Here is a 54326-nt window from a genome sequence, read left to right on the forward strand (position 1 = left end):
TGTGGGAGGTGTGGAGCGCGAGCACCGCGTCGAACCCCTCCAGCTCGGCGGTGAGCCGCGGCGCCAGCGCGCGCTCGTACTCCTCGCTGTCGGGATCGCCGGGGAACGACCGGTTCAGGTCCGCGTCCGTGTAGCGCGTCTCGGCTTCGATCGCGGGCTCGTTGGCCAGGACGAGCCGGACGAGCCCGCCGTCTCCGCCCTCTCTGTCGGCAGCGGCGAGCGAGGGGAGCTCCGCCGCGAGCCGCTCCACTATCCGCACGCCGGCGGGCTCGTCACCGTGGATCCCGCCGACGATCGCGACGCGGGCCGACCCCGCCGACCCGCGGTCGAACGTTTCCATACCGTCGGTATCCGCCGTCGGACCATAAATCGTCGCGGTCCGCGGTCAGTGAGTTCACCGGCCCAACCGCTTCGCGAGCGCGGCCCGGTACCGCCGCGCCAGCCGCCTCGCGACGAAGCGGTCCCGGGGGTCCACGCCGAGGAGGCGGAGCGAGCCGACGTACGCCGCGAGGCCGACCGCGCTCCCCGCGAGGACCGCCGAGGGCCCTGTCAGGAGCGTCCGGACTCCGTACATCGCGCCGAGGGCGACGGCGCCCGCCGCGAGCGGGATGAGGAAGCTCCGGTCGAACGGCCACAGCCCCTCGAAGCGGCGCAGGAGGAGGACCTGGATCCCGTTCTGAACCGCGATGGCGAGTGACGTGCCGAGCGCGGCGCCGACGAGCCCGTACCGGACGACGAACGCGTACGTGAGCCCGACGTTGAGGACCGCGAGCAGCCAGTCGAGCGCCATCCGCGCGTACTGGTGGTCGGTCATCATCAGGAGCCAGCCGGTCGCCCCCACCGCGCTCCCGACGAAGACGCCCCCGAGGTAGACGACGAGCGGCACGTACCCCGCGACGTACGCGTCGCCGAACAGTCCGAGGATCTCCCGGCCGTACACCGTCAACACGGCGAGGATCGGGACGACCGCCGTGACGATCTGTCGCGTGACGGAGCCGTACACCGCGTTGAGCGTCGCCGTCCGGTCGCTCGCGTACAGCTCCGAGGCGACGGGGGGAAGCAGTTGGTTGAACGAGAGGAGGGGGATCCACGCGACCGCGATCACCACGAGGACGACGTTGTAGACGCCCGCCGCGGTCGCCGTCAGCAGCGCGCCGACGAGCAGCACGTCGACGCGGTTCTGGAACACCTTTCCGAGGCTGCTCATCGCGACGGGCGCCGCGTGGTCGTAGAACCGCCGCGCCTCTGCGCGAGCGCTCCGGAGCGACGGACGGACGCCGGTGACGGACGCGGTGAGCGGGACGGCGACCGCGGCGAGGGACGCGGTCGCGGCGACGATAGCTCCGGCGACGCCGACGACGGAGTAGCCGAGCGCGAGCGCGCCGAGGACGCCGACGAGCCGGGCCCCCGGGCGCAACAGCTTGTTGAACAGTATCTCGCCGCGGGCCGACCCGACCGCCCGGAGGAGGGCGGACGCGACCATCACGACGCCGAGCAGCCCGACGAGTCCCCCGAACGCGCGCATCGTTCCCGGGAACCCCGGTTCGGTGACGGTGCGGGCGTTTATCACCGGCGCGGCGAGCCAGACCCCGGCCGCGATCGCGACCCCGAACCCGACCGTCGTCGCGTACGCGAGGCCGGCGACCGCGCCTTGCCGCTCCGGGTCGTCCCCGTACTCCGGGAGGTAGCGCTGGATGGCGGGAACGCTGCCGAACGTCACGAGCCGAGAGAGTAGCTGGGCGATCCGCCACGCCAGCGCGTAGACGCCGTAGGCTGTCGGGCCGAGCCCGCGAGCCAGCGCGAACTCGGTCGCCGCGATCAGCGCGCGCTGGCCGGCGACGCCCCCCGAGGTGAGCACCGCGCCGTGGGCGATCGTCTCCAGCGCCTCGCGCTCGTCGTCGGGGATCGCGGCGTCCCGCTCGGCGGGCGCACCGCTCTCCGGACTCTCCGCGCGTCGGCCGGCGTCGTCGGGGGCGCTCGCCACGGGGGCTCTACCGGTTCGGTTTCGGTCGGGTCAAAAAAGGGACGCGTTTCGCCGCCGGTCCGGACGGGACCGCCGCCGCGCCGCCGTGGCTCACCAGCGCTGGTGGACGTGTTCGCGCACGTAGTCGTCGTACACCTCGCTTGCGGCCTCGCGCTCGGCGTCGGAGAGCGAGTGTGCCTCGCTCGCGGCCGCGTTCGCCCGGACGTGCGCCGGCGTCGTCGATCCCGGAATTACCGTGGAGACCGCGTCGTGGTCGAGGATCCAGCGCAGCGCGAACTCGGGCAGCGGGCGGTCGTCGGGGAGGCGCTCGTCGAGCGCGTCGACCGCGTCGAGGCCCGCCTCGAACGGGACGCCGGCGAACGTCTCGCCCACGTCGAAGGCGTCGCCCTCGCGGTTGTAGTTGCGGTGGTCGTCCTCGGGGAACTCGTCGTCGCGCGAGAGCGCGCCCGTGAGCAGCCCGGAGGCGAGCGGCACCCGGCAGATCACGCCCACGTCGCGGGCGGCCGCCTCGTCCAGGAACAGCTCGGCGGGCCGCCGCCGGAACGGGTTGAAGATGATCTGGACGGACTCCACGCCGGGGTATTCCATCGCCTTCAGCCCCTCTTCGACGCGCTCGACGCTGACGCCGTAGTTCGCGATCCGCCCCTCGTCCGCGAGCGTTTCGAGCGCGTCGAACGTCTCCGGTCGATAGTAGACGTCCGTCGGCGGGCAGTGGAGCTGGACCAAGTCCAGCGTGTCGGTCCCGAGGTTCTCCCGCGAGCGGTCGACGAACCGCCGGAGGTTCGGCTCCGTGTAGCGGTCGGCCTCGTGCGGATCGAGCCGGCGGCCGGCCTTCGTCGCGACCGTCACGTCGCCGCTCTCGATCTCGTCCGCGAGCGTCTCCCCGACGATCCGCTCCGACCGGCCGTCGCCGTACACGTCGGCGGTGTCGAAGAAGTCGATCCCGGCGTCGCGGGCGGCCTCGACCGCCGCGACCGCCTCCGCTTCGCTGACTTCGCCCCAGTCGCCGCCGATCTGCCAGGCGCCGTAGCCGACCTCGCTGACTGCGCCGACGCCGCCGAGTTCGCGGTGGTTCATGTCGCCCGCATCTGATCGGGGCGGGGGCAAGGGCGTTCCGGAGGCGGCAGCGGCCGAGCGACGCGGCCGGCCGCGTCGAGGACCCCCGACGCCGACCCCGCCGGCGGTGTCGCGAACGGCGGGAGCGCGGCGGCCGCCTCAGCGGGTCGCTACGCTCGACCGTTGAGCGGACAGACGAAGAAGTCCGGCGGGCCGAACCCCGGTCGGCCCAACGTGACCGTGACGTACTCCTTGTCCAGGATGTCGTCGTCGTTCGTCAGCGGGGCGTCGCGATTGAACGCGTCGACGTCCGTCACCTCCGCCGAGAAATGCGTCCACTGGCCGCCGTTCCACCCCTCCTCGCCGGGTGCCGACTCCGAGACGAACGGCGAGCGCTGGGCGTCGCTCGCGTCCGCGTTCGCCACGATGGGTCGCTCTCCGTCGTGGAGGAAGTAGATCTTGTCTTCGGGATCCGGGCGTTCGTCGAGTACCTTCACCACGTTCGTGCGCCAGAGGTCGCCCTCGGCGTACACCCGCCCGAACGTCTTTCCGTTCCCCTTCTCGCTTCCCTTCCCGGGATTCGCCGCGGCGACGCCGGCACCGCCGACGCCGGCGACGGCGATGGCCGTTCCGGCCCGGAGGACCCGTCGTCGCGTCTGGGTGTTCGTTCCGTTCATTGGTTCTCGGAGGCGCTCTGCCTCCGGTTTCACCGACGAATGGTCGCTTAAAGAATATTTTTCCAACTCGCTGCGAACTCCGTTCAACATTGCGTCAAAATCCTCGCGAGCGGCGGTCTCCGTCGGCGCTCGGCCGGGAACCTCGACAGGGTCCCCGCGCGAACGGTCCGCCCCGCCTCGGGGCTGGAACCGGTGTATCGGTCCGTCCGCGGGTCACAGCGCGTCCGCTAGCGCGTCCATCGTCTCCTCGACGCGCCCGACGCGCGCGTTATGGCCCATGTGACCGACGCGGAGGACGTCCTCGGTACCGTCGCCGAGCCCGGTCGCGAGCACCACGTCGTGCTCCTCCCGGAGCGTCTTCTGAAGCGCCTCGGCGCGGCCGGGGACCTCGAAGGCGGTCACCGTCGGCGAACTGCGCTCCGGGTCGGGGACCGGCTCCAGCCCCAACTCGGCGCCGCGCTCGCGACACCGCGTCGCGGCCGTTTCGTGTCGCTCCCGCACCGCGTCGAGCCCCTCGTCGAGCAGCAGGCCGAGCGCCGCGTCGAGCGCGACGACCTCGGTCGTCAGGTGCGTGTACGGGAAGCCCTCGCTCACGTCGCGGAACGGCAGGAAGTTCGCGTACAGCGAGTGGGGGTCGCGCTCCTCCATCGCGGCCCACGCCCGGTCGCTCACCGCCGCGGTCGCGAGCCCCGGCGGCGCGCTGAAACACTTCTGTGAGGCGCCGAGGCACACGTCGATCCGGTCGGTCGGCACCGAGACGCCGCCGAGCGACGAGACGGCGTCGACGACCGTCAGTATCTCCGGATCCGCGGCTTCGATGCGGTCGAGCGCGGCGGCGACGTCGTTGAGCGTCCCGGTCGGCGTCTCGCAGTGGACCGCCGTCGCGATGTCGAAGTCGCTCTCGTCGCTCGCCAGCGCCTCGTCGAGCGCGTCGAGCGGCAGCGGTTCGTCGCGTTCGGCCGCGACCAGCGTCGCCTCGCCGCCGTACGCCTCCACGAAGTCCGCGAACCCCTCGCCGTAGAGACCGTTCGCCAGACACAGCACCTCGGTGCCGGGCTCGACCAGCGAGGCGACCGCGGCCTCCAGCCCGAGGATGCCCTCGCCGCCGAGGGCGACGACGTCGCGCCCGCCGGCGGCGGCCGGCACGCTCGGGTCGACGCCGTAGGCCCTCGCCAGCCGCTCCGTGAGGCGGTCGTATATCTCCCGAAACCGCGGGTCCACGTCGGGGTTGATAAGCTCGCGGGACATCGCGTCGCGCACCGGTTCGGGGACCGCGGTCGGTCCCGGCGTCATGAGCATACGCGTCGGTTCGGCCGGCGGTACATAAGCGGTCCGCGCGAGTCGTGCCGAGTTCGCGGTGACCGACGGGCCGACACGCTGATATATTTCTGTCGCCTGCGTTCCGGTACGATGATGCTTCCGACCCACGTGCTGGCGGGGATGCTGCTTGCGACCCCGCTGGTGCGCGTGGCGCCGGAACTGGCGCCGGTCGGGTTCGCCGCCGGCTTCCTCGGTGGACTCGTCCCCGATCTCGACATGTACACCGGCCACCGGCGGACGCTCCACTACCCCGTCTACTACTCCGCCTTCTCCGTCCCGGCGCTCCTCGCGGCCGTGCTGGCGCCCTCGACGCTCACCGTCGGCGTCGCGCTCTTTCTCCTCGGCGCGGCGCTCCACAGCGTCTCGGACATGTATGGCGGCGGCCTGGAGCTCCGCCCGTGGGAGGGGAACTCCGACCGCGCGGTGTACGACCACCGCCGCGAAACGTGGATCTCACCCAAACGCGGCGTCCGGTACGACGGCGCCGTCGAGGACCTCGCGCTCTCCGTCGCGCTGGGGCTCCCGCTCCTCGCGCTGGTCGACCCTCCGCTCCGCGCGGTCGTGATCGGCACGCTCGGGGTCGCGGTCGTCTACGCCGCCCTTCGACGGCGCCTCGCGGAGATCGCCGCGGCCGTGATCCCGCTGCTCCCGTCGTCGCTCGACCCGTACCTCCCCGAGCGGTACCGGTGACCCGGCCGCCGCCTGAATCAACGTTATTAGGTGCCCCGACTCGTTTCATCCGACAACAGTCCGCGCCGGCGACCGATCCGATCCCGGCGCGCCGAACCCACCATGCAACAGTACCTCGACCTCGTCGACGACGCGCTCTCGACGGGCACGTACAAGCCGAACCGGACCGGCGTCGACACCATCGCGACGTTCAGCGGGCAGTACACCGTCGACCTCGCGGAGGGGTTCCCCCTCCTGACCACGAAGAAGATGGACGGTTATCGGTGGAACTCGCTCATCCACGAGGTGCTGTGGTACCTCTCGGGTGAAGAGCACGTCCGGAACCTCCGCGAGGAGACGAAGATCTGGGACGCGTGGGCCGACGAGGAGGGGAAGCTCGACACCGCGTACGGCCGGTTCTGGCGCCGCTACCCGGTTCCTGAGGAGGCCGCCGCGCTCCCCGGCGAGACGTGGCCCGACGACGCGGACCGCTGGGTCACCGTCGAGGAGGACGCCGACGGGACGACGCGTCGCACGTTCGACCAGATCCGGTACGTCCTCGACACGCTGGAGGAGAACCCCCACTCCCGGCGGATGGTCGTGAACGCGTGGCACCCGGCGAACGCCGCCGTCTCGACGCTGCCGCCCTGCCACTACACCTTCGTGGTGAACGTCCAGGACGGCCGGCTCAACCTCCACCTGACGCAGCGGTCGGGCGACATCGCGCTCGGCGTCCCGTTCAACATCGCGGCGTACGCGCTGCTCGCGAACGCGCTCGCCCAGCGGACCGACTTCGAGGTCGGGGAGTTCGGGCACACCGTCGTCGACGCGCACGTCTACTGCGGCCGGGGCGACCGCGGGAAGTGGTACGCCAACAACCTCCGGTACGTCCAGGAGCGGCTCGCGAACGTCGAGCGCAAGGGCGACTACCTCGACGTGAAGAGCTGGGTCGAGCGCACCGCGCCCGACGAGCCGAACGGGCAGGAGGGGTACGACCACGTGCCCGGCCTCCTCGAACAGCTCTCGCGAACCCCCCGCGACCGCCCGCGGATCGAGATCGCGGACAAGCCGCTCGACGAGTTGACCTACGAGGACGTCGCGGTCGTCGACTACGACTCCGCGGACGGCATCTCGTTCGCGGTCGCGGAGTGATGGGGGACGCGGATTCCGACGCCGGGGACGACGGCTCCGACGAGCGCGCGCTCGACCCCGACCTCGTCCTCGTCGCCGCCGTCGCCGAGAACGGCGTGATCGGCGCCGACGACGGGATGCCGTGGCACTACCCCGCCGACCTCGCGCAGTTCAAACGGCTGACGACCGGCCACCCGGTGATCGTCGGCCGGAAGACGTACGAGCGCATCGCCGACCGGATCGGCGGCCCGCTTCCCGACCGGACCAGCGTCGTGTTGACGACCGGCCCCCTGGGCGACGACGACCTCCCGGCGGGCGCGGTCGTCGCGCACGACACCGAATCGGCGCTCGCGCGCGCGACCGCGGACGCCGCCGACCGCGGCGTCGACGAGGTCTTCGTCATCGGGGGCGCGACCGTCTACGAGGCGTTCCTCGACCCCGCCGACCGGATGGTGCTCACCGAAATCCCCGAGCGGCCCGACGGCGACACGCGGTTCCCCGAGTGGGACTCCGACGCGTGGGTCGAGCGCGCCCGCGAGACCGACGGCGACCTCGCGTTCGTCACCTACGAGCGGCGGGACGCGGAGTGAGCGGCGTCGGAGCGGGACCGAGCGCCGGGACGCGCCCCGCTCGCACCGAGCCCGCGACTCACTCCAGAAATCGCGACTCCGCGCCGCCCGAGGGCATCGTACACCGGTCCTTCTTTCCGAACCAGCGGTACCGGTTGTCGGCGACGAAGTCGTACACGCGGTCGCGGACCGCCGCGGGGACGTATCGGAACGGGGAGAGCAGTCGATAGCGTCCGCCGAGCCCCGTCGCGATCTGGATGACCGCGGACGACTTCACGTAGCTCTCGCCGTCTTCGATCAGCACGATCGACTCCAGTTCGTCGGTCGCGAGGTCGTGTTCGGCCAGCAGCGCCCGTCCGACGTCGGACTGGAGCGAGGCGAACCGGTACTTGCCCTCCGGATCGCGGGGGAGGATGAACTGTACGAACCCGCTACAGAGGTTACAGACGCCGTCGAAGAGAACGATCGAGGCGTCCTCCGGGAGACCCTCGTCCATCACTCTCGGAGGTACGCCGCCGTCGCAGTTGAGGATTCCGATGGATTCGATCCGAGGGACCCTCTCGCGACCGCCGAGACGGAGACGCCCGTTCCGCGCACGGAAAACTTATCGTCCCGGTACCTCTCCAACAAGCCGAAGTACAGAGTATGGCTCGGAACCTCTCGACCGCGAGCGTCCGGTCGCGGCTCTCCGCGGTCGTCCGACGGCTCTCGGCGGCGGTCGCCGCGCGCGTCTCGGTGGACCCCCGCGCGCTCGCCGCGTTCCGGATCGGGCTCGGAGCGCTGCTGATCGCCGACCTGCTCCTCCGCTCGCGCTCGCTGACCGCCTTCTACACCGACTACGGCGTGCTCCCGCGCCGGGCGTTCTTCTCTGACTACTCGACGAGCTACTCGCTCCACGCGCTCTCCGGCGAGCCGTGGGCCATCGCGTCGCTGTTCGCGGTCGCGGGCGGGGTCGCCCTCGCGCTGCTCGTCGGGTACCGGACGCGACTCGCGACCGTCGTCTCGTGGCTACTGCTGTTCTCGCTCCACGCCCGGAACCCGATGGTGTTGAACTCGGGCGACGGTCTGCTTCGCATGCTGCTCTTCTGGAGCGCCTTCCTCCCGCTCGGCGCGCGCTGGTCGGTCGACGCCGTCAGGCGAGCGGACCGGGGGGCCGACGCGGCAGCCGACGCCGCTCCCACCGCGGATCCCGTCGGCGGTCCCGCGTCGGGCGACGGCGGCGGTCCCGCGTCGGGCGACGGCGGCGGTCCCTCGACGCCGGGTCCGAGCGAGCCAGCGGTGGCGAGCGTCGCCACGATGGCGATCCTGGTACAGATACTGGTGATGTACCTGACGAACGCCGTCCACAAGTACAGGAGCGACCTTTGGATGGGCGGCGAGGCGGTCGCGTACGTCATGCGTGCCGACCAGTTCACCTACCACCTCGGAAACCACCTCGCCGAGTTCAGCGGCCTCCTCCGCGCGTTCACGCTCCTGTGGGTCGCGCTGCTGTTCGCGTCGCCGCTGTTGCTCCTGCTCACCGGGACTCCACGCGCCGTGCTCGCCTCGCTGTTCGCCGGAATGCACCTCGGGATGGCGGTCTCGATACGGGTCGGTCTCTTCCCCGTCATCGTCGTCGTCGGCCTCATCCCGTTCTTCCAGACGCCCGTCTGGGACGCTCTCGACCGCGCCGTCGCCGGCCTGAACCGGTCGACGCGGCTCGCGCGCTGGCGGGCCCGACTCGAATCTCTGGCGAGGGCCGTTCGCTCGCTCGCCGCGTCGCTCCCCCGACCGACCGCCTCGAGGCGTCTCGACGGCCTCCGGAGCGAGGGCCTCGCCGCCGGTATCGCCCGCGGACGCGCCCGCTTCTCGGCGGTCGTGCCGACCGTCTTCCTCGTGTTGATCCTCCTGTCGAGCGCGGGATCGGTCGGCTACGCCGAGGTCCCGGATCCCGCCGCCGACGCCTTAGACGCCGTCGACATGCAGCAGTCGTGGCAGATGTTCGCGCCCGATCCGATCCACACGACCCGGTGGTACGTCGCGTCCGGGACGCTCGAAGACGGGACCGAACGGGACGTGTTCCGGGACTCGACCGTCGACTTCGATCGGCCGGCTCGCGCGGAGACCACCTACCGGACCGCGCGCTGGCGGAAGTACCTCAAGAAGGTCTCTGCCGCCGACAACGAGAACCACCGCTCGTACCTCGCGAACTACCTCTGTACGGACTGGAACCGCACCCACGAGACGGACGTCGAAACCGTGACCATCTATCGGCTGTACGAGCGGATCCACCCGTACAACGGGACGGTCGAGGCCGCGAACGAGTTCGAACTGATCGAGTACGACTGCTCGGGCGAGTTCGTTCAAGACGCGTGATCGCCCGCCTCGGTACCGCCGGTCGTCGGCGGTGTCGCTTCGCCGGGGACGGCGGCGCCTAGTTCGAACGAGCGGGCGTCCGGTCCGCGGCCGCTCGCTCCTCGAGAACGGTCGTTCCGCGACCGACCCGCGTCTGGTAGGCGCGCGCCTCGATCCCGGCGCCGGCGAAGGCGTCGAGCATCGCGGCGGCGATGTCGCGGCGGTCGCGCTCTCGGCAGGCCGCGATCACCGCCGGTCCGGCGCCGCTGACGCTGACGCCGGTCGCGCCCGCGTCGAAGGCGCGCTCGCGCACGTCGTCGTAGCCGGTGATCAGGCGGGCGCGTTCGGGGGTGACCACGGGGTCGTCCATGCCGAGCCCGACGAGGTCCGGATCCGAGCGACACATCCCGATCGCGAGCGTCGCCGCGTTGCCGACCGTCTCGACCAGCTCCTCCATCGAGGCGGTCTCGGGGACGACCCGGCGGGCGTCGCGCGTCGAGACCGCCACGTCGGGCAGACAGACGACCAGGGGGATCGCGGCGTCGACCGACCGGGTTCCCTCGGCGGTCGTCACGGTGAAGCCGCCGAGGATCGAGGGGGCGACGTTATCGGCGTGCGCGACGCCGGAGACGACCGCCTCGCCCTCGGCGGCGATCGGGACCAACTCCTTCCGCGAGAGGCCGCGGTCGTACAGTCGGTTGAGCGCGACCGCGGCGCCCGCGGCGCTCGCGGCCGAGGAGCCGAGCCCCGAGGCCGGGCGCACGCCCTTGTCGATGTGGATCCGCGCGGGCGCGTCGAGCGCCTCGACGACGGCGCCGACGGTGTTCTTCTCGGGGTCCTCCGGGATGTACTGCGCGCCGACGCCGGTGACCTCGATCGTCGTCTCGGCCGCCTTCTCGACCGTGACGACGTCGGCCGGCCGCGAGAGGGCCGCCCCGAACACGTCGAAGCCGCTCCCAAGGTTCGCGCTCGTCGCGGGGGCCCGTACCGTTACCATGACGGGGAGTGTCACCGGTGGGGCAAAAAGGAGCGGGATCGCACAGAACGACGGCGAGATCGGTCGGGGTCGTCGAGACGGGGCGGGGGAGAAAACACGGCGCGGAGGGGAGACGGGCGGGGGCTTCGCGGGTCGGCGTCAGCGAGCCATCGTCCACAGCAGCGCGCCGACCAAGACGAGGGGAATGCCCAGGAGGATGAACGTCTTCGGCATCGTCGTGTACGGCGCCATCAGGAAGACGACCCCGAAGACGGCCAGAATCGACGCGATGACCTTCTGGGACTTCAGCGGCGCGGCGCCCAGAAGCGACACGAGGAGCCCGAACAGGACGATATGCCCGAGGTGGTAGTCGAGCAGGAACGTGTCGATGACCAGCGGCGAGAGCATTCTTGGCCGAAGGTGCGAGCGATTCGCGCATTAAAGTTCCGTTTCTCGCGGCTCGGGACCGACCGCCGCGTGCCGATATTATAAGGATCGCCGGCACGACCGGCGACCGTGCGACTCGTTCAGGTCATGATTCCGGCGGGCAAGCGGGCCGCGGTCGTCCGCGCGCTCGACGACGAGGGGGTCGACTACGTCGTCACCGACGAGACGAGCGGCCGGGAGTACACCGCGGTCGCGACCTTCCCGCTGCCGACGGCCGCCGTCGAACCCGTCCTCGACCGCCTGCGGGAGGCGGGGATCGACGAGAGCACCTACACGGTCATCGTCGCGGCCGAGACGGTCATCTCGCGGCGGTTCGAGGCGCTCGAAGACGAGTACGCGGAGGACGCCGAACACGGCGGCGACCACATCTCCCGGGAGGAGCTTCAGGCGAAGGCCGAGGGCCTCGCGTCGGGGAGGGGGACGTACGTGTTGATGACCGTCATCTCGGCGGTGATCGCCACCGCGGGGCTGCTGCTCGACTCCCCGGCGACCGTGGTCGGATCGATGGTGATCGCGCCGCTCATCGGGCCGGCGATGTCGGCCGCGGTCGGCACCGTCGTCGACGACGAGGCGCTGTTCCGGCGCGGCGTGCGGATGCAGATACTGGGCGTCGCGGTCGCGGTCCTCGCGGCGACGGTGTTCGCGTTCGCGCTGCGGTCGCTCGCCCTGGTTCCGCCCGGACTCGACCCGCTCGAACTCGCGGAGGTGTCGGAGCGGGTCGCGCCGAACGTCCTCGTTCTCGTCGTCGCGGTCGGCGCCGGGATCGCGGGTATCGTCTCGCTGATGACCGGCGTCTCCGCGACGCTCGTGGGGGTGATGATCGCGGTGGCGCTCATCCCGCCCGCGGCCGCGGTCGGGATCGGGATCGCCTTCCGGATCCCGCGGCTCGTGATCGGCGCGGGCGTCATCGTCGCGGTGAACGTCCTCTCGATCAATCTCTCTGCGCTCGTCATGCTGTGGTACGAGGGGTACCGCCCGCAGCGGTGGTTCCGCGAGGACGACGCGCGCTCGGCGTTCCTCAAGCGCGCCGCCGTGCTGGCGGTCGCGATCGCGCTCCTCTCGGTGTTCCTCGGCGGCGTCACCTACGAGTCGTACGTCGCCTCGACCACCGAGGCGGACATCCGCGCCGCCGCGAGCGACGAGCTGACGGCGCTGGACTCGGAGTTCGAACTCCTCGAACTGTCGGTCGAGCGCACCGGAACGGTCCCGCCGCTGGAAACCGAGCGGGTGGTGATCACGGTCGGCGTGCCACCGGGCGGCTCCGTCGAGGGGATCGCGCCCGCGATCGACGACCGGATCGAGACCGTGATCGGCAGCGAAGTCACCGTCGAGGTCCGCACGGTGACCGTCGAGCGCGCCTGAATCTGCCTCGGCGGTCACCCTCTGCCCGCGGTCACCCGGCGACGCCGCCGCACTCACGACCGTGTCGCCCGCGATCACCCGGGGTGACGCCGCCGCAGTCGGTCGTTTTCCGACCGCGTGACCGGAAGAGCAAGGGCTTTTTATCGGGCCGCCGTCGCGCCGGCCAGTGACGGACTCAGAGCGACCCGACGACGATTCGATGCGGGAGGTCGTCGAGCGGTCTCGGAGCGGTGCGCCGGCGGTCGGAGAGGCGGTCCGGGACCGGTTCTCCTCGGACGAGGTGTTCCAGCGGATCATCGCGGCCGCGGACGAGGAGGTGACCTCGGGGAGTCGGGAGCTGTTCTTCAGCGGGCTCGCCGCCGGGCTGGCGATCACGATCACGTTCATGTTGTACGCGTCGCTGACCGCGTCGACGGACTCTCACCCCGTGTTGAGCGTCCTTCTCTATCCGCTCGGATTCATCTACATCATCATCGGCGGCTACCAGCTGTACACCGAGAACACCCTCCCGCCGGTGGCGCTCACGCTCGAACGGCTCGCGAGCATCCCGACGCTGCTTCGCCACTGGACGATCGTGCTCGCCGGGAACTTCACCGGCGGTGCGATCGGCGCGGCCGTCCTCTCGTACGGCGGGGTCTTCACCGGCGACACCGTCGGGGCGGCGCGGTACATCTCCCGGGGCGGGTTCGACGTCGGCGCCGTCCCGCTGTTCTTCAAGGCCGCGATGGCGGGGTTGATCGTCGCCGGCGTCGTCTGGGTCGGCTTCGCCTCCACCGACTCCGTGAGCCGAATGCTCGTCGTCTACCTCGCGTTCCTCGCGATCCCGCTCGGCGACCTGTTCCACGTGGTCGTCTCCTTCACGGAGGTGCTCTACCTGTTCTTCGAGTACAGCATCCCGCTGTACGGCGCGGAGATAAGCCTCTACTCCGGACTCGTCGGCTTCGTGATCCCCGTCCTGCTCGGGAACACCATCGGCGGGGTCGTCTTGGTCACCCTCGTCAACTACTTCCAGACCAGCGAGGAGCGCCTGGAGGAGGCGCGCTTCGAGGGGGTGACCCGTCGGCTGACGGTCCCCGAGTGGGCCTTCGGCCGCGCGGCCGGACGTTCGTACGTCCCGATACTGGACGCGACCGAGGCGGGGCTGTTCGCGGGCGAGGGGTATCGGATCATGGTCCCGATCACGAACCCCCGGACTGACGGCCCGATCGTCGAACTGGGGGCGCGGCTCGCGAGCAGCCACGAGGAGGGCGTCGTCCACATCGTCCACGTCGTCCAGGCGCCAGAGCGCATGTCGCTGTCCTCGGGGGACGCGGGGCGCCGGATCGCGGACGTCTCCGCCGAGGGGATGGCCGATCTCCGGTCCACCGCGACGGAGTACGACGTCGAGGTGGCGACCTCGACCGTCGTCTCGCACCGCTCGTTCGAGGAGGTGTTCGACGCGGCGCGGCGGACCCGCCCGGACGCGGTCCTGATGGGGTGGGGCGACGACCAGCTGTGGGGCGCCGCCCGCGCGGAGCGGCCAATCGACGAGCTCACGAACCAGCTCCCCTGTGACTTCCTCATCCTCAACGAGCACGAGCTCGACACCTCCCGGGTCCTCATCCCGACGTCCGGCGGCCCGGACTCGGACCTGAGCGCGGAGGTCGCGAAGGTGCTCGCCGACACCGCCGGCGCCGAGGTGACGCTGCTTCACGTGGTCGACGGTCCGGAGAAGCGACCGGGGGGCGAGGCGTTCCTCGCGGCGTGGGCCGACGAACACGGCCTCGACGACGCGGAGCTCGTCGTCGACGAGGGCGGCGACGTCGAGGCCGGCATCGCGCGTGCGGCCGCCGACGAAACGCTGATCATCATCGGCGCCACCGAGAAGGGGCTGCTCTCCCGGCTGGTCTCGAACTCGCTCCACCTCGACGTCATCCACGACGTGGACGCCTCAGTGTTGCTCACCGAACGGCCCAGCGCCCGGTCGCTGCGCGAGCGGCTGTTCGGCTCCGGCCGCCGGGCCACCGACATGTCGGCCGGCGTCGACCGCGACGCGGAGCTGTCGCAGGGCACGGACGTGGGGTCCGCCGAACGCAGGGAGAGCGACCGCGACGCCGGCGACGACACCGACGGCGAGGAGGTGGCTGACGACGACACCGACGGGACGGCTGCCGCCGGCGACGAGGGGGTCGACGCCGGCGGTTCGACCGACGAACGGCCGCCTCCCGACGACAGCTACATCGCCGACCACGACGACGCCGACGAGGAGGCCGCCGGCGGGGCGGACCCCGAGGACACGGTCGGTGAGGGCGACGGGCGATAGCGAAAACGGCTCTTTGCGTTATCGGCGGCTTATAGGTGTCCGGGATCGATTCGGAGCGTATGGACAGGCGACTGACGGCACTCATCGGCATCGCGGCGCTCGTCGCGCTGGCCGGCTGCTCGGGGCTCGCGGGAACCGCGACTCCGGCCGGCGGCGACGAGGCGCAACTGGAACGGAGCATCGAAGTGACGGCCACGGGCGAGGCGACGTCGGCGCCCGACCGCGCCACCCTCCGCGTCGCGGTCACCGCGACCGGCCCCGACGCCGAGGCGGTCCGCGACGAACTCGACGCGGGCGACGAAGAACTGCGGGCGGCCTTGACGGAGTGGGGGCTCGACGACGACGCGATCCGGACCGCCCAGTACGACGTCCGCGAGAGCTACGAAACCCGCGAGGACCCGAACCGGACGCGGTACGAGGGCGTCCACCAGTACGCGATCGACCTCGACGACGTCGACGCCGTCGGAGAGGTGATCGACGTGGCGGTGAACGCGGGCGCCGACCGGGTCCAGCGGATCCAGTTCGGACTGAGCGAGGAGACGGAACGCGAGGTCCGCGAGGAAGCGATCGCGAAGGCCATGGCGAACGCGGACGCCGACGCGGCCGCGCTCGCGAACGCGAGCGGCTTGGAGGTCTCCGGCGTCTACGAGGTGTCGACGGCGCAGTCGGGAGGAGGGGTGTACGTCGAGCGCGCCACCGCTGCCGCTGGCGGCGGCGACGCGGGCGCCTCGACCGCCATCGAGGCCGGTGACGTGACCGTGAGCGTCTCGGTGAAGGTCGTGTACGAAGCCGTCCCGGCCTGACGGCGCGAGCGACCGGCCTCTCCCGCGTGCGAGCGTCGCGGTCGGCGCCCGGCTACTCTCCGTCGCGGGTGGGGAGGTCCGGCTCGTAACCCACCGCGTCGACGGCCATGTCGAGGACGGCCTCGACGTTCTCGTCCTCGGTGACGCTCATCGTCGCGTCGACGGACTCGGCCTGGACCGCCTCGAAGCGGTCGTGTTTGTTCGCCACGGTGAGCAGCGGCACGTCCGCGCCGAACAGCTCGCGGACCTCCTCGCGGAGCTCCAGCTGGACGTCGAGGGGGTAGCCGCAGTCGCCGGAGGGGTCGAGGACGAAGACGACGGCGTCCGCGAGGTGTTCGAGGGCGCTCACCGCCTGCCGCTCGATGTCGTTGCGCTCGTCCTCGGGCCGGTCGAGGAGGCCGGGGGTGTCGACGATCTGGTACCGGACGTGGTTCCGGTCGAAGTGGCCGATCTGGACCCCCTTCGTGGTGAACGGGTACTCCGCGATCCGGTTCGACGCGCGGGTGACCCGGTTGACGAACGAGGACTTCCCGACGTTCGGGTAGCCGGCGACGACGATGGCCGGCTCGTCTGGCCGGACGTCCGGCAGCACCTTCAGCTGGTCGCGCGAGTCGCCGATGTAGCGGAGGTCGTCTTCGATCTGGTCCATCACGTCCGCCATGCGGGCGAACGCCTGCTTGCGGTGTTTCCGCGCGGTGTCGACGTCGGAGTCGCGGATCTTCGTCGTGTACTCGTCGCGGAGGTCCTCGATCTGGCGGCTGGCCCACATCACCTGCGAGAGCGCCTGTCGGAGGCGGTCGACGTCGACGATGGCGTCCGCGAGCTCGTAGTAGAACGGGTCGACGTCGAAGCCGAAGTCGGGCCACGAGGTGACGACGTTCTCGAGGTTGTCCGAGAGCACGTTGCCGGCGGTCCGTAGCATCGACTCCTGCGCCTCGTGGCCGCGCTTCGCTCGCCCGGCCCGCGCCGCCCGCGAGAACGCCTTGTCGACGAGTTCCTCCGCGCGCGGAGTCGTCGGGAGGCCCTCAAATATCATGTTACCGCGGCTTGGCCGCCGACGCGTATAAGACCGTCCGTTCGCGTACCGCCGCGACACGGCGGCGCACGGTCGAACGCGCTGACTTCCCGGAGAGCGTTCCCGACCGCGAACGACGACGAACGTTCGTTATCTATCTCGCGCATATTTCGAGATATATTTATGCCCTAAAAGAATACGACCGGCCATGCCACGCTCGTTCACGCCCACGGCGTACGAGGACCTCGACCCGGACCGTCGCCCGAGCCTCGCGGCGGCGCTGGTCCCGGTCCTCGCCGTCGTGGCGTTCCTCGGCATCGGCTCGGCCGTTCTCGGCTTAGACCCGCACCCGCCGCTCCTCTGGAGTATCGCCTTCGTCGGCGCGTTCGGCCTGTGGCTCGGCTACGACTGGGACGAGCTGTTCGACGGAATCGCCAACGGCCTCGTCATGGGGCTCCAGGCGATCCTCATCATCTTCACCATCTACGGGCTGATCGCCACGTGGGTCAGCGCCGGCACGATCCCCGGGCTGATGTACTACGGGCTGGAGATCCTCTCGCCGACGACGTTCCTCCCGGCGGCCGCGGTCGTCGCCGCGGTCGTCGCGTTCGCGATCGGCTCCTCGTGGACCACCGTCGGGACGCTCGGCGTCGCCTTCGTCGGCATCGGCGCGGGGCTCGGCGTCCCCGCCCCGATGACGGTCGGCGCGGTCCTCTCCGGCGCGTACGCCGGCGACAAGCAGTCGCCGCTCTCCGACACCACGAACCTCGCGGCCGGCGTCACCAACACCGACCTGTACGGCCACATCCGCCGCATGCGGACCGGCACCGCGATCGCCTTCGGGCTCGCGGTGCTCGGCTTCGCCGCGCTCGGCCTCCGCGCGAGCGGGGCCATTCCGGCGGGCCGGATCGCGGACATCCAGGGCGCGCTCACCGGAACGTACGCGATCACCGTCGTCGCGTTCGTCCCGCTCGTCGTCACCTTCGGGCTGGCGATCCGCGGGTACGCCGCGCTCCCGACGCTCGTCGCCGGCGTGTTCGCGGGCGTGCTCACGACGATACTCGTCCAGGGGGCCGGCTTCGTCGCCGCCTGGGAGACGTTCATGTCCGGGACCGCGCCGGAGTCGGGCTCGCAGCTGGTGAACGACCTCCTCGCGACGGGCGGGCTCACCGGCTCAGCGTGGACGATCACGGTCGTCGTCGCCGCGCTGTCGCTCGGCGGGATCTTGGAGCGCACGGGCGTCCTCGCGGTGATCGCCCACGCGTTCACGTCGGCCGTCCGGAGCCCGGGCGCGCTCGTCGCCGGCACCGGCGTCTCGGCGATCGTCATCAACGCGCTCACCGCCCAGCAGTACATGAGCATCGTCCTGCCGGGCGTCACGCTCCGGAACACCTACGACGAGTTCGGCCTCGACACCGACCAGCTCTCCCGCGCGGTCGAGGCCGCCGGGACGCCGACCGGCGCGCTGTTCCCGTGGCACGCCGGTGCCGTCTTCATGGCGAGCGCCACCGGCGTGCCGACGCTGGAGTACGCCCCCTACTACCTGTTCGCGTTCCTCTCGCCGCTCGTGCTGTTCGTTATGGCCGCGACCGGCTACACCATCGACGTGGGGCCGCTCGCGGCCGACGCCGACCCGGGCGAGACCGCCGCTCCGACCCCCGGAAGCGACGACTGACTCTCAACAGGGGGCGATCGACCCCGCGTTCGACACGTTTACGCGCCCGCCGAGCCGTTCGTTCCACATGAGTCTGGAGGTCGCCGTCGCCGCCCCGTTCAAGGCCCGAGCCAGGGACCGGCTCGGACAGGGGGAGTTCGTCGTCGCGCTGTCGCTGGAGCGGGAGTGGTTCTCGCCCGATCAGGCGAAGCGCCTCGTCGACGTCGCGGTCGGTCGCGGCCTGTTGGCGTCCGAGGACGGCGATCTGGTCCCGCGGTTCGACCCGACTGAGGTGACCGTTCCCGAGGGGTTCTCGCCCGACGAGTCGATCCTCCGCGAGCAGTCCACCTTCGAGAGCGCGCTCGACGCCATCGTCGCCGCGGGCGTCGAGAAGCAGCGCGCGGTCGCCGCGATCAACGAGCGACAGCGCGCGCTCGCGGTCACCATCGAGGCCGCCGCGGTCCTCTACGCCCGCGAGCGAGGCGCCGCGGTCGACCGCCTCGCCGCCGAGGTGCGCGAGGAACTCGCCGCCGAGGCGGGCGACGGCGCGACGGTCGCGGACGACGTGACCGACGACTCGACGGTCGCGGACGACGCGGACGACGCGACCGACGACTCGGGGGCCGCCTGAGATGGTCGCGGACCGCCTCTCCGACGGCGTCCGGATCGCTCAGCTGCTCGCCTCCGAGGTGACGGGAAACGAGAGCCGGCTCCGCGGGCTGACGGTCGCAGACGCCGACCGCGACGTCGAGCCGACTCCCGACGGCGCGCTGGCGTACCGGATCGCTCGCGAGACGCCGGAGGGGAGAGCCGGCGCGACGGACGAGGCGACTCCCGGCGAGCCGATCGCCGAGGTGTACGTCCAGCCGGACCGCGCCCGGATCGAGGCGATCGCCGGCCCCGACGCGGCCGCGACGGCGGCGAGGGAGGGCGACCTCCGCGTCCGTCCGAAGGCGGTCCGCCCGCCGCGGACGCTGGTGTTCGTCGAGGACGGCGCGCAGGTGAAGCGAGTGCTACCGGTCCTCGAAGCGATCCGAAACGCGTCGGACGACGAGTAGCCGACGGCAGGCGCCGATCCGCTGAAACGAGTTCTCGCCGCCTCGCCGCGCGCTCACTCGGGCCGTCCGCCGTCGCCGACCGCGGCGTTCGGCCCGGGCGAGCCGTCGGGGTCGGCCGCCTCGCCGGTGACGTCGAAGTCGCGGACGAGCGCCCCGAGCCGCTCCGCCTGCTCCGCCAGCGAGCCGGCCTCCGCGGTCGCCTCGTTCATCGCGGTCAGCTGCTCGTCGGCGGCCTCGGCGACCGCGTCCGCCTCGTCGGCGGTCGACTGACTGATGTCCGCGACCTCCTCGGCCATCGAGACGGTCTCCTCGGTGCTGGCCGCCTGATCGTCGGTGGCGCGGCTGATCTCGCGGATCCCCTCGTCGGTCTCCGCGGCGTTCTCCGACACCCGCGCGAACGCGCCGGCGGCGTCTTCGACGGCGTCGGCGCCGGCGGCGATGTTCTCCTCGGCGCTCCGGACCGCCGTCACCGTCCCCTCGGTCTGCGACTGCGTGGCGCCGATCAGCTCTTCGATCTCCGTGGCCGCGTCCTGGGTCTCCTCGGCCAGCTGTTTCACCTCGTCCGCGACGACCGCGAAGCCGTCGCTCCCGCCGCCGCCCCCGCCGGCCCGCGCGGCCTCGATGTTGGCGTTCAGGGCGAGCAGGTTCGTCTGCTCGGCGATGTCGCCGATGAGGTCGACGATCTCGCCGATGTCCTCCATCCGCTCGTCGAGCTGCTGGACGGTCCCCGCGGCGGCGTCGAGCGCCTCGCGGGACTCCTCGACGCGGTCGATCGCGGCCTCGGCGGTCTCCTCGCCCTCGTCGGCGATGTCGGCGGTCTGCTCGGCGACCTCGACGACGGTCTCGGTCGAGGAGGCCACCTCCTCGATCGTCGCGGAGAGGTCGTTCATCTCGTCGGACACCTGCCGGAGCATCTCGCGCTGCTCGTCGGCCCCCTCCGCGATCTCGCTTACCGACCGACTGACGGCCTCGCTCCGGTCGCTCGCGGTCTCGACGCCGCGGACCGTGTTCTCGCTCGCGTCCGACACCTCCCGGGCGAACGACCGGACCTCGCTCATCGCCTCGTCGATGTCGTCCATCATCCCGTTGAACGCCGTGCCGATCTGCGCCATCGCCTCGCTCTCGCTTTCGGCGTCGAGCCGAACCGTCAGGTCGCCGTCGGCCGCGCGGTCCATCGCGGCGCTGTAGTGGTCCGCCTTCGTCTCGAGGTGGCTGTTCAGCCGCTCGACCTCCTCGCGGCGCTGTTCGACCTCCGCCTTCGCGGCCTCGACGTCCTGGATCTCCGACTGCTTCTGCTCCGCCAGTTCGAGCTGCTCGCGCGCCGCCTCGCGCGACTTCTCGATCGAGTACCAGTTGACCATCAGCGCGCCCGCCAGCGCGAGGACGAACACCGCGTGGATCCCGCCCCAGACGATCGGGTTCTCGATCGCCGCGGTGTGGTTGTAGACGAGGCTCGAATCGATCAGGCTGAACGCGCCGTGGCCGACCGCCACGTACACGACGCCGACGGCGAACGGGAGCCAGTCCTCGTACAGCGCGAGCACGCCGATGAACACGAAGAAGCTGAAGTGCGCCTCGATGTACCCGCCCGACAGCTTCACCATCGCCATCGAGACGGTCATGAGGCTGAACGCCGTGAGCACCGTCCGCTGACGGCGGCCGAGCCGCGGCCAACTCGCCAGCCCGGCGGTGGCGAGGATGACGGCGACGAACCCCCCGAGCATCCACAGCGGCGTCGCCGGGATCTGCGCGCCGGTGAACGACTCAGTCCCGTCGTAGAGCCCGAGGCCGATCAGGAACGGGACCTGAACCACGGTGGCGATCAGGATGTTCCGGTGCCGCGGCGCCCACATCTCGTCCGGCATCGAGGTGCCGTCCGGGATGTATCGGATCACGTCCCGCACGCTCGCCGCCAGCCCGCCCGATTCCCCCGATCGCGTCTCGGTCGCAGTCTCTGCCATACCCGGCGATTGTCGTATGATATAAAAACACGTCGTCTCCAACTATTACCGCTGATACCGTCGTTTAGCTCCCGTAGTGCGGGTAATAAATTGATCCCAGTCCCGCCGCGGAGCTATCGATACCCCGCTCGCTTTGCCTCTTTCTCGACGAAAGCCGAATTAGTTCGGCGGCCGGGGAGGCGAACCCCTCGGGACCGCGGTCGCCGGACGGGTCGCGGGGTCGACCGCGCGGCCGACGGTTTTTATATCGGTCCGGTCCGCCGTACGGTCGTGACGCTCGATCCGATCCACGTCGAGAACATCGCGCAACTCGCGTACGGCATCGGCGGCGACGTGGACGCGACGGACCACGACGACCTCGCGGAGCGCGTGTGGCGCGAGTGGCTCCCCGACCTCCGCCGCGACGGCCGGGTCGTGATCGAGGCGCTCGGCGACCACGAGCGCCGACGGGCCGCGATCGACGACGTCGCGCTCGTCGACCGCCCGTTCGAGACGGTCCACGGCCTCGACTCCGGAACGATCAACCCCACGACGTTCAAGAACGGGCTCGTCGTCGACGTCGCGCACGCGGCGATGGCGAGTTCGCCGACGGATCTCGACCTCCACCGCGACCGCACCATCGTCGCCACGGTCCACGCCGGCGACTCGACCGCCGGCTTCGACAGCGAGTGGGCCCGCCGCGACGAGGGGCACACCCGCCAGCGCGTCCTCCACGTCCCGCGGGTGAACCGCTACGCGGAGCGCGTCGTCCACGCGCTCGCCCTCTACCTCGCGGAGGGGACTCACGCGCTCGACCACGCGGACCGCGTCGACGACCTGCTCGTCCTCGACGGACCGGTCTACCCCAAGGAGCTGTTCACGTGGGCCGACCGCGACCCCGAGCTCGGCGCGCTCGCCCGGGAGGCCAAGCCCCGCGCCGTCATCGAGAAGTACGTCCGCCTCGTCGAGCGGTTCGTCGAGCGCGACGTGCCGCTGGCCGGCTTCGTCAAAAATCCCGCGAGCGGCACCGCGGTCCGAGCGCTCTCTCGCGCCGGCGTGGAGTCGCCGTGGCCCGACGACACCGCGCTGTTCACCCGCCTGCTGGAGCGGCGGGAGCCGGACGGGGACGGCGCGGCACCGACCGGCGACCGAGACACCGGCGGCCCCGCCGACCGCGGCGCCCGCCTCGACGACGACCTCACGTTCACCACCTGGTTCCGGAGTCGCGGCGGCGCGGACGCGCCGATGGCCGCCGACGGCGACGCGCTCGGCGTCGAGCGCGAACTCGACCCGGCGCTGTACGAGCCGACGTTCACCGTCGTCTACGACCCGCGGACCGACGTGACGTACAAGCTGGAGGCGCCGTACGCGTTCACCCGCGACGAGGCGACCCGCGAGCGGCTCACCCGGCAGGTCGTCGCGGAGGTGGCGGCGACGCGCGGGCCGCCGGAGCCGGTCGCGAAGGCGGACGAGCTGGCGCGGATCTCGGCCACGGAGAAGGCCGCGCTCCGTCGGAAGTTCGAGGAGCGGCTCGGCAGCGACCAGCAGGCGACCTACGACGACCTGCGCTGGGGGAAGGAGCCGTACTGAGACGCGGTCGCTCTTCCATGAGCAGTCGACGGCGGAGTAGCGGTGGACGCCTCCGGCGCCCCGACCGCGAGGCGGCCTCGCAGGCACGCGCCGCCGCGGAGGTCAGACGGAGTCGACCGTCCGCAGAACGGTCGCGTCCGCTCTCAGATCGCTCCTGCCAGCAGCACCGCGAAGGTAACCGCGTTGTATATGCCGTGTATCAGTCCCGGGACCAGCACGTTGTCCGTCCACTCGTAGAGCGCGCCGAGGACCGACCCCAACACGACCACGACGCCGACGTACGCCCACCGCTCGACCGGCGTCCCGGAGACGGACGGGAGGTGGATCAGCCCGAACGCGAGGCTCGCGATGAGCACCGCGGGGAGGGTGTCGAACGCGCGCCGGACGCCGCCCTGAACGACGCCGCGGAACAGCAGCTCCTCGACCGGCCCGACCACCGCGAGCGACACCGCGATCATCGCGAGGTAGTACGGAACGGGGTCACCGGCGGGGACGACCGCCTGGTTCTGCCCGGTCGAGAGCCCGACCTGATCGAGCGCGAACAGGGCCCCGTACTGGAACGCGAAGAGGGCGATCCCCCCGCCGACGATGACCGCCGTCTCGCGGGCGGTCGGCCGCGAGAATCGGACGATCTCCCACTCGTCGGTGATCGCGAGGTACCCGGCGACCGCGAGCGCGAACCCGGCGAACTGGAGGAGCGTCCGGAGCAGCTGATACCCGGTCGACCCCTCGGACACCAGCCCGACGGAGGCGGCGAGGCTCGCCCCCGGCGCGGTGATCGCGCTCGCGACGAGGAACGCGAACACGATCGCGAACAGCGCGCTCGCGACGCGGAACACCCGCTCCCCGACCGCGGCCGTCAGGGGGTCTTCGCTCATCGTCGGCGGTACGGTTCGCGGGGCTTTAGGCGCACCGGAAGGGGATCGGCGGCGTCGACTCTCGACCCGCCGGCCGCGGCCTCAGTCGATCCGCAGCTCGCGCTTCTCCTCGACCGCCTCGGCCTCCGCGAAGTCGCCGCCGCCGAGCAGCCCCCGGGCCGCCTTCTTCCCCCACTCGACGGCCGGCTGCGTGAACGTCGACACGCTCGCGAGCTCGCCGTACAGCACGCAGGCCGCCTCCGTCCCGAACAGCAGCTCCCCCAGCGCGCGCTCGTCGACGCGGTCGATCTCGACGCGCACGTTGGGGACGCCGGCCGCCGCGAGGCTCGCCTCCGTCGCCTCGAACTCGGCGTCGAGCAGCCCGCCGAGCGACGAGCCGCCGAGGTACGCGAGCCCGTCGAGGTCGGTCTCGGGAATCGGCACGTCGGCGCGCTCCGTGGGTCGCACGAGCGTCACCAGCTTGTCCGGCGGCCCGGCGCGGTACAACTGGAGCTGGGAGTGCTGGTCGGTCGCGCCGAGCGCGCGGGCGGGGGTCTGCCCGAGTCCGTCCTTCCCGAGGCTCTCGGCCCAGAGCTGGGCGAACCACTCCGCGAACGTCTCCAGCGACTCCGCGTACGGCATCACGGCGTTGGTGAGCGCGCCCCGCTCCGCGAGCGCGTACGTCGCCGCGCCGTAGGCGTACGCGGGCGACTCGTACAGCGAGCCGGCCAGCGCGTCCATCCCGTCGCGGCCGCCCGCGAGGACGGCCTCGATGTCGTGACCCTGGAGCGCGGCGACCGCGAGTCCGACGGTCGACAGCGCCGAGAAGCGTCCGGGAACCCTGTCGGGAACCGGTAGCGAGGGGAGGTCGTGACGGTCGGACAGTTCGCGGAGGTTCCCCGACTCGCCCGTGGTGACGAGGGTCCGCTCGGTCCAGTCGACGCCCGCGTCGGCCATCGCCTCGCGGACGACGAGGAAGTTCGCGAGCGTCTCCGCGGTCGTCCCCGACTTCGAGACCACGTTGACGACGGTGTCGTCGAGCGGGAGGGACGCGAGCAGGGACCGGGTGTCGTCCGGGTCGACGTTGTCGAGGAAGTACGCGTCGACGTCGCTGTCGAGGGCCGTCGCGAGCGTCGCCGCGCCGAGGGCGCTCCCGCCGATACCGACCGTCAGCACCGCCTCGGGGCGGTCGAACCCGTCGACCGCGGCGCGGATCTCGCTCGGGTCCGCGGTCTCGGGGAGGTTCAGGGCGGCGTACCCGAACTCGTCGTCGGCCATCCCGGCCGCGATCCGCTCGTGCGCGGCCGAGACGCGGTCGTCGAGTCTGTCCAGCGTTTCCGTCGTGAGCCCGGGGGTCGTCTCCAGGGCGTTGCCGAGGTCCACGCGCATACGTGTCTCACCGCGCGAGAGCGACTTAAAAACCGCCGACCGGGCTGAGCGCCGCCCCCGCAGCGAGGACGCGGCGACCGGAACGTTAGTCGGCCGCCGCGACCGGTTCCTCGCCGTCGTCGAGCGCCGGGCGACCGATCAGCCGGTCGACGGAGAGCGGGCCGGCGCCGAGCGCGAAGACGGCCGACGCGAGGCCGAACAGCGCCACGTGAGCGAGGACCGGGTCGTCCGGGAGCCCGAACAGCGTTGTCGTGAACAGGACGAACGAGAGCGCGGCCGCGCCCCGGGTGAAGAAGCCCGCGATCAGCGCGAGGCCCACGGCGACCTCGGTAACGCCGGCGCCGACGACCCACAGCCCCGGGTCGACGGGGACGACCGACGTGAGGTCGTACTTCTCGACGACCTGTAGCGCGCTCGCCGGATCGGCGAGCTTCTGGATCAGGCCGAGGTAGACGAACGAGACGCCCATGCCGACCCGGAGCACAGTGGGGACGTACCGCCTGAGCGGGGCGGTCGCCTCGTCGAGGAACGACTTCAGGTGGTGGACCGGGTCGATCCGGCCGTAGTACGACCCCGGCGTGCTGGCGACCTCGAGCAGCATGTCGTCGGCGCTCGGCCGACCGCCACCGAGGACGAGCAGCGCGAGGAGCACCGGGACGTACTCCACGGCGAGAACGACGAGCGGGTCGACGGCGACGAGCACCCACGCGTACGTCAGCAGGCCGGCCGCGGCGGTGATCCGCGTCGCGAGCCCGAAGAGGGTGAAGAAGCCGAGCCCGATGAAGAGGACGCGGAGCAGCGGGCTGGTCGCCGGTTCGAACGAGAGCGTCGGTGCGAACAGGTACCCTTGGAAGCCGGCGCCGACGAGGGGGAGCCCGACGGCGAGCCGCAGCATCCACGGGACGAGGTCGCCGTAGCTGGCGAGCTTCTCGCGGAGGACGACGACGTCGACGACGGTCGGGCGCACCCAGAGGTACGCGCCGATTCCGGCGGTCGCGAGGAGCCCGGAGCCCGCGAATAGTGCCGCGTTGAACGGGTCCGACAGCACTTCCGCGATGAACGCCATCGCGTCGAGCGGGTCGCCCGAGTCCTCGGTGACGTAGTCGACGTGGGCCGCGGCCGGCCGAGCGACGAGCGTCGCGAACAGGGCGAACGCTGCGACGGCAACCGATCGGAGACGAACGGACATACCCCGCGTACGAGCCGAACGCACCTAACGGTATTTCTTCACGAACGTTCGAATCCGACCCTGTAGGTCGTTTCTGCGCCGCTTCGAGCCGCTCGATAGCCGCGTCAGGGGGCCGCCGCCTACGGCGCTCGCGCGACGAGCGCGAACGTCTCGGTCCGCGTCTCCGCACGCTCTACGTCGAACCCGGCCTCGGCGAGCGCGTCGCGCGCGTCGCTCACGGGGTAGCGCTCGTCGACCGGGGGCCCGTGGTCGCCGCCGCCGTCGGCCGACCAGTCGAACACGACGAGCCGTCCGTCCGAGCGGATGACGCGGGCGACCTCGTCGATCGCTTCCGGGCTCGCGAACTCGTGGTACGTCATCGTCGAGAACGCGCCGTCGATCTCGCCGTCCGCGAACGGGAGGTCTGCGACATCGCTCGCGACGAGGTCGACGTTGTCTGGAGCGCCCTTCTCGCGGTAGTACTCGTGCATCTCGGACTGGACATCGACGCCGTAGACCGTCTCGGCGTGCTCGGCGACGTCGTCGGTGTAAAAACCGGTGCCGCTACCGAGGTCGGCGACGACCTCGACGCCGCCCTCGATCAGCGGACCGACCAGCTCCTCCGCGGACACCCAGCGGTAGCGGTCGGGTCGATCTAGCCGCTCCGCCCGGTCGGCGTCGAACGTGTGAAATCCCATGCGCGGTCTTGTACGGCGAGTGCTTTAACGTGTCCGGTCGCCCGGTGTCCGAGCACGGGTCCGCGCGGCGGCGTCTCCGATCGCGGCTCACCACTCCGCGTCGAGCGCGTCGATCAGCCGGTCGATCTCGGCCTCCGTCGAGACCGCGTGAACCGACGCTCTGACCCCGTCGGGGTGCGGCAGCGACCGGACGACGATGTCGTCGTCGGCCAGTCGCTCGACGGTCGCCTCCGGATCGTCGACGTCGATCGTGACGAGTCCCGACTCGTAGGACCGCGGGCTGAGGAGTCGGTCGTCGGGAACGCCGGCTTTGAGGCGATCGGTGAGCGACTCGATCCGCGACTCGATCGCGTCCAGGCCGACCGCGTCGATCGCGTCGAGCGCCTCGGCGAGGCCGACGTGCGCCGCGGCGGTGGTCGTCCCGACCTCGAGGCGTCCCGCCGCCGGCTTGAACTCGATCGCCTCGCCGGTCGGGTCCTCGACGCTCCGGTAGCCGACCGCGCGCGGCGCGAGGTCGGCCGCGGCGTCGCGGTCGACGTAGAGGAAGCCGGCGCCCCACGGGCCGAGCGTCCACTTGTGGCCGGCTGCGGCGACCGCGTCGGCGCCCCACTCGTGTACGTCCATCGGGACCTGACCGGGCGACTGGACCGCGTCGACGAGGGTGAACGCGCCCGCGTCGTTCGCGACCTCGACGAGGTCGGCGACCGGAAGGCGAGTGCCGTGGGTCCACGTGATCGCGCTGAAGCAGACGAGGCGGGCGTCCGAGACGGCCTCGGCGTACTCCTCGCGGTCGACGCGGCCGTCCTCGGTCTCCAGGACGCGCACCTCTATCCCCTCGCGTTCGAGCCGCTGCCACGGGAGGACCCCGGCCGGGTGTTCGAGGTCGGTTCGGACGACGACGTCGCCCGGTTCCCAGTCGATAGCGCCCGCCACGCGGGTGATCCCGTCGGTGGTGCTCTCCGTGAGCGCGACTTCCTCCGGGGCGGCGCCGACGAACGCCGCGATCCGCTCGCGCACCCGCTCGTACGTCTCGAACGCGTGTTCGTACGGGTCGGTCGCCGCGGAGCCGTACTCGTGCTCCTCGATGAACGAGGCGGCCGCCTCGACGACGTACTCCGGGCTCGGTCCGTGCGCGCCGAAGTTGAAGTACGCCGCGTCGCCGAGGGCCGGGACGTCCGCGCGGAGCTCTCTCGGGGTCATACCGTCGTCGTCGAGTTGGATCGTTCTCATGGTGTCGGTTTCGGCCACTCGGGCCGCGACTGGCCGATCGGTGACCGCGTTCGGGTGATTCCGTGTGCGATGCCCGAAGGTACGCTCAGGCGGTGTGTTCGCCGATCGCGTCGGCAAGCGCCCGCTCGCTCTGCGCCCCGACCATGCGCTCTGCGAGCTCGCCGTCCGAGAACACGAGCAGGGTCGGGATGCCCTGAACGCCGTACTCGCCGGCCAGCGCCTGGTGGACGTCGACGTCGACCTTCAACACCGTCGCGTCGGTGTCTTCCGCGACCGCCTCGACGGCGGGCTCCATCATCTGACACGGGCCGCACCAGTCGGCGTAGAAGTCGACGAGGACGACGCCGTCGGCGACGTGTTCGTCGAACGCGTCGGCGTCGGTCAGCTGGATCGGCTCTCCGGGTGCGGCTTCTGTCGAACTCATACCTACGCCTACGCGCCGCGTGGTGATAATGGTTTTGGATAGTATTCACAATACTATGGCAAGAAAAGCGCGTACCGGCCGTCCGGCAGCGTCGCGATACGAGCCGGTGCGGTGGCTATCCGCGTTCGAAAATCCCGTCGGATCGAGCGAGCGAACCCCGGACCTGACGGTGTCGGAGCGGAGAGAGATCGCAAGGAGACAGTCGGCGGCGACGCGGTGCGGCGCGGGTACTTCGACTACTGAATGTGGCCTTCGCGGCGGAGCTGGTCGGCGTCCTCGTCCTCGTACCGCCACTCGACGTTCGCCTTCTCGTCCTGCCAGTCCCACGGCTCGGCGAGGACCACGTCGCCCTCGCTGATCCACGTTCGGTACTTCATGCGGCCGGGGATCCGGCCGAGCCGCTCCTCGCCGTCGGCGCAGCGCAGCTGAACGTGGTTGCCGCCGAGGTGTTCCGTCACCACGGCGAACACTTCGTCGTCGTTGGGCATTCGGAGGTTCTTCCGCCCGGATTCTTCGCTCATACCTTCCGTTGTACGCTCGCCCGTATAAGTGATTGGAGATGGGTGTGTGCGCCCGCCACGCGACTCGTTCGCACGACTGCGACGGTCATGCGTCGACCCGTGGCCGCCTCACTCCGCGTCGGTGAGCGCCGCCGATCGGCCGTCGGAATCGACCGTCGCGTCCTCGGCCGACACGTCCGTTCCGAACGCGGCGTCGACCTGCGCGAACGCCTCCGCCTGCGTGCCGGAGTTGTCCACGACGACGTGGTCGGCCGCCACCTCGTCGAACAGTTCCTTGAAGCGGAGGTGGATCTCGAAGTCGGCGTCGCTGATCCCGTCGCGGCGCTCGATCCGGCGCTCGACGACCTCCTCGTCGCAGGCGACCTCGACGAGGTCGAACGCGACTCCGGCCTCGGCCGCCGTCTCGCGGGCCTGCGTCCGGAACCGTGCGTCCGCGAACGTCGCGTCGAGGACGACGGCGCCGCCGGCCTCCACGTCCTCGCGGGCGCGAGAGAGGAGCTCGGCGTAGACGGCCTCGGTCTCCGCGTCGGTGTACTCGGGGTCGGGAAACAGTTCCTTGCGAATCACGTCGGTCCGCCGGATCCGACCGTCGACGTGGGCCGCGACTCGCTCGGCGACGGTCGTCTTGCCGACGCCCGGAAGCCCGCAGACGACGATCAGCCGTCCAGTCGACGCCCCGTCGTCGGCCGCGTCGGCGGGCGAGGCGGACGGCGTTGGAGAGCGGGAATCTGCCGTTTCACCGTTCGAAGCCGGCGATTCGGTCCGATCCGGCGCTCGACCGCCTCGGTCACTCATCTACCCGCATCCACCCAGGAGAGGTAAAAGAAAGTTCGCATCTGAAGGTCGCCGTGGGCGACCCTCACGCTTCACCCCCAGCTTGCCACGCGCGGCGCGCTCCGAGCGCGCGACGCGCGGTCTCGGTGAGTCGGTACTCGTTGGTGCGCCTGTCGCGTGCCCGCTTGGCGACGAGGTCGCGCTCGACCAGCCTGTCGAGGTTCTGGTAGAGGCGGCTGTGGTTGATCGCCTCGCCGTAGTAGTCGGCGAGGTCCGCCTTCAGGGCCGTCCCCTTGCGGGCGTTCTCGTGGGAGAGCGCCCAGAGCAGGTCGCGCCGGAACGCGGTGAGGTCGGCGAGCGCATTGCGGTCAGGCGCGCACTCCGCGCTCATGCGTCGTCCTCCGCGCAGTCGTGGTAGACGGGCACGCCGCGTGCGGCGTCGTAGCCGTCAGCCGGCGCTGGACAGCGTGCGCAGTCGGTGGGTTCGCTCGATTCTCCGGTCGTCACGCAGGGCTTAAGCCCCGCAGTTGCCATCGTTGGCATGGTTCTGTGTCACGGCACAGAACCCGACCCGGCCGGGTGCTCCAACACCGCGGCCGGGATTTCTACATTTTGTCACTCGCCGAGGGCTCGTCACTTGGGTTCTGTGGCTACATATGAATTCTCTCGTTACTTGAATGTACGGAAAGTGATTAAAAACACTATACGGTCTTATATTAAATATGGGTGCGCCAGTGTATTATATGAGATATGCGGGAGAGTGGATGTCTGCTGCTGACGATCGGATTTTGGAGTATCTCTCTGAACACGAATCTGGTTCTCCAACGAAAATGAAGAGGGAGGGACCGATTCGATATTCACGTGTTCAGGTCCACCGACGATGTAAGAAGCTAGCTGAAGAGGGTCTCGTCAAAGATCTCGGAAACGGTGTCTACATGATCACTGACGACGGTGAGGCGTATCTCGACGGCCGACTCGACACCGAGAATTGGACCTACATTGATGACGACAATGATGCCGTCGAGGCACAGAACCCGACGGACAGTGAGGCCTCGAACGGGGACGCCACCCGAATGTGAGTTATAGATCTATACAAGGGTCAGCGTTTATTTTCGAGGAACTCCCACTCTAGCGTAGTAGTATCAACTCGAAGTACACCGACGTTCGTTGTTTCATCAATCGCTCTAACATCGATCTGATCCCGGACGTGCGACTCCACGGAGAGCTCTTCGAGCCGCCACTCCTGCGAATCCAACGCCGGCGGAATATCGTCTCCAGACACGACATTCACCGATCGAAGTGTCCCGTACCGTTCCGGTGTGACATCCACTTCGATCGGGAGCTCAACGAGGTCACCGCTCATACGTCGACTTCAGCGCCCCACGATATGAAATTTGCTCAGGAAGATCCGGCTCCGTGACGAGCGTCACCCGGACGAGCCGTCTCCCTAACGATTTTCCCAGTACCAACGATTAAATACAGTTGAGCGGCACTCTCCGATAGATGAGTCAGCAGGACCTGACCTACGTCGATCTGTTCGCGGGAGCGGGCGGACTCTCCGTCGGCCTCGAACGCGCCGGCTTCGAGCTCGTCCACGCGGTCGAGGTCGACGACGACGCCCGCGCCTCGTTCGCGAACAATCGCGAGGGTCTGGAACCGACGGAGCTGACACAGGACATCCGCGGGGTTGACAACCAGGATGTCACCGAGGTCGTCGGCCGCGACACCGTCGACCTCGTCGCCGGTGGCCCGCCCTGTCAGGGGTTCTCCGAAGTGGTCAGCCCCGACGGCAGCGACGACCGGAACCACCTCTTCGTGAACTTCATCTCGTGGGTGAACGAGCTCGATCCGAAGGCGGCACTGTTCGAGAACGTTCGCGGGATGCAAAACACCGCCGACGGGAAGTTCCTCGACGCCGTCGAGGAGTCGTTCGGCGAGATGGGCTACGATGTCAGCTACCGCGTCGTAAAGGCGTCCGACTTCGGCGTCCCGCAGCAGCGTCACCGCCTGCTGGTGCTCGCGACGAAGCGCTCGACGACCGAGTTCCCCTTCGACGGCTTCGAGTTAGACCCGATCGAGACCCCCGGCGTGATCGCCGGAATCGGCGACCTCCCCGAAGTCGGTCCCGGCGAGGAGAAGACCGAGTACGACGTCGAGCCGACGACGGTCATCCAGGATGACCTCCGCGGCGACAACACCGATCTCACCCACCACCAAGCCGCGAACCACACCGAGGACATGGTGGAGATGATTTCGCACATCTCTGACGGTGGAAACCGAACCGAGATCCCGGACGAGCTCCAGCCGTCCTCGGGCTACCACAACTCCTACTCTCGACTCGACTCGCGGGAGCCGGCCGTCGCGATCACCTCGAACATGTCGAAGCCCTCTAGCGCCCGGTGTATCCATCCGTTCCAGCATCGCGGGCTCACACCGCGCGAGGGGGCGCGCTTACAGACGTTCCCCGACTGGTACCGCTTCGATGGCGGCCTCGTCTCGGTCCGGAAACAGATCGGGAACGCGGTGCCGCCGTACCTCGCGGAGTCCGTCGGCTACTACCTCAAGCAGAGCGTCTACAGCCAGACGCTGACCGACGAGGAGCGAGAGCGCATCTACAAGCTCCGCTGTGGTGGGATGGACCTCGCCGAGTTCGAGGAGGAGAAGTCGGATATCGGCGGCCACGCGCAGCAGGTCACGCTTGACTTCGCTGACTAATAGGAGTCGAATAGTTTTCTGGCAGATTCCAAAAACAACCTCGGAAGCGCCATCGGAATCAGTCCCAGTAGGGAACGTCTAGCGTGAATTTTCCTCTACTTAGTTTCTCGTTTTCCAATGCCAACTTTTCTAAGCGTGTCTGTTGACCGGACAGTATACGCAGATGAGTAGATGGAGCGACGATCGTGCCGACCACGACGATGAAGCGATAGAGATGTTTTTACAGAGCCATTTCCCGGCCACCTATTTCGGGAATCAATCGGATCTGTCGGCATCCGACGGCTTTGGCGATGGGATCTCAGACGCTGAGCGCAATGTGATTGATGCGCTCGTTTCTGAGGCGGGGACGCAGTTCGCATCTTCGAAAGGGACGCTAGGGCTCGCGATCGACTTTGTTGTCCTCGCCGAAGAACTGGCAAAGTACGACGACTGGCTGGCCGGTTTTAACCCTGACATCACTGTCGACGACATCCTCGACCGCTACGAGAGCACGGCGAAGTCGTCGCTGACACTGAAACGCGGTGACACTCGGGAAGGGATCCGAGCGTTCCACAACGAGCTGATCGAACTGTTCCGGGAGGACCTGAACCGAACCAATTTCCCGAGCTCACCGGGCCACCACACCGGCGAGTGGGAGCGGTACGACGACATGCTCGAACTCGCGTTCCGGCTCTCTCGCGACGGTCGCTTCGTCGCCGCACAGGAACTCTTCGACCTCGGTCTAGAGCGGTTGGAATCGAGCGAGTACGAACGGCGTGACCCGCCGTTCGAAGAGCCCTTCCTGAAGGTACTCCGAGACTACACACGCAAGGCCCCAAATGAACAGGGCGGATCGGCGTACCAGGCACTCTGTTACGGGTACGTCAAAGCGGAGTGGCCGCACTTGTCTCTCCGCGCGAGTAAGGTCCGAACCGGCTCCTCGCGTCAACAGCGGTACGGCGACATTGACGGGTACCACGGTCCCGACCTCATGATCTCGGTCGAGGTCAAGGACCGCGTTATCGATGAATCGAACGTCAGTGCCGAACTCGGCACGATGATGAAGGTCGCACAGAACACGACCGCCATCGCCATCGCGATCTGTACAGAGGTGAGTCCGGAAGCCCGCGAAACGCTCGAAGAAGCAGATGTCCGGGTTCTGGATGACGAGGACATCAGCCGACAGCTTCGATTCTGGGACTACCACAAGCAGAACCGGGCGCTTCACGGGATGGTTCACTTCTTCGCCAACATCGAGGAGAATCCAGACGGCGTTCAGCGACTCTTACGGTTCGTTGCGAGCATCGACCCGGACAACCGCGTCCTCGACCATCTCGCTGACTCGGACGTACAGATGGGGCTCGACGAAACATGAAGCGGCCAGAGGTCCGAGAGCGCTTCGTCAACCGCGACGCGGAACTCCCCTATGGACTCGAAGTCTCGCAGGTCGTAAGCGCGATCGAGAGCTTCTACGAGTACTGGCACGAGGTGAATGAGTGGCACCTCGAACAAGGGTACGGACGGTTCCACGAGCAGTTCCGAGCGAACAACGCGATTGGTGGCTTCGTCAGTCACCGACTAACCACTCGTTTTGCGGAAGAGTCTCCGGACTTCGTCCTCAACCGTCTCGACGACGGATACCCGGACTTGCTCTACGATGGGACCGATCACGAATGGCCGGACAATTACGCAGTCAAGGATTCCGACAACGGTCCGGGCTTGGAAGTCAAAGCGTCGAAGGGGAACACGTTCTACGCACACCACAATGTCGAGGGGTGGCTCCTCGGAATCCACTATCGGATAAACGCGCGGAGCAAGTCCACCACGGACGACGCCCCCGCCCCGAACAAGACGCCGCCTATCGATGTCACACAGGTCCTGTGCGCGAGCATGGACCACGAGGACTGGGAGTACCGCGACGCCGAGGGCTCGAACCGGACGAACACCAGCGAGCTAAAGGCGAAAGTCGGGCTTCACGAGATGCGGAAGAACCCGATCATCGAGATGGAGTCTGCGATTACCGGAGTGGGAGATCTCCTTCGAGAGTACAAACAGGCCCACGCTGAGTTCGACCCAGACTACTCGGTATAACCGAGTGGAAAAGCTCAGAGCGCAGCAGTACGCGCTGTTAAAAGACGGATATCCTGCGGGCGATGCTACCAAAATTGCGAGGAATCAAAAGTGGGTTGGGGCAGATTTGAACCTCAGTCACTCCGCTCGCTAGCGCTCGCTCCGTTCCCTGCTTCAAATCCGCGGCACCATTTTGTCGACACGGACCGCTCGCTGTCGCTCGCGGTTGCGGTGTCGACAAAAATGGGTTGGGGCGGATTTGAACCGCCGGCCTCCTCCATGTCAAGGAGGTGTCATAACCGGACTAGACTACCAACCCGCAGGGGCTTACTGACGCGTTTCGTCGTACCCGGGGGACGTAATTGAACCTTTCGTTTCGGGGATCCGGACGGGGTGAGTCACTACCCGCCGATCGGGCGACGGCGGGCCCCCGAAGCCGACGGCGCGCGAGGCTTTCGACCGTTTTTACCCGCTCGCCGACAGTCCGTTCGTATGGTCGACCTCGCCGCCCGCACGGACAGGCTCGACGCGTACCTCGCGGAGCGCGGGCTCGAAGCGGTCTGGTTCGCTCGCCCCAACGGCTTCGCGTGGCTCACCGGCGGCGACAACGTCGTCGACGCCGACGCGACGACGGGCGTCGCGGCCGCCGGCTACGACGGCGAACTCCGCGTCATCACCGACAACATCGAGGCGGACCGGCTCGCCGCGGAGGAGCTCCCGGACGCGTTCGCGGTCGAGTCGGTCCCGTGGTACGCCGACTCGCTCTCCGAGGCGGTCGCCGAGCGCTCGCCCGCCCCCGCGGCCGCGGACTTCGACGTGCCCGGCTTCGAGGCCGTCGACGGCAGCCGGCTCCGACAGCCACTCACCGACGACGACGTCGAGCGCTACCGCGAGCTGGGCCGCGAGGTCGCGGCCGCCGTCGAGACCGTCTGTCGGAACCTCGAACCCGAGGACCCCGAGTACGAGGTCGCGGCCGGCATCGACATCTCGCTCGCCTCCCGCGACGTGGACACGCCGGTCGTGCTCGTCGGCGGCGCGGACCGGGCGCAGGCGTTCCGTCACTACACGCCGACTGACGCCGCCCTCGGCGACTACGCGCTCGTGTCGGTCACCGCCGAGCGCGCGGGGCTGTACGCCTCGATGACGCGCACCGTCGCCTTCGACGCCCCCGACTGGTTCGAGGAGCGCCACCGCGCCGCGGCGCGCGTCGAGGCGACCGCGGTCCGCGCCACCGAGGCCGCCGCGTCCGGGACGCTCTCGGGCGGTGAGGGCGCCGGCGGTGACGCCGCCGACAGCGACGCACCTGACCCCGACGCCCCCGACACCGCCGGCGACGTCTTCGAGGCCATCCAAGCGGCGTACGACGCGGTCGGCTTCGCGGACGAGTGGGAGAACCACCACCAGGGCGGCGCCGCCGGATTCGCCGGCCGGGAGTGGTTCGCGACCCCGGACGGCGACGAGGCGGTCCGGCGGCCGATGGGCTACGCGTGGAATCCGACGGTTCAGGGCACGAAAAGCGAAGACACCCACCTCGTCACGTCCGATCTGACCGAACGGCTCACGAAGACCGGTCGGTGGCCGACTCACGAGGTCGAACCGGTTGACGTCGCGGGGATCGAGGCCGAGCCCGTCGAGCTGGCGGCGCCGGTAATCCGGTAACGGGACGGACTCGGCGGAGGACGCGCCGCCGCCGCCCGAACGCCGCACCGCGCCGCGCGAACGCGGCGTCAGTAGACGTACTCGCTCTCGTCGATGCCGACGTAGTCTTTCTTCACCCGGCGCTTGTTCCACTTGTAGCCGAGCATGAGCTTCAGCGACTCCCAGCCGGAGCGGTACGGCTGCGAGAGGAGGCTGTCACCGGTCTCGGCGGCGAGCATCGCGTCGGCCGCGCCGATGACCCGGTTCCAGTCGTCCGGCTCGTACTCCGCGACCATGTCGGCCATCGTCACGTTGCGGACGGTCTCGTCGCCGATCGCCTCCTTCCAGCGGCGGTTGTACGCGGCGAGGTCGCCCTCGGCGGCGAGTTCGCCCGCGATCGCGCCGGTGCGGACCGCGACGTGGTCGCCGCCCTCGTGGAACGCCGAGGTCGTCCCCATCGCGCCGCCCGCGACCGCGATGCCGGCCTCGACCGGCGAGTCGATCGGTCGCGTCGACGAGATCGGGTAGGTCTCCGTCCCGTTCCGCTTCCCGGCGTCGTCGACGACGGGGAACTCCTCTTCGATGTCGTACTCGTCGCCGTACTGCCACTCTAAGAGCCGGCGGACGTACTCGCCGCCCCGCGGAATCGACTCGTCGTCGGCGTCGAGCAGCGCGTACGCGTCGCGGTCGAACTCCTCGATGTCGAGTCCGATCGGCATCGTCAGCCCGACCCGACAGACGCGGTCCGCGTTCGGGAATATCCACGGGTAGGCGGTCTCGCCCGGCATCACGCCCCACCAGAAGACGAGGGCGTCGTTCACCTCCTCGAACACCGCCTCGGGGACGCGCCGGTACTCCTGGTACGCGATGTGGTTCGCGGTGCGGGAAGCGAGCCGGTCGGAGGCGGCCGCGTCCGCGGGCAGGTACTCGTCGAGGACCCGGTTGGTCACGGTTCGCTGCGGCCCGTCGGCGAGCACGACGAAGTCTGCGCCCACGGTCCCGCCGTCCGCGAGTTCGAGCGTGTGGCGCGGCTCCTCGTCACCGGATCCGACCGAGAGGTCGGTGTCGACGCCGCGGACGGAGGTCCCGGCACGGTACTCGGCGCCGGCCTCCTCGGCGCGGTCGCGGAGCCAGTCGTCGAAGCGTGCGCGGTGGAAGGTGTACCCGAACTTGTCGTACGAGGAGTCGATCCCGGTCGAGGTGAGCGTCGCGGACTCGTCGGGGCCGCGGAACTCGGCGCGGTTCAGCTCGCGCTGGACGACCCCGTCGCCGAACTCGTCGGGGTGGATCCCCATGATGTCGACCCAGTAATCCAAGATTCCGGCCGCGTCGGTCGAGTCGGGACCGAGCCCCTCGCGGTCGGCTCGGGGGACTCCCTTCTCGAGGACCAGGGCGTCCGCTCCGCCGGTCGCGGCGGCGTGCGCCGCGGACGACCCGGTCGGCCCGCCGCCCACGATCGCGACGTCTACGCGTTCCATACCCCGAGAGGTTCCCGTCCGGCTATTAAATTCACGGTCCGTTGCGGCACGACGTCGCTTTCGCGGTGTCGGTTTCGTTCGAATCTCCGCGTTCAGGCCGGCCGCCGATCGGTCGGAACCGGTGGGTGTCCGATCCCTTCGGAGCGGCGCCGTCTCAGACGTGCTCCTCGTGCGGTTGGACCACGACGAAGCCGCCGGCGCCGTCGAAGCGCATCTGGTAGCGCTCGCCCGACTCCTGGCCCACCATGTCGGAGAGGCTCCGGTTGACCTCCACGTCCGGGGAGGTGCCGCTCCACGCGACGGTCGCGCTCGGATCGGTCGCCACCGGCGGTTCCAAGACGATCGGGTCGCCGTGGGTGGTGAGCGCGGCGTACCCCGGCCCTTCGAGGTAGACGTTGCTGAAGCCGCCCGCGAACGCTCCGGCGAGGCTGTCGATGGTGCTGATCTCGTAGGTGAGCGACTCCTCGAACGCGAGCACGTCCTCGCCGTTGACCGTGATCGACTCGTCGGCGCCGAGTTCGACCACCTGTACCTTCTTGCCGTTGTCCGCGAAGTAGACGTGACCGTCGCCCTCGACGGCCATGATCGGCGTCCCTTCGCCGGTCGCGGACTGCTTGAGGAATCCGGTGATACCCCCTTCCGCGGAGGCCTTCCCGGTGAACGAGACGTCGCCCGTGTACGCGACCATCGAGCCCGCCTTCGCCATGACGGTGCCGGCGACCTCGACGTCGAGGGTGTAGCTGTTCTCGCGCTGGAACGGTTCCGCGCTGTCGGTCGGTGCGTTCTCCGCGGTGAACTGATCGAGATTCATGGTGCGGGGACCGAACCGTTCGGTTCGGCTACATGAGGGTTCCGCGCTATGGCTTAAGAATGTACGGGCTGCGTGCGAACGTTTGGCAGGGATCGGACGGTGCCGCGGTCGGTCAGTACACGACCAGCGAGAGGTACAGCTGTCCGATTCCCGCGGCGATCATCACGGCGCCCGCGATCCGTTTCAGCAGGCCGGCGTGCGCCATCACCCGATTGGCGTTGCTGATGAGACCGACGCCGGTCGCGACGGTCGTCGCGGCCATCAGGACCGCGACGGTGCCCGCGTAGACGGCGACGACGAGAACAGCCGCCTCCGACGGGAGGGCGATCGCGCGGGCGACGACGCCCAGGAACACCGGCGCCACGCAACCGGCCCCGGCCAGCGCGTACCCCGCCCCGAAGACGCCGAAGCCGAACACGCCGGTGCGTCGCTGCGGCAGCGGTACGGACACCGACGGCGCGCGCCCGGCGACCACGAGCAGTCCGAAGGCGATCAACAGCCCGCCGACGAACGTCTCGAAGACGGTGATGTTCGACAGCGTCGAGTAACCGATCCGGACGGTGGCGCCGGCGAGCAGCGCGAACGTCGCCAGCACGCCGACCGCGGCCGCGACGCCGCGAACTCCGGCGCCGAGGACGGACGCGGAGTCGGCGTCGACGGAGTTCACGTAGAAACCGACGTACCCCGGCAGGAGGGGGTACGCGCACGGGGAGAAGAACGTCGCCACGCCCGCGGTCACGGCGAACGGGACGTTCGTCGCGAGCGAGACGTCCGTCATCGGCGGGCCCGTCCGTTCATCGATCGGCCCGCCCCGTCATCGGTCGATCGCTCGCCGGATTCCCTCGACGAACTCCTCGGCCGTGTGGGTCCCGGAGGTCGCCCAGCGGACGCGTCCCGAGGCGTCGATGGCGCGCGCGCTGGGGTACTTACCGACGTTGAGCCGCGCCGCGAGCACGGCGGTCACGTCGGCGGCGACGAGCCAGTCGCCGCCGTGTTTCGTCCACCAGTCGACTATCGTCTCCTCGCTGACCGCGCCGCCGACGGGCTCCGTCGTCACCGAAACGAACAACACTTCGTCGCCGATCCGATCGTGGGCCGCCGCCAGGGCCGGCATCTGCTCGGCACAGGGCGGACACCACGTCCCGAAGAAGTCGACGAACGTGGGCCGGTCTGGCGCCGGGATCGTCACCTCGCCGTCGCGGCTCCCGGGCGCGTCGACCGTGTCGAGCGTCACCGGTTCGATCGGCTCGGGCGCTTCCTCGCCGCCGAGCGCGTTCGGTACCCCGCCGGTCGCGACGGCGCCCGCGCCGCCGAGGACCCCGACGCTCGCGAGCCCGGCCAGCAGGTGCCGTCGCCTCACGCCGTCACCACCCGTCGGAAGTCGCCGACGATCCGTTCGACGTCGGTGGCCGGGCCGCGCGGGTACGCCCGTTCGACGATTCCCCGCTTGTTGACGAGGAGGATGAGCCCGTAGTGCGGGAACGTGTACTCCAGATTCTCGTATTGGTCGTTCTCGTCCGGGTACTTCTCGATCTTCAGCCCGAAGTTCTCCATCATCAGCTCCTTTCCCGCCTCGTAGCTCTCCGGCCGAAGGAAGTGCCAGTTCCCGGCGTCGAGGTCGACCCCGCGCCGGGCGGCGTACTCGCGGAGGACCTCGGCGGTGTCGCGCTCGGGGTCGAAGGTGAGCGGGAGGAACGCGGCCTCGTCGCCGAACCCCTGCTCGGCCGCGACCTCTTGGGCGCGCCGGAGCCGGAGGATGAGCGCCGGGCAGACGCCGTCGGGACAGCTCGTGTAAAAGGAGGTCCACAGGAACGCGCGCTCGCCCTCGAACTGCGCCGTGGATATCTCCTCTCCCGAAATCGGGTCGGGAACGCTGAACTCGGGCATCTCGTCGCCGTGGATCGGGTGGACCGGATCGCCGCGGGTCTGCTCCGGGGGCCCTAGGACCGTCCCGTCGTCGCCGAGGAGGCCAGTGTCTCCGATAACGCCGGCACAGCCGGCGGTAGCGGTCGCGCCGGCGGCGGCGCCGGTCGCGGCGAGCGAGCGGAGGAAGTGGCGGCGGTCCATGTTGTCGTCGAAACTACGTGGTCGCTCGTAAATGAACCCCGCGCCTGGTGGCGCGCAGTGAACACGACCGGGAGAGTTCGAACATCGACCGTAGCGGCCAGAGACGAGGCGGTATTCGGGGTTTCTCGGATAGACGAACGTCCGGAACCTCCGTGGTACCGCGACCCTCGCAAGGGTTATCCCCGAACGGGCTGTACGTATATTCGCAATGGCAAACGGTAAGGTTGATTTCTTCAACGACACTGGCGGCTACGGTTTCATCTCGACTGACGACGGCGACCTCGACGACGACGAAGACGTGTTCTTCCACATGGAAGACGTCGGCGGCCCGGACCTCGAGGAGGGTCAGGAAGTGGAATTCGACATCGAATCGTCCCCCAAGGGACCCCGCGCGACGAACCTCGTCCGCAACTAACCCCCACGTAGCGGACGACGCGTCCGCACGCACTACCGGATTTCGGCCGTCGCTCGACGCGATCGACGCCTATCTCCGCTTCTTTCACACTTATCACACACCGACGAGCGGCGGCCCCATCCGACGAGCGGCGATTCTCCCCCGACGAGCGACGCGATCGACCGTTTAAATACGAACGCGAGCGAAGCTCTCGCTAGTGAGCGATCCGATCCCGACCGGCTGTCGCCCGGTCGACGAGCTGTTGGGCGGCGGCTTCGAGCGCGGCGTCGTCACGCAGGTGTACGGCCCGCCGGCCGCGGGGAAGACGAACCTCGCGCTCGCCGCGGCGGTCGAGGTCGCGGCCGGCGGCGACCGCGTCCTCTACATCGACACCGAGGGGCTCTCGATCGACCGGTTCGAGCAGATCGCCGAAGGGAAGATCGGTCGGAACGACGACGGTGAGACGGTCGAGGAGATCGCCTCGCGGCTGGTGATATCGGAGGCGTACGACTTCGACGACCAGCGCGAGGCGGTCCGCGACGCGGAGGAACTGGCCGAGGAAGTCGAACTGATCGTGTTGGACTCCGCGACGGGCTTCTACCGACTGGAGCGCGCCGGCGACACCGAGGGCGGCGAGTCGCTCCGCAAGGTCGCCAAACAGGTGACTCACCTCCTCTCTCTGGCCCGCCGTCACGACCTCGCCGTCGTGATCACGAACCAGGTGTTCACCGACCCCGACGGCGACCGCGACCGCGCGCTCGGTGGCAACACGCTGAACCACTGGACCGGCGCAATCGTCCGCGTCGACCGGTTCCGCGGCGGGAACCGTCGGGCGACTCTGGAAAAACACCGCTCGAAGCCCGGGGGCGACACCGCGACCTTCCGCATCGTCGCCGACGGACTCGCGGAGGGGACCGACGCCTGAGCGTCGCGGGGGACGTGTCGAAGCGGAGGGCGGAGAAGCGGAGGCCGGAGAAGCGGAGACCGGGACCGAAACGCTCGCAGCGAGCGACCGCGGCCCGCCGACGGCCCGGCGACGCGGGCCGCCGCCAGGCCGAGCGTCTATCGGCTCACAGCTGGCCGAGCTTCCGGAGGAGCTGGCCGCGGTACTCCTCGTCGGCGTTGACGCCCTTGATCTCTAAGACGTTCCGCTCCAGCTTGTCGAGCGCGACGTGGAAGGCGTGTTCGGCCCCGTACCCCTCGCCGGAGCCGCCGACCTGCCCCTCGTTGGTGCGGAGGCGGATCTGACACTGGATCAGGGGCGTACCGCGGAGCTTCTCCTTGTGGGCGTGGAGCCGGACGTGCGCGTGGATGACGTGCATGTCCGCGTACTTGTCCGCGACCTGCTCGATGGACTGGACGATGTGCTCGCGAGAGGTCGTGTCCAGCAGGTCGACGTTCGTGATCTGGACGTCCATCGAGTCCTCTTCGGTGAAGGTAAGCGCGCGCAACACGTCGGTCTTCGTCACGATTCCGGCGACGGTGTCGGCGTCCCCGGGCGTGACGACCAGCCCGGAGACCTCGTTGTCGAACATCCGCTGAACGACGGTCTGAGCGGTCTCGTCGTCGGTCGCGGTGACGACCGGGCTCGACATGATGTCGTAGACGGGGATGTCGAGCATCCGGTCGATGTCGCCCGCGCGGTCGCCGCTGCCCTGGCGCTCCTGGTCGCGGACGACGAACTCCACGATGTCGTTGGTGGTGACGACGCCGACGAGGTCGCCGTCGTCGTCGAGCACGGGGAGCCGAGAGACGCCGTTCTCGCGGAGGCGGTTGATCGCTCGGCCGACGCTCTCCGTCTCGCCGATGCCGATCACGTCCTCGGTCGCGATCTGTTCGACGGTGATCGCGTCCAGGCTGTCGAGGACCGCCTCGAGGATCTGATCGACCGTGACGATGCCGTATAGCTTCTCGCCCTCGTAGACGGGCGCGATCTTCACGTCGCCCTCGACGAGGAGCCGCGCGGTCTCGCGCACGTCCTCGTGGCGGTCGACCGAGGGCGCGGGCTTCATCACCGCCGACACCTTCGTGTCGTCCTCCATGCGCGAGCGCATGAGCTGTTTCTCACCGACGACGCCCGCGTACTCGCCGTCCTCGACGACGACGATCCCCTTGGGATTCTCTCGCTCGAAGATAGAACGGACCTTCGCGAGCCGCTCATCGACGTCGACCTCGACGTATTCCGGTACCGCGATATCAGAGATGTTCATGGTCCGATTTACGCGTTCGACGGGCCGGGTATTGAAAGTGCGGGAGTCGTCGCGCGCGCCGACAGCCGCCGTCCGACGAGCGGAATCCGCCTGAAGGCATTTCCGCGCGGCGACCGAAGTTCAGGCGCGAAGCCATCGACCGCGCTGATCGCCGTCGGCGTCGCGCTGATCGTGACTCCCCTCCCGGGTCCGACCCCGTTTATCGGCCCGCTCGCCGGTGCGCTCTCGCTGTTCGCCGGGCTCTTCCTCCGGCTGTTCGGCGTCTGAGAGCCGTCGGCTCGGCGCGTGAGGCGACGCCCCGCGGCCCGTGGGGCGCGGCCGTCCCGGCGTGTGAAACCTTTTTGCCCGTTACCGCCCCACGGAAAGGCGTGTACGACGCCGTCGTCCTCGACAATGACGGGGTGTTGATCGGGCGGACGCCGTTCGACACGCTCCGCGAGGCCGCCTGGGACGCGTTCGTGAGCCTCGGCGTCGAGGACCCCGACCTGGCCCACGTGGACGACGTCGCGATCGGCGTCGACCCCGCGACCTTGACCGACATCTGCGAGCGCTACGGGGTGGACCCGACGGAGTTCTGGCGGGTCAGGGACGAGACCGCCGCCGCGGCGCAGATCGACGCCGCCCGGAAGGGGCGGAAGACGCCGTACGACGACGTCGACGCGCTGCGCGCGCTGGACGCCCCGCTCGGCGTCGTCTCCTCGAACCAGCAGGCGACCGTCGACGCCCTGCTGGACCACTTCGGGCTGGCAGGCCGCTTCGAGGTGGCGTACGGCCGCGAGCCCTCGGTCGCCAGCCTCTCGCGGAAGAAGCCCTCGCCGTACTACATCGAGCGCGCCCTCGAAGACCTCGGCGCCGAGACGGCGCTGTTCGTCGGCGACAACGAGTCGGACGTGCGCGCGGCCGACAACGCCGGCATCGACTCCGCGTTCGTCCGCCGGCCCCATCGCCGGTCGACGGATCTCACCTGTCAGCCGACCTATGAGATCGACGACCTCCACGACCTCGTGAGCCTCTGCGGGCGGGCCCCCGAGGCGGACGACTCGGCCTGAGGGCGCCCGCCGCCGCGGCCGACCGCGTCGACCGAAATTCTGAACTGCGGTCCCGCCGAGTCGGCGGCCATGCCCGAGCCCTCCGCTCCCGTCGAGTCGCGTCGCCGCGTCGACCGAGACGCGCTCGACGCCGCGGTCACGGGGTACCGACGCACCGAACGGGTCGCGAGCTGGACGCTCGCGCTGCTCGCCGCGGGCGCATTCCTCGCTGCGGTCGCCGCGTTCTCGCTCTGGCACGGCGCGGCGGTCGCCCTCGTCCTCGCCGTCGCGCTGCGCGCGCCGGTCCTGCGTCGGGGCGGGACGACCAGGCTCCGGACCGACGGGCCCCCGGAGGAGGTGACCGAGGCGTTCGCGTCGGCGACGCCGCCGGTCCTCGCCCTCCAGTGGGGGGTCGCCGACGAGGTCCGCCCGGCGTCCGACGGCGCGGGCGGCGTCTACGAACACGAGTGGCTCCTCGGGCTCCGGAGCCACTCGCTGACGGTCGACACGGAGGCGGAGCCGTCGGACGGCGCGAGCGCGGCCGACGGCGACCCGGCGGCGCGCGTCCTGATAGAGGGGACGCTCGACGGCCGGCCGTGGGGCGCGTACGCGGCCGCGGTCCGAGAGGCCGCCGACGGGACGGCGGGCCGGACGGTCGTCGACGTCGAACTGTGCCCCCGGCGGCGGTTCGGCCTCCGCAGCCTGCCGCAGACGCTGGTCGCCGAGCGGTACTACGCCGACGCGCTCGCCGCGCAGGGGTACGAGACCGTCTCCCGCGACGTCTCGTTCGCGGTCTCGTCGACCGCGCCCCGCTCGTAGCCGCTCGCCCGGCGCGGGAAGTCGGGCGCTTTTTGCCCCGGTCGGTCCACGCCGGACCATGGACCTTCCGCCCGTCGGTCTCGGCACGATGGGGATCGACGACCCCGACGCGGTCGCGACCGCGCTCGCCGCCGGCTACCGCCACCTCGACACCGCTCGGATCTACGAGAACGAGGCGGTCGTCGGCGAGGGGCTCGCCGCGGGGCTGGACCGGGCCGTCGGCGCCGCGGACCGCGACCTCGACCGCGAGGACGTGACCGTCGCGACGAAGCTGTGGATCGACGACCTCGCGGCCGACACGGTCGCGCCCGCCGCCCGCGAGAGCGCGGACCGCCTCGGGGTCGACGCGCTCGACCTGCTGTACGTCCACCGCCCGCGCGGCGACTACGACCCCGAGGCGACGCTGCCCGCCCTCGATCGACTGGTCGACGAGGGGTTCGTTCGGAACCTCGGCGTCTCGAACTTCGAGATCGCGGACCTGGACCGCGCGATCGAGGTCATCGGCCGGCCGCCCGCGGCCCACCAGACCGAACTCCACCCGCTGTTCTTCCGGCCGGACCTGCTCGATCACGCCCGCGAACACGGCTACCCGGTCGTCGCCTACTCGCCGCTGGCCGGCGGGCGGGTGCGCGAGGTGGAGCCGGTCGCCGAGGCCGCAGAGGCGCACGAGACGACGGCCGAGGCGGTCGCGATCGCGTGGGCGACCGCGAAGGAGCCGGTGGTGGCCATCCCGAAGGCGTCGACCGAGGAACACCTCCGAGCCAACCTCGCGGCGGCCGACCTCGAACTCACCGACGCGGAGGTCGCCGCGATCGACGCGGTCGAGCGCGAGGAGGAGCTGTTCCCCGCGTAGTTGATCCGTATTTTTGGATCGATTTAGGTCTGTTCGAGGTTCGATAACCACGATCCCGTATGATTTTTATTCCGCCGCCGTCGACGTCCTCCCGTGACAGAGATCATCGACGGGGAGGCCGTCGCGGCCGACGTGCGCGACGCGGTCGCCGACGAGGTCGCGCGGCTCTCCGACGCCGGCGTCGAACCGGGGCTGGCCACGGTGCTGATGAGCGACGACCCCGCCAGCGAGACGTACGTCTCGATGAAACAGCGCGACTGCGAGGAGGTCGGCATCGAGAGCTTCCACGTCGAGATCGATGCCGACGCGCCCGCGAGCGAACTGTACGAGACCATCGACGACCTCAACGGCCGCGACGACGTCCACGGGGTTCTGGTCCAGCTCCCGCTCCCGGACCACGTGGACAAGCGGACCGTCCTCCGGCGGGTCGACCCCGAGAAGGACGTGGACGGCTTCCACCCGGAGAACGTCGGTCGGCTCGTCGCGGGCGACGCCCGGTTCAAGCCGTGTACCCCCCACGGCGTCCAGAAGCTGCTCGACGCCTACGACGTGGCGACGGAGGGCGCGGACGCGGTCGTCGTCGGACGCTCCGACATCGTCGGGAAGCCGATGGCGAACCTGCTGATCCAGAAGGCCCCGACCGGGAACGCGACCACGACGGTCTGTCACTCCCGGACGGAGGACCTGGAGGCGAAGCTGGCCGGCGCGGACCTCGTCGTCGCCGCCGCCGGCATCCCGGAGTTCGTCGACGGCTCGATGCTCAAGGAGGGCGCGACCGTGATCGACGTGGGGATCAATCGCGTCGACGCGGACACGGAGAAGGGGTACGAGCTCGTGGGCGACGTGGACTACGAGTCGGCGAGCGAAGTGGCGGGGGCGATCACGCCCGTCCCCGGCGGGGTGGGGCCGATGACGCGCGCGATGCTCCTGTATAACACGGTGAAGGCGGCCGGGATCCAGCACGGCGTCGACGTGCGTCTGGAGTAGCGCGGCGTCGACCGCCGCCGTCCCCTACCCCTCGGGACGCCAGCGGCCGCCGATGTCGTCGCGGGGGTAGTCCTGGTACGTGCCGTCGAGGAACGTGGTGACGCGGCCGTCCTCCTCGCTGAGCGTGATCGCCCAGAGGACGTCGTCGCGCAGCGACGTCTCCAGCGCGCTCATGTGTTTCGTGCCCATCCAATCGGGGAACTCCAGGGCGGCGACGCCCGGCACCTCCTCCTCGAAGGGGCTCCGAACGCGGACCATCTGTCGCTGGATGGTGCCGTCGCCGGTCACGACGACGGCCCCGTCCCGACTGAACGCCACGTCGCGGGCGACCTTCGTGAACACGTCGGGCGACTCGGTAACGACCTGACACCGGTCGACCGGCCACCGGTTGTCGCCCAGCGGGTCGGTGTACTCGTCGAAGTTGACCTCCGCCACGATCAGCACGTAGAGACTGGGACCGCTCACGTACTGCTCGTCCCACTGGTCGAAGCCGAGGCTGAGCGCCTCGGCGGTGTACCTGATCTGGTCCATCAGGTCCTGGCTCGTCGCGTACTTCTTCAGGACTCGGTCGAGCGACTCCATACCGTGTGTGACACAACGGCACGGATACTGTTAAAACTCCGTCACGACGCGGCAGACGGCGGACGAGCCGCCCGCGACGGGAGCGCGGTCCGCTCCGCCGGCTTCAGTCGTCGTCGGCCGCGGCGGCGCGGTTCCGGATCTCGATCCGGCCCTCGATCTCGGGGTCGATTCCGTGTTCACGGGCGTAGTCGGCCAACACCTCGTACTGGATGCCGGCCTCGTCGATCCGGTGGCGCTGTGCGAGCGTCGGGTACTCGTGTTCGGAGTGGAGCAGGTACTCCGAGACGGCGACCGTGTAGCGCGCGTCCGGGTCGATGGGTTCGCCGCCGACGGTGGCTTCGAGGATTAGTTCGGCCTCGTCGTCCCAGACGACCCGGGCGTTCGAGACGTGACCGTGCCACCAGTCCTCCTCGCCGAAGTCCACGTCGGGGGCGGCCATCTCGCGGAACACGTCGTGGAGCTCCGCGCCGGTGACCGACGCGAGCGCGACCGGCTCCTCGAACGGGATCAGACTGATCAGGTCGGCCTTCGTCACGTCGCCGTCCCACGGATCGCCCTGCCGGAGTCCGCCGGCGTTCGACAGGCCCACGTCGGCGTCGTGGACCCAGCGGAACGCGTCCGCGACGAAGTTGCCGACGCGGCACTCCCCGCCGTGGACCACGTCCCCGGAGCGATCGATCGGCTCCTCGACCGCGTCGACGACCTCGCCGAGATCGGCCGCGGCCATCCGCGCCGCGAGCGCGTCCGCCAGCCCGGGAGCGGGCTCGGCCCCGTCCGGCTCGTGTAGCGTCGCGGTCGGCGGGTCGGCGTCGAGGTCGACCTCGGCCACCGTCTCCCCGTTGACGCCGGGCCGGACGAGCAGGGTGTCCGCCACGGTCTCGTTCCGACGGCTGTGGACGTGGCCGCCGAGTATCGCGTCCGCGTCGAGCTCGCGGGCGAGGTCGTCGTCGCCCGCCCCGAGGTGCGAGAGGACGACGACCCGGTCGAGTCCCCCGCCCGTCGCGCTGTCGACCGACGCGTCTTTCCCTCGCTCGGCGGCCGCAGCGCGCATCTCCGCGAGCGCGTCGCGCGCCGCGCCGACGGGGTCGTCGAAGGAGAGGTCGGCGGCCATCGGGTTCAGCGAGTCCGTCGCGGGGTCGGTGACGCCGACGAACCCGATCCGAGCGCCGTCGACCTCGCGGATCGCCCACGGAACGACGCCCTCGTCGCGGCCGAACGGATCGCCGTCCTCGTCCCGGACGTTCGCGGAGACGAACGTCGCCGGTGAGTCGGCGACGAGGTCGCGCAGCGCGTCGGGACCGTAGTCGAACTCGTGGTTGCCGAACGTGTCGAGTTCGGTGTCGGTCGCGTCGTAGAAGTCGAGGACCTGCCTGCCGGTCGCGACCAGCGAGAGGACGCCCGGCGCGGTCGTGTCGCCGGTGGCGACGACCGCGGCGTCGGGGCCCGAGAGCGCTCGGATCCGGCCGGCGAGCCGGGCCGCCCGCTCGGGGGCGTCGAAGACGTTCTCGATATCGGAGTAGTGAACGAGACGGACCATCGGACGTGCGTCCGGAGGGGCGAGCGACGCTTAAAAAACGCGGAGTTCGCCCGCCTCGGTGGCCGCGGCTCGCCGGCGTCGCCTTCTCGTGTTCTCTCGGGGTTCCGACCCGTGACCCGCGCTCGCACACGCACGAGACATTGAAAGCGCTTTTATGGATGTCCTGACTACGACGGGGCACAGCCTCTGTGGGGTTGATGATGTGCCGTTCCGTTAGGGACCGACCACGGGACGGACACGCGAGCCCGCGCGGAGGACAGGAGAAACATATGCCCGTTTACGTAGACTACGACACCCCAGCGGACCTCGCGGAGCGATCCCTCGAAGCGCTCGAGGTCGCCCGAGACACCGGCACAGTGAAGAAAGGAACCAACGAGACCACCAAGGCCGTCGAGCGCGGCAACGCGGACCTCGTCATCGTCGCCGAGGACGTCTCCCCCGAGGAGATCGTGATGCATCTCCCCGAGCTCGCCGAGGAGAAGGGGATCCCCGTCGTCTTCGTCGACACGCAGGACGAGGTCGGCCAGGCCGCCGGCCTCGAGGTCGGCTCGGCCGCCGCCGCCGTCGTCGATGCCGGCGACGCCGACGACGACGTCGAGGACATCGGCGAGAAGGTCGCGGAGCTCCGATAACCACCCATGAGCGCAGAAGAGGGTACCGGCGACTCGACGACCGCGGAGGTCATCGAGGTCGTCGGCAAAACCGGGATGCACGGCGAGGCCATGCAGGTCAAGTGCCGCATCCAGGAGGGATCGAACCAGGGACGGATCATCACCCGGAACGTCCTGGGTCCCGTCCGTCTGGGCGACGTGCTCCAGCTGCGGGAGACCCAGCGCGACGCCGACTCCATCGGAGGCCGATAACCAATGGTCGAGACACGCACCTGCGATTACACCGGCGAGGAGATCGAGCCCGGCACGGGCACGATGTACGTGAAGACGGACGGACAGATCCTCCACTTCGTCGACTCGAAGGCGGAGAAGAACTACTTCCTCGGCCGCGAGGCTCGCGACCTCGAGTGGACCGAGGAGGGTCGTAGAGCCGGAGGCGACGACCGGTGAGCCACCACGACGAGCGCACCTTCGTGATGGTGAAGCCCGACGGCGTCCAGCGCGGACTCATCGGCGAGATCGTCTCTCGCTTCGAGGACCGCGGGCTCAAGCTCGTCGGCGGGAAGTTCATCCGGATCGACGAGGCGCTCGCCCACGAGCACTACGGCGAACACGAGGACAAGCCGTTCTTCGACGGCCTCGTCGAGTTCATCACCTCCGGCCCCGTCTTCGCGATGGTGTGGGAGGGCGCGGACGCGACCCGACAGGTCCGCGCGATGGTCGGGGAGACCGATCCCGCCGAGTCCGCTCCGGGCACGATCCGCGGCGACTTCGGCTTAGACCTCGGCCACAACGTGATCCACGCGTCGGACCACGAGGACGAGGGCGCCAACGAGCGCGAGATCGGCCTGTTCTTCGACGAGGCGGAGCTCGTCGACTACGACCTCGACACCTCGGCGTGGGTGTACGAGGACGAGGACCACTGACGCGGTCACGCTCCGATTTTTGAACCTTTTGCGGACCGACCCGTCCCGCCGAGCCCCCGCTCCCTCGACACACCGCATTTCCGGTGAACCTCGTAGGAAAACGGTCCGCAGTCACGCGGTTTTCGAAAGAAAATCGGTTATAAACCGACGGCTCCGCTGAGACCATTGAGCGCTGATCGTTCGTCGGGGCCGCGTCGAATGCCGAGCGCAAATCGGCCGGGACACGGCCGGACGCGATCGGGTACGTCGGTAAGTACAGGTTCTGTCCCTCCGAATCTATCGCAGTGAGCGGTGTGCGAACGGAAAGCGACAAGAAAATATTTGTTCGAAGCGCGCCGAACGGCTTCCGTGGTCGACTTCCTCCCGGTCGGGACGGGGCTCGTACTCGTACTGATGGGCGGATTGGCCGTGGTGAATCACCCTCTCGTGGACGCGTTCAATCGCGTCGTGAAGTCGCGGGGAACGAAACAGACCGCGGCCGACATCGAGATGAGTGTCGTGTCGGTTACGATCGGCAGGATCGCGGGCGCGTTTATCGCGCTGTTCGGAGTCGGAGTTATTCTCGACGGGTTGTGACTCAGGACTTCGCCCGCGTGAACGCGCACCGTCTGAGCCACCCCGACCGACAGCGCGCCCGACGGCTCAGGTGTCGACCGCGATCGCGGTCCCGTCGGCCGCGACCACGATCACCTCGTCGCCGGCGTCGTCGGTGACGTCGGCGAACAGCGGGCCGCCGTACGCGACGACGTCGTCGGGACCGCCCCGTGCGACAACGCGACCCTTCCGGGTCATCGCGAGGACTTCGCCGGCGCGGTTGACCACCACCGGGGCGATTTCGCCGTCGCCGTCGACGTCACCGACGCGCGGTTCGTTGATACGGGTCCCGGCGTCGTACTGCTGTTTCCAGACGACTTCGCCGTCGAGGAGGCTGACGGCCCACACGCTTCCCGACCCCCCGACGTACACCCGTCCGGGGTCCGCGTCGCCGACGGCGATCGGGAGGTCCTGGAGGCCGACCTCGTAGCGAGTCGACCCGTCGCTCGTCTCGATGGTCTCGAGGTTCCCGTTCGACCCGCCGAGCGCCAGCACGGGACCGTTGCCGCTGTCCGCGGCGCTCCAACTCAGCGGGTTCACGCTCGGCGTCGTCGTCCAGCGCGTCTCGCCGCTCCCGTCGAGCATGTGGATCGTCGCCGGGTCACCGACGGTCGTCAACACCGCGAGTCCGCCCCGTTCACCGGCTTCGAGGTCCGGTTCGACGAGGAGCGGTCGTCGGGTAACGTCGCCCGGCACCGCGGCCTCAGCCACCGGGTCGCCCCCGCCGTCGACGACGCGAACGCTCCCGTCCGTCGCGACCGCGGCGACCTCTCGGCTCCCGTCGCCGGTGAGGTCACCGACCGCCGGTCGGAGTCCTCCCGGACCGCCGAGTTCGACCGCGAACCGCTCCGACCCGTCGCTCGCGTCGAGGACGACGAGCTCTCCCGGCGCCGTCGTGAGCGCGATCACCGGGTCGCCGCCGAGGGTCCCCGTGACGAGCCCGCTGACGCCGAGGGGACCGCCGCCGCTCTCGCCCGAGTCGCCGCCGCTCCCGCTCGCGTCGCCGCCGCCGCGCTCGGCGTCCGGTCCGGAAATCGGGGTCGTCCAGGCCGTCTCGTCGGTCCCCACGACCGTCGCGCGGACGGCGCGAGACCCGTTTTCGACCGCGGGCCGGACGATCAGGGGATCGCCGTCGACCGTCGCGACCACCGCCCCGCTGCCGTCGTCGCCGGCCGCGGGCTCGGACTCCCAGACGACCGTGGTCTCCGCGGTCGCGTCGTCGATGCCCACGAACGCGAACAGCGACACGCCGACGCCGGTCGCGCCCCCGGCCAGCAAAATAAGCGTCGCGAACAGGACGCGTCGGTCCATTTGAACCCACTTCGGGCGTCGCGGTGAAACGGTTGTCGGATGTGGCCCCCGGCCGTCGGGACCCGGAGCACGCACCGGGCGACCGAAACGCGTGTCCCGAGGCGCGCGAGGGAACCGCGTCCCGCTACAACAGCGTGGCCACGTGGTGGCCGCGCGCGTCGCCGACGAGGTCACGCAGCGCCGCGGGGTCCCGCTCCCCGTCGGCGTTCACGAGGTAGGCGGCGCCGTCGCGGTCGCCGTACGCGCCGTGGAGGTCGTAGACGAACCCGTACACGGTCGCGTCGGCCGTCTCCTCGCTCTCGCGGGCGAACGCGACCTGCTCGTGGACGTTGTACTCGACGAGGCGGTCGCGGATCCGGGCGTCGTCGTCGCGGTCGGAGGCGCCGTCGCTCTGCGTATCGGAGCCGCCGTCGCTCTGCGTATCGGAGCCGCCGCCTCCCCTTCCGGTGACGGCCGGATCGTCCAGTCCGGCCTCGACGATCGGCACCAGCGCCTCGACGTCGGCGCGGACTCCCGGTTCGGCCGGGAACTCCCCGGTGCGAGCCGCCGTGAGCGCGGCGCCGATCGCGCCGCATCCGGTGTGACCCACCACGACGAGGACCTCGGTGTGCGTGTGACGGAGGGGGTACGCCACGCTCCCGTCGAGGACCCGCTCGCCGTCGACGAGCGCGCTCACGCCGTTGCCGATGGCGCCGGACGTGAAGAGGAACCCCGGCTCGTCGACGGCGAACATCCCCTCCTGAGAGACGCGCGAGTCCGAACAGCAGACGGAGACCACCCCGGGACGCTGGCCGTCGCGGTGCCGGTCGAAGGCGCCTGACGGGAGCGCAGCGACGTGGTCGTCGTTGCGGTCGAGGAGGTCGCCGAGTATCCGCTGGTCCATACCGTCCCGATCCGTCGAAGAGGCAAAAACGCCGCGGGCACGGGAACGCTCCGATGCGGGAGCGTCGGCCGTTGCCGCCGGAACGGAGGCCGGATCAGGCGACGAGGCCGACAACCGAGACCAGGGCCCCGACGACGAACACCGCGAGGAGCGCGATCGTCGCTATCACCACCGCGGGCGCGAGCGCCTCCTCGTTCTCGTCGAGGACGAGGCCTTCCATGTTCTGCATGTCCGAGTTCTCGTCGCGGCGGGGTTTGAACGCTTCGCTCGACCGCGGGACCGTCGGGTCCTCGTCCGGTCGCCCCGTCGACCGGGCTCTCCCGCGTGGATTCCTCGGTGAATCACCCCCCGGCGACGTGTTTTTGTGCGTCCGGCGTGGCGGATACGCCAACACGATGCCACGCGAACAGTATCAGACGAAACTGGAAGGGCTCCGCGCCGACGTCCTCTACATGAGCGAACTGGTCGCGGAGCGCCTCCGCATGGGACTCGACGCCCTCGAACAGCAGGACGAGGAGCTGGGCGAGGAAGTGATCGCCGGCGACGCCGAGATCAACGACCTGTACCTCGAACTGGAGGGCCAGTGTACCGACCTCATCGCGCTTCAACAGCCGGTCGCGGGCGACCTGCGGTTCATCGCGGCGTCGTTCAAGATCATCACCGACCTCGAACGGATCGCGGACCTCGCGACGAACCTCGGGGAGTACGCCAAGCAGGCCGACCGGGAGGTGTTCCCGGACGTCGACGCTCAGCGCATCGGAGACGACACGCTGGCGATGCTCGAGGAGGCGATGGACGCGTACGCGGAGTCGGACCCCGAGCGCTGTTACGCCGTCGCCGAGGCGGACGACGACATCGACGCCGCCTGCGAGGCCGCCAGCGAGC

The 54326-nt window shown here is 69.7% G+C and carries 59 protein-coding genes and 1 tRNA gene (2 of these 60 cut by a window edge); 28 read left to right on the forward strand and 32 right to left on the reverse strand.

Annotated elements, in window-relative coordinates; genetic code table 11:
- From BM286_RS04210 to BM286_RS04230, 5 genes are all read right to left on the reverse strand, one after another.
- Window positions 1–340: the start of a M14 family metallopeptidase gene (locus tag BM286_RS04210; RefSeq protein WP_092920321.1), read on the reverse strand. The gene continues 614 nt to the left of window position 1, outside the view; the window shows 340 of its 954 coding nt (coding positions 1–340); it begins with the start codon at window positions 338–340; its stop codon lies beyond the left edge, outside the window.
- 54 nt (window positions 341–394) lie between these two features.
- Window positions 395–1906 carry a lipopolysaccharide biosynthesis protein gene (locus BM286_RS04215; protein WP_092920496.1) on the reverse strand — a complete coding sequence of 504 codons (1512 nt, stop codon included), beginning with the start codon at window positions 1904–1906 and terminating at the stop codon, window positions 395–397.
- A 168-nt stretch (window positions 1907–2074) separates the two neighbouring features.
- Window positions 2075–3061 carry an aldo/keto reductase gene (locus tag BM286_RS04220; RefSeq protein ID WP_092920322.1) on the reverse strand — a complete coding sequence of 329 codons (987 nt, stop codon included), beginning with the start codon at window positions 3059–3061 and terminating at the stop codon, window positions 2075–2077.
- A 149-nt stretch (window positions 3062–3210) separates the two neighbouring features.
- Window positions 3211–3717 carry a hypothetical protein gene (locus tag BM286_RS04225; protein ID WP_092920323.1) on the reverse strand — a complete coding sequence of 169 codons (507 nt, stop codon included), beginning with the start codon at window positions 3715–3717 and terminating at the stop codon, window positions 3211–3213.
- A 213-nt stretch (window positions 3718–3930) separates the two neighbouring features.
- Window positions 3931–5016, reverse strand: coding sequence for a pyridoxal-phosphate-dependent aminotransferase family protein (locus BM286_RS04230; RefSeq protein ID WP_092920324.1), 1086 nt, complete (start codon window positions 5014–5016; stop codon window positions 3931–3933).
- Window positions 5017–5130: 114 nt separating this feature from the next.
- Between BM286_RS04230 and BM286_RS04235 the strand changes: the two genes are divergently transcribed.
- The 3 genes from BM286_RS04235 (at window position 5131) to BM286_RS04245 (ending at window position 7427) form a co-directional block, all read left to right on the forward strand.
- Window positions 5131–5727 carry a metal-dependent hydrolase gene (locus BM286_RS04235; RefSeq protein WP_174548992.1) on the forward strand — a complete coding sequence of 199 codons (597 nt, stop codon included), beginning with the start codon at window positions 5131–5133 and terminating at the stop codon, window positions 5725–5727.
- A 102-nt stretch (window positions 5728–5829) separates the two neighbouring features.
- Complete coding sequence (thyA, locus tag BM286_RS04240; protein WP_092920326.1) at window positions 5830–6858, forward strand: thymidylate synthase; 1029 nt, start codon at window positions 5830–5832, stop codon at window positions 6856–6858.
- Window positions 6858–7427 (forward strand): dihydrofolate reductase, encoded by a 570-nt coding sequence (locus BM286_RS04245; protein WP_092920327.1) that lies wholly within the window; start codon window positions 6858–6860, stop codon window positions 7425–7427. Before thyA ends, BM286_RS04245 begins: the two co-directional genes overlap by 1 nt.
- A 58-nt stretch (window positions 7428–7485) precedes the next feature.
- Here BM286_RS04245 and BM286_RS04250 read toward each other — a convergent pair whose 3' ends face one another.
- Complete coding sequence (locus BM286_RS04250) at window positions 7486–7902, reverse strand: thiol-disulfide oxidoreductase DCC family protein (RefSeq protein WP_092920328.1); 417 nt, start codon at window positions 7900–7902, stop codon at window positions 7486–7488.
- Window positions 7903–8051: 149 nt separating this feature from the next.
- Here BM286_RS04250 and BM286_RS04255 point away from each other — a divergent pair, with 149 nt between their 5' ends.
- Window positions 8052–9761: an HTTM domain-containing protein gene (locus BM286_RS04255; protein ID WP_092920329.1), complete on the forward strand. Its 1710-nt coding sequence runs from the start codon at window positions 8052–8054 to the stop codon at window positions 9759–9761.
- A 58-nt stretch (window positions 9762–9819) separates the two neighbouring features.
- On the opposite strand, the gene BM286_RS04260 is transcribed toward BM286_RS04255, so the two are convergent.
- Together BM286_RS04260 and BM286_RS04265 are read right to left on the reverse strand one after the other, a co-directional pair.
- Window positions 9820–10737, reverse strand: coding sequence for a homoserine kinase (locus BM286_RS04260; RefSeq protein WP_092920330.1), 918 nt, complete (start codon window positions 10735–10737; stop codon window positions 9820–9822).
- 138 nt (window positions 10738–10875) lie between these two features.
- Entirely contained in the window at window positions 10876–11124 is a 249-nt protein-coding gene (locus BM286_RS04265) for a hypothetical protein (RefSeq protein ID WP_092920331.1), read from the reverse strand.
- A 126-nt stretch (window positions 11125–11250) separates the two neighbouring features.
- Here BM286_RS04265 and BM286_RS04270 point away from each other — a divergent pair, with 126 nt between their 5' ends.
- The 3 genes from BM286_RS04270 to BM286_RS04280 all read left to right on the forward strand — a co-directional run bounded on the left by BM286_RS04270 (window position 11251) and on the right by BM286_RS04280 (window position 15630).
- Window positions 11251–12525: a TIGR00341 family protein gene (locus BM286_RS04270; RefSeq protein ID WP_092920497.1), complete on the forward strand. Its 1275-nt coding sequence runs from the start codon at window positions 11251–11253 to the stop codon at window positions 12523–12525.
- A gap of 166 nt (window positions 12526–12691) precedes the next feature.
- Entirely contained in the window at window positions 12692–14827 is a 2136-nt protein-coding gene (locus BM286_RS04275) for a formate/nitrite transporter family protein (protein WP_092920332.1), read from the forward strand.
- 59 nt (window positions 14828–14886) lie between these two features.
- Window positions 14887–15630 carry an SIMPL domain-containing protein gene (locus tag BM286_RS04280; RefSeq protein WP_092920333.1) on the forward strand — a complete coding sequence of 248 codons (744 nt, stop codon included), beginning with the start codon at window positions 14887–14889 and terminating at the stop codon, window positions 15628–15630.
- Window positions 15631–15682: 52 nt separating this feature from the next.
- On the opposite strand, the gene BM286_RS04285 is transcribed toward BM286_RS04280, so the two are convergent.
- Window positions 15683–16666: an NOG1 family protein gene (locus BM286_RS04285; RefSeq protein WP_092920334.1), complete on the reverse strand. Its 984-nt coding sequence runs from the start codon at window positions 16664–16666 to the stop codon at window positions 15683–15685.
- 187 nt (window positions 16667–16853) lie between these two features.
- Here BM286_RS04285 and arcD point away from each other — a divergent pair, with 187 nt between their 5' ends.
- The 3 genes from arcD (at window position 16854) to BM286_RS04300 (ending at window position 19357) form a co-directional block, all read left to right on the forward strand.
- Window positions 16854–18320 carry an arginine/ornithine antiporter ArcD gene (arcD, locus tag BM286_RS04290; protein WP_092920335.1) on the forward strand — a complete coding sequence of 489 codons (1467 nt, stop codon included), beginning with the start codon at window positions 16854–16856 and terminating at the stop codon, window positions 18318–18320.
- Window positions 18321–18387: 67 nt separating this feature from the next.
- A complete protein-coding gene (locus BM286_RS04295; protein ID WP_092920336.1) occupies window positions 18388–18930 on the forward strand; it encodes a DUF2240 family protein in 543 nt (180 codons plus the stop codon).
- A 1-nt stretch (window position 18931) separates the two neighbouring features.
- Window positions 18932–19357: a hypothetical protein gene (locus tag BM286_RS04300; protein ID WP_092920337.1), complete on the forward strand. Its 426-nt coding sequence runs from the start codon at window positions 18932–18934 to the stop codon at window positions 19355–19357.
- 53 nt (window positions 19358–19410) lie between these two features.
- Here the strand turns inward: BM286_RS04300 and BM286_RS04305 are convergent, their stop codons facing one another.
- Window positions 19411–21318, reverse strand: coding sequence for a methyl-accepting chemotaxis protein (locus BM286_RS04305; protein WP_092920338.1), 1908 nt, complete (start codon window positions 21316–21318; stop codon window positions 19411–19413).
- 270 nt (window positions 21319–21588) lie between these two features.
- Between BM286_RS04305 and BM286_RS04310 the strand changes: the two genes are divergently transcribed.
- Window positions 21589–22887, forward strand: coding sequence for a DNA double-strand break repair nuclease NurA (locus BM286_RS04310; RefSeq protein WP_092920339.1), 1299 nt, complete (start codon window positions 21589–21591; stop codon window positions 22885–22887).
- Window positions 22888–23030: 143 nt separating this feature from the next.
- Here BM286_RS04310 and BM286_RS04315 read toward each other — a convergent pair whose 3' ends face one another.
- The 9 genes from BM286_RS04315 to BM286_RS04355 form a co-directional block, all read right to left on the reverse strand.
- Entirely contained in the window at window positions 23031–23765 is a 735-nt protein-coding gene (locus tag BM286_RS04315; protein WP_092920340.1) for a CPBP family intramembrane glutamic endopeptidase, read from the reverse strand.
- Window positions 23766–23846: 81 nt separating this feature from the next.
- On the reverse strand, window positions 23847–25133 hold the full coding sequence (locus tag BM286_RS04320) for a glucose-6-phosphate isomerase (protein ID WP_092920341.1): 1287 nt from the start codon (window positions 25131–25133) through the stop codon (window positions 23847–23849).
- A gap of 85 nt (window positions 25134–25218) precedes the next feature.
- Window positions 25219–26322, reverse strand: coding sequence for a DoxX family protein (locus BM286_RS04325; RefSeq protein ID WP_092920342.1), 1104 nt, complete (start codon window positions 26320–26322; stop codon window positions 25219–25221).
- A gap of 119 nt (window positions 26323–26441) precedes the next feature.
- The gene (locus tag BM286_RS04330) at window positions 26442–26999 is read right to left on the reverse strand and encodes a class I SAM-dependent methyltransferase (protein ID WP_092920343.1); all 558 of its coding nucleotides are present in this window, start codon (window positions 26997–26999) and stop codon (window positions 26442–26444) included.
- Window positions 27000–27086: 87 nt separating this feature from the next.
- Entirely contained in the window at window positions 27087–28229 is a 1143-nt protein-coding gene (locus tag BM286_RS04335) for an aminotransferase class V-fold PLP-dependent enzyme (RefSeq protein WP_092920498.1), read from the reverse strand.
- Window positions 28230–28314: 85 nt separating this feature from the next.
- Complete coding sequence (gene trxA / locus BM286_RS04340) at window positions 28315–28653, reverse strand: thioredoxin (protein ID WP_092920344.1); 339 nt, start codon at window positions 28651–28653, stop codon at window positions 28315–28317.
- A gap of 236 nt (window positions 28654–28889) precedes the next feature.
- On the reverse strand, window positions 28890–29174 hold the full coding sequence (locus BM286_RS04345) for a translation initiation factor eIF-1A (protein ID WP_004595341.1): 285 nt from the start codon (window positions 29172–29174) through the stop codon (window positions 28890–28892).
- Between the two features lie 108 nt (window positions 29175–29282).
- Entirely contained in the window at window positions 29283–29969 is a 687-nt protein-coding gene (locus BM286_RS04350) for an AAA family ATPase (RefSeq protein WP_092920345.1), read from the reverse strand.
- A gap of 64 nt (window positions 29970–30033) precedes the next feature.
- Window positions 30034–30339, reverse strand: coding sequence for a helix-turn-helix transcriptional regulator (locus tag BM286_RS04355; protein WP_092920346.1), 306 nt, complete (start codon window positions 30337–30339; stop codon window positions 30034–30036).
- A gap of 352 nt (window positions 30340–30691) precedes the next feature.
- Between BM286_RS04355 and BM286_RS04360 the strand changes: the two genes are divergently transcribed.
- Window positions 30692–31027 (forward strand): helix-turn-helix domain-containing protein, encoded by a 336-nt coding sequence (locus BM286_RS04360; RefSeq protein WP_092920347.1) that lies wholly within the window; start codon window positions 30692–30694, stop codon window positions 31025–31027.
- A 20-nt stretch (window positions 31028–31047) separates the two neighbouring features.
- Here the strand turns inward: BM286_RS04360 and BM286_RS04365 are convergent, their stop codons facing one another.
- Entirely contained in the window at window positions 31048–31311 is a 264-nt protein-coding gene (locus tag BM286_RS04365; RefSeq protein ID WP_092920348.1) for a hypothetical protein, read from the reverse strand.
- 140 nt (window positions 31312–31451) lie between these two features.
- On the opposite strand from BM286_RS04365, the gene BM286_RS04370 reads away from it, so the two are divergent.
- From BM286_RS04370 to BM286_RS04380, 3 genes are all read left to right on the forward strand, one after another.
- Window positions 31452–32663, forward strand: a complete 1212-nt coding sequence (locus BM286_RS04370; protein WP_092920349.1) for a DNA cytosine methyltransferase — start codon at window positions 31452–31454, stop codon at window positions 32661–32663.
- Between the two features lie 163 nt (window positions 32664–32826).
- Window positions 32827–34017, forward strand: coding sequence for a hypothetical protein (locus tag BM286_RS04375; RefSeq protein WP_092920350.1), 1191 nt, complete (start codon window positions 32827–32829; stop codon window positions 34015–34017).
- Window positions 34014–34733: a hypothetical protein gene (locus BM286_RS04380; protein WP_092920351.1), complete on the forward strand. Its 720-nt coding sequence runs from the start codon at window positions 34014–34016 to the stop codon at window positions 34731–34733. Before BM286_RS04375 ends, BM286_RS04380 begins: the two co-directional genes overlap by 4 nt.
- A 223-nt stretch (window positions 34734–34956) precedes the next feature.
- On the opposite strand, the gene BM286_RS04385 is transcribed toward BM286_RS04380, so the two are convergent.
- Window positions 34957–35031, reverse strand: a tRNA-Val gene (locus BM286_RS04385).
- A gap of 173 nt (window positions 35032–35204) precedes the next feature.
- Between BM286_RS04385 and BM286_RS04390 the strand changes: the two genes are divergently transcribed.
- Complete coding sequence (locus BM286_RS04390) at window positions 35205–36371, forward strand: M24 family metallopeptidase (protein WP_092920352.1); 1167 nt, start codon at window positions 35205–35207, stop codon at window positions 36369–36371.
- Window positions 36372–36439: 68 nt separating this feature from the next.
- Here the strand turns inward: BM286_RS04390 and BM286_RS04395 are convergent, their stop codons facing one another.
- The 5 genes from BM286_RS04395 to BM286_RS04415 form a co-directional block, all read right to left on the reverse strand.
- On the reverse strand, window positions 36440–37828 hold the full coding sequence (locus tag BM286_RS04395; protein ID WP_092920353.1) for an NAD(P)/FAD-dependent oxidoreductase: 1389 nt from the start codon (window positions 37826–37828) through the stop codon (window positions 36440–36442).
- A gap of 154 nt (window positions 37829–37982) precedes the next feature.
- Window positions 37983–38639 carry an AIM24 family protein gene (locus tag BM286_RS04400; protein ID WP_092920354.1) on the reverse strand — a complete coding sequence of 219 codons (657 nt, stop codon included), beginning with the start codon at window positions 38637–38639 and terminating at the stop codon, window positions 37983–37985.
- A 112-nt stretch (window positions 38640–38751) separates the two neighbouring features.
- Entirely contained in the window at window positions 38752–39417 is a 666-nt protein-coding gene (locus tag BM286_RS04405; RefSeq protein ID WP_092920355.1) for a cytochrome c biogenesis protein CcdA, read from the reverse strand.
- A 36-nt stretch (window positions 39418–39453) separates the two neighbouring features.
- A complete protein-coding gene (locus BM286_RS04410; protein WP_092920356.1) occupies window positions 39454–39999 on the reverse strand; it encodes a TlpA family protein disulfide reductase in 546 nt (181 codons plus the stop codon).
- A complete protein-coding gene (locus BM286_RS04415; RefSeq protein WP_092920357.1) occupies window positions 39996–40706 on the reverse strand; it encodes an SCO family protein in 711 nt (236 codons plus the stop codon). Before BM286_RS04415 ends, BM286_RS04410 begins: the two co-directional genes overlap by 4 nt.
- A 208-nt stretch (window positions 40707–40914) precedes the next feature.
- On the opposite strand from BM286_RS04415, the gene BM286_RS04420 reads away from it, so the two are divergent.
- A complete protein-coding gene (locus BM286_RS04420) occupies window positions 40915–41121 on the forward strand; it encodes a cold-shock protein (RefSeq protein ID WP_004595330.1) in 207 nt (68 codons plus the stop codon).
- Between the two features lie 196 nt (window positions 41122–41317).
- Window positions 41318–42025, forward strand: a complete 708-nt coding sequence (radB, locus tag BM286_RS04425; RefSeq protein ID WP_092920358.1) for a DNA repair and recombination protein RadB — start codon at window positions 41318–41320, stop codon at window positions 42023–42025.
- Window positions 42026–42170: 145 nt separating this feature from the next.
- On the opposite strand, the gene BM286_RS04430 is transcribed toward radB, so the two are convergent.
- Window positions 42171–43310 (reverse strand): CBS domain-containing protein, encoded by a 1140-nt coding sequence (locus BM286_RS04430; protein ID WP_092920359.1) that lies wholly within the window; start codon window positions 43308–43310, stop codon window positions 42171–42173.
- A 368-nt stretch (window positions 43311–43678) separates the two neighbouring features.
- On the opposite strand from BM286_RS04430, the gene BM286_RS04435 reads away from it, so the two are divergent.
- From BM286_RS04435 to BM286_RS04450, 4 genes are all read left to right on the forward strand, one after another.
- Window positions 43679–44359 carry an HAD family hydrolase gene (locus tag BM286_RS04435; protein WP_092920360.1) on the forward strand — a complete coding sequence of 227 codons (681 nt, stop codon included), beginning with the start codon at window positions 43679–43681 and terminating at the stop codon, window positions 44357–44359.
- A gap of 69 nt (window positions 44360–44428) precedes the next feature.
- Window positions 44429–45157: a hypothetical protein gene (locus BM286_RS04440; protein ID WP_092920361.1), complete on the forward strand. Its 729-nt coding sequence runs from the start codon at window positions 44429–44431 to the stop codon at window positions 45155–45157.
- Window positions 45158–45215: 58 nt separating this feature from the next.
- Window positions 45216–46010 (forward strand): aldo/keto reductase, encoded by a 795-nt coding sequence (locus BM286_RS04445; RefSeq protein WP_092920362.1) that lies wholly within the window; start codon window positions 45216–45218, stop codon window positions 46008–46010.
- Between the two features lie 93 nt (window positions 46011–46103).
- Window positions 46104–46997 carry a bifunctional methylenetetrahydrofolate dehydrogenase/methenyltetrahydrofolate cyclohydrolase gene (locus BM286_RS04450; RefSeq protein WP_092920363.1) on the forward strand — a complete coding sequence of 298 codons (894 nt, stop codon included), beginning with the start codon at window positions 46104–46106 and terminating at the stop codon, window positions 46995–46997.
- A 24-nt stretch (window positions 46998–47021) separates the two neighbouring features.
- Here the strand turns inward: BM286_RS04450 and BM286_RS04455 are convergent, their stop codons facing one another.
- Window positions 47022–47579, reverse strand: coding sequence for a diadenylate cyclase (locus BM286_RS04455; protein ID WP_092920364.1), 558 nt, complete (start codon window positions 47577–47579; stop codon window positions 47022–47024).
- 103 nt (window positions 47580–47682) lie between these two features.
- A complete protein-coding gene (locus BM286_RS04460; protein ID WP_092920365.1) occupies window positions 47683–49116 on the reverse strand; it encodes a bifunctional metallophosphatase/5'-nucleotidase in 1434 nt (477 codons plus the stop codon).
- A 269-nt stretch (window positions 49117–49385) separates the two neighbouring features.
- On the opposite strand from BM286_RS04460, the gene rpl7ae reads away from it, so the two are divergent.
- The 5 genes from rpl7ae (at window position 49386) to BM286_RS04485 (ending at window position 51229) form a co-directional block, all read left to right on the forward strand.
- Window positions 49386–49748, forward strand: a complete 363-nt coding sequence (rpl7ae, locus tag BM286_RS04465) for a 50S ribosomal protein L7Ae (RefSeq protein ID WP_092920366.1) — start codon at window positions 49386–49388, stop codon at window positions 49746–49748.
- 6 nt (window positions 49749–49754) lie between these two features.
- Window positions 49755–49979 carry a 30S ribosomal protein S28e gene (locus tag BM286_RS04470; protein ID WP_004595321.1) on the forward strand — a complete coding sequence of 75 codons (225 nt, stop codon included), beginning with the start codon at window positions 49755–49757 and terminating at the stop codon, window positions 49977–49979.
- A 3-nt stretch (window positions 49980–49982) separates the two neighbouring features.
- Window positions 49983–50177, forward strand: coding sequence for a 50S ribosomal protein L24e (locus tag BM286_RS04475; RefSeq protein WP_092920367.1), 195 nt, complete (start codon window positions 49983–49985; stop codon window positions 50175–50177).
- The gene (ndk, locus tag BM286_RS04480) at window positions 50174–50653 is read left to right on the forward strand and encodes a nucleoside-diphosphate kinase (RefSeq protein ID WP_092920368.1); all 480 of its coding nucleotides are present in this window, start codon (window positions 50174–50176) and stop codon (window positions 50651–50653) included. Before BM286_RS04475 ends, ndk begins: the two co-directional genes overlap by 4 nt.
- A 348-nt stretch (window positions 50654–51001) precedes the next feature.
- A complete protein-coding gene (locus BM286_RS04485; protein WP_092920369.1) occupies window positions 51002–51229 on the forward strand; it encodes a hypothetical protein in 228 nt (75 codons plus the stop codon).
- 66 nt (window positions 51230–51295) lie between these two features.
- Here the strand turns inward: BM286_RS04485 and BM286_RS04490 are convergent, their stop codons facing one another.
- The 3 genes from BM286_RS04490 to BM286_RS15900 all read right to left on the reverse strand — a co-directional run bounded on the left by BM286_RS04490 (window position 51296) and on the right by BM286_RS15900 (window position 53670).
- Window positions 51296–52558 (reverse strand): PQQ-binding-like beta-propeller repeat protein, encoded by a 1263-nt coding sequence (locus BM286_RS04490; RefSeq protein WP_092920370.1) that lies wholly within the window; start codon window positions 52556–52558, stop codon window positions 51296–51298.
- A gap of 124 nt (window positions 52559–52682) precedes the next feature.
- Window positions 52683–53441 (reverse strand): carbonic anhydrase, encoded by a 759-nt coding sequence (locus tag BM286_RS04495; RefSeq protein WP_092920371.1) that lies wholly within the window; start codon window positions 53439–53441, stop codon window positions 52683–52685.
- Between the two features lie 94 nt (window positions 53442–53535).
- The gene (locus BM286_RS15900) at window positions 53536–53670 is read right to left on the reverse strand and encodes a hypothetical protein (RefSeq protein ID WP_255510131.1); all 135 of its coding nucleotides are present in this window, start codon (window positions 53668–53670) and stop codon (window positions 53536–53538) included.
- Window positions 53671–53836: 166 nt separating this feature from the next.
- Here BM286_RS15900 and phoU point away from each other — a divergent pair, with 166 nt between their 5' ends.
- Window positions 53837–54326, forward strand: partial view of a phosphate signaling complex protein PhoU gene (gene phoU / locus BM286_RS04500; protein ID WP_092920372.1) — the 5' portion only. It continues 185 nt past the right edge of the window; only the first 490 of its 675 coding nucleotides appear in the window; it begins with the start codon at window positions 53837–53839; its stop codon lies beyond the right edge, outside the window.

Origin of the sequence: Halorubrum sodomense (genome assembly GCF_900111935.1) — an archaeon.
GTDB lineage: Archaea > Halobacteriota > Halobacteria > Halobacteriales > Haloferacaceae > Halorubrum > Halorubrum sodomense.

What these genes read in the sequence shown, in the direction of transcription:
- BM286_RS04370 (WP_092920349.1), top strand. Translation starts at nt 31,452, where the DNA reads ATGAGTCAGCAGGACCTGACCTACGTCGATCTGTTCGCGGGAGCGGGC.
- BM286_RS04230 (WP_092920324.1), bottom strand. Translation starts at nt 5,016, where the DNA reads ATGCTCATGACGCCGGGACCGACCGCGGTCCCCGAACCGGTGCGCGAC.
- BM286_RS04475 (WP_092920367.1), top strand. Translation starts at nt 49,983, where the DNA reads ATGGTCGAGACACGCACCTGCGATTACACCGGCGAGGAGATCGAGCCC.
- BM286_RS04265 (WP_092920331.1), bottom strand. Translation starts at nt 11,124, where the DNA reads ATGCTCTCGCCGCTGGTCATCGACACGTTCCTGCTCGACTACCACCTC.
- BM286_RS04430 (WP_092920359.1), bottom strand. Translation starts at nt 43,310, where the DNA reads ATGAACATCTCTGATATCGCGGTACCGGAATACGTCGAGGTCGACGTC.
- BM286_RS04335 (WP_092920498.1), bottom strand. Translation starts at nt 28,229, where the DNA reads ATGAGAACGATCCAACTCGACGACGACGGTATGACCCCGAGAGAGCTC.
- BM286_RS04360 (WP_092920347.1), top strand. Translation starts at nt 30,692, where the DNA reads ATGAGATATGCGGGAGAGTGGATGTCTGCTGCTGACGATCGGATTTTG.
- BM286_RS04305 (WP_092920338.1), bottom strand. Translation starts at nt 21,318, where the DNA reads ATGGCAGAGACTGCGACCGAGACGCGATCGGGGGAATCGGGCGGGCTG.
- BM286_RS04270 (WP_092920497.1), top strand. Translation starts at nt 11,251, where the DNA reads ATGATTCCGGCGGGCAAGCGGGCCGCGGTCGTCCGCGCGCTCGACGAC.
- BM286_RS04405 (WP_092920355.1), bottom strand. Translation starts at nt 39,417, where the DNA reads ATGACGGACGTCTCGCTCGCGACGAACGTCCCGTTCGCCGTGACCGCG.
- BM286_RS04350 (WP_092920345.1), bottom strand. Translation starts at nt 29,969, where the DNA reads ATGAGTGACCGAGGCGGTCGAGCGCCGGATCGGACCGAATCGCCGGCT.
- rpl7ae (WP_092920366.1), top strand. Translation starts at nt 49,386, where the DNA reads ATGCCCGTTTACGTAGACTACGACACCCCAGCGGACCTCGCGGAGCGA.
- BM286_RS04365 (WP_092920348.1), bottom strand. Translation starts at nt 31,311, where the DNA reads ATGAGCGGTGACCTCGTTGAGCTCCCGATCGAAGTGGATGTCACACCG.
- BM286_RS04415 (WP_092920357.1), bottom strand. Translation starts at nt 40,706, where the DNA reads ATGGACCGCCGCCACTTCCTCCGCTCGCTCGCCGCGACCGGCGCCGCC.
- BM286_RS04470 (WP_004595321.1), top strand. Translation starts at nt 49,755, where the DNA reads ATGAGCGCAGAAGAGGGTACCGGCGACTCGACGACCGCGGAGGTCATC.
- BM286_RS04345 (WP_004595341.1), bottom strand. Translation starts at nt 29,174, where the DNA reads ATGAGCGAAGAATCCGGGCGGAAGAACCTCCGAATGCCCAACGACGAC.
- BM286_RS04280 (WP_092920333.1), top strand. Translation starts at nt 14,887, where the DNA reads ATGGACAGGCGACTGACGGCACTCATCGGCATCGCGGCGCTCGTCGCG.
- BM286_RS04300 (WP_092920337.1), top strand. Translation starts at nt 18,932, where the DNA reads ATGGTCGCGGACCGCCTCTCCGACGGCGTCCGGATCGCTCAGCTGCTC.
- BM286_RS04295 (WP_092920336.1), top strand. Translation starts at nt 18,388, where the DNA reads ATGAGTCTGGAGGTCGCCGTCGCCGCCCCGTTCAAGGCCCGAGCCAGG.
- BM286_RS04445 (WP_092920362.1), top strand. Translation starts at nt 45,216, where the DNA reads ATGGACCTTCCGCCCGTCGGTCTCGGCACGATGGGGATCGACGACCCC.
- BM286_RS04260 (WP_092920330.1), bottom strand. Translation starts at nt 10,737, where the DNA reads ATGGTAACGGTACGGGCCCCCGCGACGAGCGCGAACCTTGGGAGCGGC.
- BM286_RS04355 (WP_092920346.1), bottom strand. Translation starts at nt 30,339, where the DNA reads ATGAGCGCGGAGTGCGCGCCTGACCGCAATGCGCTCGCCGACCTCACC.
- BM286_RS04330 (WP_092920343.1), bottom strand. Translation starts at nt 26,999, where the DNA reads ATGGGATTTCACACGTTCGACGCCGACCGGGCGGAGCGGCTAGATCGA.
- BM286_RS04395 (WP_092920353.1), bottom strand. Translation starts at nt 37,828, where the DNA reads ATGGAACGCGTAGACGTCGCGATCGTGGGCGGCGGGCCGACCGGGTCG.
- BM286_RS04455 (WP_092920364.1), bottom strand. Translation starts at nt 47,579, where the DNA reads ATGGAGTCGCTCGACCGAGTCCTGAAGAAGTACGCGACGAGCCAGGAC.
- BM286_RS04420 (WP_004595330.1), top strand. Translation starts at nt 40,915, where the DNA reads ATGGCAAACGGTAAGGTTGATTTCTTCAACGACACTGGCGGCTACGGT.
- BM286_RS04255 (WP_092920329.1), top strand. Translation starts at nt 8,052, where the DNA reads ATGGCTCGGAACCTCTCGACCGCGAGCGTCCGGTCGCGGCTCTCCGCG.
- BM286_RS04235 (WP_174548992.1), top strand. Translation starts at nt 5,131, where the DNA reads ATGCTTCCGACCCACGTGCTGGCGGGGATGCTGCTTGCGACCCCGCTG.
- BM286_RS04225 (WP_092920323.1), bottom strand. Translation starts at nt 3,717, where the DNA reads ATGAACGGAACGAACACCCAGACGCGACGACGGGTCCTCCGGGCCGGA.
- BM286_RS04460 (WP_092920365.1), bottom strand. Translation starts at nt 49,116, where the DNA reads ATGGTCCGTCTCGTTCACTACTCCGATATCGAGAACGTCTTCGACGCC.
- BM286_RS04220 (WP_092920322.1), bottom strand. Translation starts at nt 3,061, where the DNA reads ATGAACCACCGCGAACTCGGCGGCGTCGGCGCAGTCAGCGAGGTCGGC.
- BM286_RS04440 (WP_092920361.1), top strand. Translation starts at nt 44,429, where the DNA reads ATGCCCGAGCCCTCCGCTCCCGTCGAGTCGCGTCGCCGCGTCGACCGA.
- arcD (WP_092920335.1), top strand. Translation starts at nt 16,854, where the DNA reads ATGCCACGCTCGTTCACGCCCACGGCGTACGAGGACCTCGACCCGGAC.
- BM286_RS04390 (WP_092920352.1), top strand. Translation starts at nt 35,205, where the DNA reads ATGGTCGACCTCGCCGCCCGCACGGACAGGCTCGACGCGTACCTCGCG.
- BM286_RS04375 (WP_092920350.1), top strand. Translation starts at nt 32,827, where the DNA reads ATGAGTAGATGGAGCGACGATCGTGCCGACCACGACGATGAAGCGATA.
- trxA (WP_092920344.1), bottom strand. Translation starts at nt 28,653, where the DNA reads ATGAGTTCGACAGAAGCCGCACCCGGAGAGCCGATCCAGCTGACCGAC.
- BM286_RS04490 (WP_092920370.1), bottom strand. Translation starts at nt 52,558, where the DNA reads ATGGACCGACGCGTCCTGTTCGCGACGCTTATTTTGCTGGCCGGGGGC.
- BM286_RS15900 (WP_255510131.1), bottom strand. Translation starts at nt 53,670, where the DNA reads ATGCAGAACATGGAAGGCCTCGTCCTCGACGAGAACGAGGAGGCGCTC.
- BM286_RS04245 (WP_092920327.1), top strand. Translation starts at nt 6,858, where the DNA reads ATGGGGGACGCGGATTCCGACGCCGGGGACGACGGCTCCGACGAGCGC.
- thyA (WP_092920326.1), top strand. Translation starts at nt 5,830, where the DNA reads ATGCAACAGTACCTCGACCTCGTCGACGACGCGCTCTCGACGGGCACG.
- BM286_RS04400 (WP_092920354.1), bottom strand. Translation starts at nt 38,639, where the DNA reads ATGAATCTCGATCAGTTCACCGCGGAGAACGCACCGACCGACAGCGCG.
- BM286_RS04320 (WP_092920341.1), bottom strand. Translation starts at nt 25,133, where the DNA reads ATGCGCGTGGACCTCGGCAACGCCCTGGAGACGACCCCCGGGCTCACG.
- BM286_RS04325 (WP_092920342.1), bottom strand. Translation starts at nt 26,322, where the DNA reads ATGTCCGTTCGTCTCCGATCGGTTGCCGTCGCAGCGTTCGCCCTGTTC.
- BM286_RS04380 (WP_092920351.1), top strand. Translation starts at nt 34,014, where the DNA reads ATGAAGCGGCCAGAGGTCCGAGAGCGCTTCGTCAACCGCGACGCGGAA.
- BM286_RS04250 (WP_092920328.1), bottom strand. Translation starts at nt 7,902, where the DNA reads ATGGACGAGGGTCTCCCGGAGGACGCCTCGATCGTTCTCTTCGACGGC.
- BM286_RS04315 (WP_092920340.1), bottom strand. Translation starts at nt 23,765, where the DNA reads ATGAGCGAAGACCCCCTGACGGCCGCGGTCGGGGAGCGGGTGTTCCGC.
- BM286_RS04285 (WP_092920334.1), bottom strand. Translation starts at nt 16,666, where the DNA reads ATGATATTTGAGGGCCTCCCGACGACTCCGCGCGCGGAGGAACTCGTC.
- BM286_RS04495 (WP_092920371.1), bottom strand. Translation starts at nt 53,441, where the DNA reads ATGGACCAGCGGATACTCGGCGACCTCCTCGACCGCAACGACGACCAC.